Annotated in this window: 54 protein-coding genes (1 of these 54 only partly in view); 30 read left to right on the plus strand and 24 right to left on the minus strand. The window is 57.0% G+C overall.

Annotated elements, in window-relative coordinates; translation table 11 throughout:
• Positions 1-113: 113 nt before the first annotated feature.
• A complete protein-coding gene (locus M7R55_RS03050) occupies positions 114-239 on the minus strand; it encodes a helix-turn-helix domain-containing protein (RefSeq protein WP_298218503.1) in 126 nt (41 codons plus the stop codon).
• Here M7R55_RS03050 and M7R55_RS03055 point away from each other — a divergent pair.
• The gene (locus M7R55_RS03055; protein WP_298218505.1) at positions 180-308 is read left to right on the plus strand and encodes a hypothetical protein; all 129 of its coding nucleotides are present in this window, start codon (positions 180-182) and stop codon (positions 306-308) included. The two genes, M7R55_RS03050 and M7R55_RS03055, sit on opposite strands and share 60 nt — an antisense overlap.
• Before the next feature lie 383 nt (positions 309-691).
• Here M7R55_RS03055 and M7R55_RS03060 read toward each other — a convergent pair whose 3' ends face one another.
• A complete protein-coding gene (locus tag M7R55_RS03060) occupies positions 692-2,395 on the minus strand; it encodes a hypothetical protein (RefSeq protein WP_298218412.1) in 1,704 nt (567 codons plus the stop codon).
• Positions 2,396-2,413: 18 nt separating this feature from the next.
• Between M7R55_RS03060 and M7R55_RS03065 the strand changes: the two genes are divergently transcribed.
• A complete protein-coding gene (locus tag M7R55_RS03065) occupies positions 2,414-2,599 on the plus strand; it encodes a hypothetical protein (protein ID WP_298218414.1) in 186 nt (61 codons plus the stop codon).
• A 285-nt stretch (positions 2,600-2,884) separates the two neighbouring features.
• Here the strand turns inward: M7R55_RS03065 and bioB are convergent, their stop codons facing one another.
• Positions 2,885-3,916: a biotin synthase BioB gene (gene bioB, locus M7R55_RS03070; RefSeq protein ID WP_298218416.1), complete on the minus strand. Its 1,032-nt coding sequence runs from the start codon at positions 3,914-3,916 to the stop codon at positions 2,885-2,887.
• 55 nt (positions 3,917-3,971) lie between these two features.
• Positions 3,972-4,394: a hypothetical protein gene (locus M7R55_RS03075; RefSeq protein WP_298218418.1), complete on the minus strand. Its 423-nt coding sequence runs from the start codon at positions 4,392-4,394 to the stop codon at positions 3,972-3,974.
• Between the two features lie 46 nt (positions 4,395-4,440).
• Between M7R55_RS03075 and M7R55_RS03080 the strand changes: the two genes are divergently transcribed.
• From M7R55_RS03080 to M7R55_RS03090, 3 genes are all read left to right on the plus strand, one after another.
• Complete coding sequence (locus tag M7R55_RS03080; RefSeq protein WP_298218420.1) at positions 4,441-5,199, plus strand: ComF family protein; 759 nt, start codon at positions 4,441-4,443, stop codon at positions 5,197-5,199.
• Between the two features lie 193 nt (positions 5,200-5,392).
• Positions 5,393-5,638, plus strand: coding sequence for a type B 50S ribosomal protein L31 (locus M7R55_RS03085; protein WP_298218422.1), 246 nt, complete (start codon positions 5,393-5,395; stop codon positions 5,636-5,638).
• Positions 5,639-5,657: 19 nt separating this feature from the next.
• Positions 5,658-6,494, plus strand: a complete 837-nt coding sequence (locus M7R55_RS03090; RefSeq protein ID WP_298218424.1) for a thermonuclease family protein — start codon at positions 5,658-5,660, stop codon at positions 6,492-6,494.
• A gap of 23 nt (positions 6,495-6,517) precedes the next feature.
• Here the strand turns inward: M7R55_RS03090 and hemF are convergent, their stop codons facing one another.
• The 6 genes from hemF to M7R55_RS03120 all read right to left on the minus strand — a co-directional run bounded on the left by hemF (position 6,518) and on the right by M7R55_RS03120 (position 13,719).
• Positions 6,518-7,459: an oxygen-dependent coproporphyrinogen oxidase gene (gene hemF, locus M7R55_RS03095; protein WP_298218426.1), complete on the minus strand. Its 942-nt coding sequence runs from the start codon at positions 7,457-7,459 to the stop codon at positions 6,518-6,520.
• A gap of 184 nt (positions 7,460-7,643) precedes the next feature.
• Positions 7,644-8,201, minus strand: coding sequence for a Sua5/YciO/YrdC/YwlC family protein (locus M7R55_RS03100; protein ID WP_298218427.1), 558 nt, complete (start codon positions 8,199-8,201; stop codon positions 7,644-7,646).
• 64 nt (positions 8,202-8,265) lie between these two features.
• Positions 8,266-10,770, minus strand: coding sequence for a DNA topoisomerase I (locus tag M7R55_RS03105; protein WP_298218428.1), 2,505 nt, complete (start codon positions 10,768-10,770; stop codon positions 8,266-8,268).
• A 34-nt stretch (positions 10,771-10,804) separates the two neighbouring features.
• Complete coding sequence (locus M7R55_RS03110) at positions 10,805-11,305, minus strand: DUF494 domain-containing protein (protein WP_298218430.1); 501 nt, start codon at positions 11,303-11,305, stop codon at positions 10,805-10,807.
• Positions 11,306-11,352: 47 nt separating this feature from the next.
• The gene (dprA, locus tag M7R55_RS03115) at positions 11,353-12,507 is read right to left on the minus strand and encodes a DNA-processing protein DprA (RefSeq protein WP_298218432.1); all 1,155 of its coding nucleotides are present in this window, start codon (positions 12,505-12,507) and stop codon (positions 11,353-11,355) included.
• A gap of 30 nt (positions 12,508-12,537) precedes the next feature.
• The gene (locus M7R55_RS03120; RefSeq protein WP_298218434.1) at positions 12,538-13,719 is read right to left on the minus strand and encodes a LysM peptidoglycan-binding domain-containing protein; all 1,182 of its coding nucleotides are present in this window, start codon (positions 13,717-13,719) and stop codon (positions 12,538-12,540) included.
• 358 nt (positions 13,720-14,077) lie between these two features.
• On the opposite strand from M7R55_RS03120, the gene def reads away from it, so the two are divergent.
• The 9 genes from def to M7R55_RS03165 all read left to right on the plus strand — a co-directional run bounded on the left by def (position 14,078) and on the right by M7R55_RS03165 (position 25,334).
• A complete protein-coding gene (def, locus tag M7R55_RS03125; protein ID WP_298218435.1) occupies positions 14,078-14,593 on the plus strand; it encodes a peptide deformylase in 516 nt (171 codons plus the stop codon).
• On the plus strand, positions 14,590-15,525 hold the full coding sequence (fmt, locus tag M7R55_RS03130) for a methionyl-tRNA formyltransferase (protein WP_298218437.1): 936 nt from the start codon (positions 14,590-14,592) through the stop codon (positions 15,523-15,525). Before def ends, fmt begins: the two co-directional genes overlap by 4 nt.
• Before the next feature lie 175 nt (positions 15,526-15,700).
• Positions 15,701-17,014, plus strand: a complete 1,314-nt coding sequence (rsmB, locus tag M7R55_RS03135; protein WP_298218439.1) for a 16S rRNA (cytosine(967)-C(5))-methyltransferase RsmB — start codon at positions 15,701-15,703, stop codon at positions 17,012-17,014.
• Positions 16,980-17,612: a DUF4390 domain-containing protein gene (locus M7R55_RS03140; RefSeq protein ID WP_298218441.1), complete on the plus strand. Its 633-nt coding sequence runs from the start codon at positions 16,980-16,982 to the stop codon at positions 17,610-17,612. The genes rsmB and M7R55_RS03140 overlap by 35 nt, the downstream gene beginning before the upstream one ends.
• A complete protein-coding gene (locus M7R55_RS03145) occupies positions 17,612-20,062 on the plus strand; it encodes an ATP-binding protein (RefSeq protein ID WP_298218443.1) in 2,451 nt (816 codons plus the stop codon). Before M7R55_RS03140 ends, M7R55_RS03145 begins: the two co-directional genes overlap by 1 nt.
• A gap of 12 nt (positions 20,063-20,074) precedes the next feature.
• Positions 20,075-21,460: a sigma-54 dependent transcriptional regulator gene (locus tag M7R55_RS03150; RefSeq protein WP_298218445.1), complete on the plus strand. Its 1,386-nt coding sequence runs from the start codon at positions 20,075-20,077 to the stop codon at positions 21,458-21,460.
• Positions 21,461-21,485: 25 nt separating this feature from the next.
• The gene (gene trkA / locus M7R55_RS03155) at positions 21,486-22,862 is read left to right on the plus strand and encodes a Trk system potassium transporter TrkA (RefSeq protein WP_298218447.1); all 1,377 of its coding nucleotides are present in this window, start codon (positions 21,486-21,488) and stop codon (positions 22,860-22,862) included.
• A 28-nt stretch (positions 22,863-22,890) separates the two neighbouring features.
• On the plus strand, positions 22,891-24,342 hold the full coding sequence (locus M7R55_RS03160; RefSeq protein ID WP_298218449.1) for a potassium transporter TrkG: 1,452 nt from the start codon (positions 22,891-22,893) through the stop codon (positions 24,340-24,342).
• Complete coding sequence (locus M7R55_RS03165) at positions 24,339-25,334, plus strand: hypothetical protein (protein WP_298218450.1); 996 nt, start codon at positions 24,339-24,341, stop codon at positions 25,332-25,334. The genes M7R55_RS03160 and M7R55_RS03165 overlap by 4 nt, the downstream gene beginning before the upstream one ends.
• Here the strand turns inward: M7R55_RS03165 and M7R55_RS03170 are convergent.
• Positions 25,331-26,272, minus strand: a complete 942-nt coding sequence (locus M7R55_RS03170; RefSeq protein ID WP_298218452.1) for a lysophospholipid acyltransferase family protein — start codon at positions 26,270-26,272, stop codon at positions 25,331-25,333. The genes M7R55_RS03165 and M7R55_RS03170 overlap by 4 nt on opposite strands.
• Positions 26,269-27,078, minus strand: a complete 810-nt coding sequence (locus M7R55_RS03175; protein WP_298218454.1) for an ATP-binding protein — start codon at positions 27,076-27,078, stop codon at positions 26,269-26,271. Before M7R55_RS03175 ends, M7R55_RS03170 begins: the two co-directional genes overlap by 4 nt.
• A 115-nt stretch (positions 27,079-27,193) precedes the next feature.
• Between M7R55_RS03175 and pip the strand changes: the two genes are divergently transcribed.
• Positions 27,194-28,165, plus strand: a complete 972-nt coding sequence (gene pip / locus M7R55_RS03180; protein WP_298218456.1) for a prolyl aminopeptidase — start codon at positions 27,194-27,196, stop codon at positions 28,163-28,165.
• Between the two features lie 118 nt (positions 28,166-28,283).
• On the opposite strand, the gene soxZ is transcribed toward pip, so the two are convergent.
• A complete protein-coding gene (soxZ, locus tag M7R55_RS03185; RefSeq protein WP_298218457.1) occupies positions 28,284-28,589 on the minus strand; it encodes a thiosulfate oxidation carrier complex protein SoxZ in 306 nt (101 codons plus the stop codon).
• Between the two features lie 57 nt (positions 28,590-28,646).
• Positions 28,647-29,120, minus strand: a complete 474-nt coding sequence (soxY, locus tag M7R55_RS03190) for a thiosulfate oxidation carrier protein SoxY (RefSeq protein ID WP_298218459.1) — start codon at positions 29,118-29,120, stop codon at positions 28,647-28,649.
• Positions 29,121-29,414: 294 nt separating this feature from the next.
• On the opposite strand from soxY, the gene M7R55_RS03195 reads away from it, so the two are divergent.
• A complete protein-coding gene (locus M7R55_RS03195; RefSeq protein ID WP_298218461.1) occupies positions 29,415-30,473 on the plus strand; it encodes a putative zinc-binding metallopeptidase in 1,059 nt (352 codons plus the stop codon).
• Between the two features lie 36 nt (positions 30,474-30,509).
• Here the strand turns inward: M7R55_RS03195 and M7R55_RS03200 are convergent, their stop codons facing one another.
• A complete protein-coding gene (locus M7R55_RS03200; protein WP_298218462.1) occupies positions 30,510-31,976 on the minus strand; it encodes a sigma-54 dependent transcriptional regulator in 1,467 nt (488 codons plus the stop codon).
• Positions 31,945-33,894 (minus strand): ATP-binding protein, encoded by a 1,950-nt coding sequence (locus tag M7R55_RS03205; RefSeq protein WP_298218463.1) that lies wholly within the window; start codon positions 33,892-33,894, stop codon positions 31,945-31,947. The genes M7R55_RS03200 and M7R55_RS03205 overlap by 32 nt, the downstream gene beginning before the upstream one ends.
• Positions 33,895-33,920: 26 nt before the next feature.
• Here M7R55_RS03205 and bioF point away from each other — a divergent pair, with 26 nt between their 5' ends.
• The 8 genes from bioF (at position 33,921) to M7R55_RS03245 (ending at position 45,157) form a co-directional block, all read left to right on the plus strand.
• Complete coding sequence (gene bioF / locus M7R55_RS03210; protein ID WP_298218465.1) at positions 33,921-35,138, plus strand: 8-amino-7-oxononanoate synthase; 1,218 nt, start codon at positions 33,921-33,923, stop codon at positions 35,136-35,138.
• 269 nt (positions 35,139-35,407) lie between these two features.
• Positions 35,408-36,058, plus strand: a complete 651-nt coding sequence (locus M7R55_RS03215; RefSeq protein WP_298218466.1) for an OmpA family protein — start codon at positions 35,408-35,410, stop codon at positions 36,056-36,058.
• A 240-nt stretch (positions 36,059-36,298) separates the two neighbouring features.
• Complete coding sequence (locus tag M7R55_RS03220) at positions 36,299-39,769, plus strand: PAS domain S-box protein (protein ID WP_298218467.1); 3,471 nt, start codon at positions 36,299-36,301, stop codon at positions 39,767-39,769.
• A gap of 75 nt (positions 39,770-39,844) precedes the next feature.
• The gene (locus M7R55_RS03225) at positions 39,845-41,695 is read left to right on the plus strand and encodes an EAL domain-containing protein (RefSeq protein WP_298218469.1); all 1,851 of its coding nucleotides are present in this window, start codon (positions 39,845-39,847) and stop codon (positions 41,693-41,695) included.
• A gap of 57 nt (positions 41,696-41,752) precedes the next feature.
• Positions 41,753-43,015 carry a malic enzyme-like NAD(P)-binding protein gene (locus tag M7R55_RS03230; protein WP_298218471.1) on the plus strand — a complete coding sequence of 421 codons (1,263 nt, stop codon included), beginning with the start codon at positions 41,753-41,755 and terminating at the stop codon, positions 43,013-43,015.
• Positions 43,016-43,053: 38 nt separating this feature from the next.
• Complete coding sequence (locus tag M7R55_RS03235) at positions 43,054-44,034, plus strand: 5'-3' exonuclease H3TH domain-containing protein (protein WP_298218472.1); 981 nt, start codon at positions 43,054-43,056, stop codon at positions 44,032-44,034.
• Positions 44,035-44,038: 4 nt separating this feature from the next.
• Positions 44,039-44,581, plus strand: coding sequence for an rRNA large subunit pseudouridine synthase E (locus M7R55_RS03240; RefSeq protein WP_298218474.1), 543 nt, complete (start codon positions 44,039-44,041; stop codon positions 44,579-44,581).
• Between the two features lie 36 nt (positions 44,582-44,617).
• The gene (locus tag M7R55_RS03245) at positions 44,618-45,157 is read left to right on the plus strand and encodes a heme-binding protein (protein WP_298218476.1); all 540 of its coding nucleotides are present in this window, start codon (positions 44,618-44,620) and stop codon (positions 45,155-45,157) included.
• 13 nt (positions 45,158-45,170) lie between these two features.
• Here the strand turns inward: M7R55_RS03245 and M7R55_RS03250 are convergent, their stop codons facing one another.
• Complete coding sequence (locus tag M7R55_RS03250; RefSeq protein ID WP_298218478.1) at positions 45,171-45,893, minus strand: YbaY family lipoprotein; 723 nt, start codon at positions 45,891-45,893, stop codon at positions 45,171-45,173.
• 308 nt (positions 45,894-46,201) lie between these two features.
• On the opposite strand from M7R55_RS03250, the gene M7R55_RS03255 reads away from it, so the two are divergent.
• Positions 46,202-46,681 (plus strand): hypothetical protein, encoded by a 480-nt coding sequence (locus tag M7R55_RS03255; RefSeq protein ID WP_298218480.1) that lies wholly within the window; start codon positions 46,202-46,204, stop codon positions 46,679-46,681.
• Here the strand turns inward: M7R55_RS03255 and M7R55_RS03260 are convergent.
• From M7R55_RS03260 to glyQ, 3 genes are read right to left on the minus strand one after another with little or no spacing between them, the layout of a single operon-like run.
• Positions 46,666-47,433 carry a lysophospholipid acyltransferase family protein gene (locus M7R55_RS03260; protein ID WP_298218481.1) on the minus strand — a complete coding sequence of 256 codons (768 nt, stop codon included), beginning with the start codon at positions 47,431-47,433 and terminating at the stop codon, positions 46,666-46,668. The two genes, M7R55_RS03255 and M7R55_RS03260, sit on opposite strands and share 16 nt — an antisense overlap.
• A gap of 15 nt (positions 47,434-47,448) precedes the next feature.
• Positions 47,449-49,527 (minus strand): glycine--tRNA ligase subunit beta, encoded by a 2,079-nt coding sequence (gene glyS / locus M7R55_RS03265; protein ID WP_298218482.1) that lies wholly within the window; start codon positions 49,525-49,527, stop codon positions 47,449-47,451.
• 45 nt (positions 49,528-49,572) lie between these two features.
• Entirely contained in the window at positions 49,573-50,499 is a 927-nt protein-coding gene (gene glyQ, locus M7R55_RS03270; protein ID WP_298218483.1) for a glycine--tRNA ligase subunit alpha, read from the minus strand.
• A gap of 145 nt (positions 50,500-50,644) precedes the next feature.
• Here glyQ and trpD point away from each other — a divergent pair, with 145 nt between their 5' ends.
• Genes trpD through M7R55_RS03285 form a run of 3 tightly spaced genes read left to right on the plus strand, consistent with a single transcriptional unit; the run spans position 50,645 to position 52,921 of the window.
• Positions 50,645-51,703 carry an anthranilate phosphoribosyltransferase gene (gene trpD / locus M7R55_RS03275; protein ID WP_298218484.1) on the plus strand — a complete coding sequence of 353 codons (1,059 nt, stop codon included), beginning with the start codon at positions 50,645-50,647 and terminating at the stop codon, positions 51,701-51,703.
• Positions 51,696-52,505 carry an indole-3-glycerol phosphate synthase TrpC gene (trpC, locus tag M7R55_RS03280; protein ID WP_298218485.1) on the plus strand — a complete coding sequence of 270 codons (810 nt, stop codon included), beginning with the start codon at positions 51,696-51,698 and terminating at the stop codon, positions 52,503-52,505. The genes trpD and trpC overlap by 8 nt, the downstream gene beginning before the upstream one ends.
• A complete protein-coding gene (locus tag M7R55_RS03285; protein WP_298218486.1) occupies positions 52,502-52,921 on the plus strand; it encodes an OsmC family protein in 420 nt (139 codons plus the stop codon). Before trpC ends, M7R55_RS03285 begins: the two co-directional genes overlap by 4 nt.
• Positions 52,922-52,923: 2 nt before the next feature.
• Here the strand turns inward: M7R55_RS03285 and M7R55_RS03290 are convergent, their stop codons facing one another.
• Both M7R55_RS03290 and M7R55_RS03295 read right to left on the minus strand, forming a co-directional pair.
• Entirely contained in the window at positions 52,924-53,244 is a 321-nt protein-coding gene (locus M7R55_RS03290; RefSeq protein WP_298218487.1) for an EthD family reductase, read from the minus strand.
• Positions 53,245-53,256: 12 nt separating this feature from the next.
• Positions 53,257-54,507 (minus strand): (Fe-S)-binding protein, encoded by a 1,251-nt coding sequence (locus M7R55_RS03295; RefSeq protein WP_298218488.1) that lies wholly within the window; start codon positions 54,505-54,507, stop codon positions 53,257-53,259.
• A 327-nt stretch (positions 54,508-54,834) separates the two neighbouring features.
• Between M7R55_RS03295 and rplM the strand changes: the two genes are divergently transcribed.
• Complete coding sequence (gene rplM, locus M7R55_RS03300; protein ID WP_298218489.1) at positions 54,835-55,263, plus strand: 50S ribosomal protein L13; 429 nt, start codon at positions 54,835-54,837, stop codon at positions 55,261-55,263.
• Positions 55,264-55,280: 17 nt separating this feature from the next.
• Positions 55,281-55,673 (plus strand): 30S ribosomal protein S9, encoded by a 393-nt coding sequence (gene rpsI / locus M7R55_RS03305; RefSeq protein WP_012824896.1) that lies wholly within the window; start codon positions 55,281-55,283, stop codon positions 55,671-55,673.
• Between the two features lie 323 nt (positions 55,674-55,996).
• Here rpsI and M7R55_RS03310 read toward each other — a convergent pair whose 3' ends face one another.
• Positions 55,997-56,707, minus strand: a complete 711-nt coding sequence (locus tag M7R55_RS03310) for a cytochrome b/b6 domain-containing protein (protein WP_298218491.1) — start codon at positions 56,705-56,707, stop codon at positions 55,997-55,999.
• Positions 56,708-56,807: 100 nt separating this feature from the next.
• Positions 56,808-57,456 carry the final stretch of an acetate--CoA ligase gene (acs, locus tag M7R55_RS03315; protein ID WP_298218492.1) on the minus strand. Its footprint extends 1,304 nt past the window's final position, so 649 of the gene's 1,953 nt are visible here — the last part of the coding sequence; its start codon lies off the right edge, out of view — the gene reads right to left on this strand; it ends in the stop codon at positions 56,808-56,810.

Genomic DNA, 57,456 nt, shown 5'->3' on the forward strand with positions numbered 1-57,456 from the left:
GCTGAAAGCTGCGGCAACCGCGCACATGCAAGCACTGGAACAAGACCCGGAGCGCGTTAAAAAGTACTTCCAGGATCCACGCGTGAAATACGCCGCATGAAAATCATGAAACTTCAAACTTCACTTGGCCGGATCAATAGCTCACCGACTGACAGCGCAATCTCGCGCTGGCTGAGCCCATGAGCATGACCGATTTGAATGGTGGCCCGCTCTTCAACGCAGAGTTTGGAGAAAAGTATTGGCAACACCCACCGGAAAAATCAGGTGTTGCCCTCAGTTTTTGCCGCCGCCGGCTCAGAACAAAATGATCAATGCATTGAAAGGCAGTGGCCTCTGTGTGACCCAGTAGAACCAGATTTCGGCCATGATGCAGAGCCGACACATCTTTACGCCAACAAACTATGGGAGATAAAGGTAGCAGCTAGCGCTGATGCCCAGCCCGGTAACTTGGTGCCGAGCTAAGGCCGACAGGTTCCGAAAACGAATCTCGTCGGCATATTTCCTTGTAGCGTTTAGCTATGTGGATGAAAAAAGCCGGATCACCATGTGATCCGGCTTTATCAATAGCATGAATTGAGTTTTTGTTTCTGGTCAACGTATTGAGTCGAACACCAAGAAGCGGAGGATCGGGCAATTCATGGCCGGGGTTCGTTCCCTGTAAATGACATCAATCCGTAAACCCAATGGGACCTCATTTCGTCTCGCGACTTCTCAAATATTCCGTTATGGCCGCTCGATCCCCGGCATCCGTGATGTAGAACGGGTGTTGAGCGCCAGAGCCTCGGGTTGGATCGAGCAGCATATTTAGTGCATCTGTGGTAGTGGTCCCACTGATCGACAGGTCATGCAGGAACTTGGTCTGCCCGTCCAGTCCAGCCAGTAACGGGACCGCAAACCCGACAGTATCGGCACGCACGCTGGCATTGAATACCGTCAACTCATTGTAGTAGCTCGGATCCGGGCCGTTATCCGTGCTGATGATCACATCACTCAGGGGTGCTTGGCGTGGGGCCAGTACCGTCGGGCTAAAGCTGGGGTACAGCTGAGCGAATGGCACAATGTCCGATGAGACCGGAGCGGAAGCACTGGCAGCGTGGCAGGTGGTGCAGTTCTGGTCGAACACCTGCTGGCCGCGAGAGACCATGGCGGCATCCAGATCGGTGGGCGCGCGGGGTGATTGCAGCTGGTCGGTGTACGCCGTCAGTGCCTCAAGTTTAGATTGATCGACCTGGTAGCCCAAAAAGCCCTTACCTGTAGCCGCTGATTGTACGAAGGGGTATTTGCCTTGCAAGCCGCTGTCGTCTAGTACTGCTACATAGCGATTGTAGATCTCGTCGCCCACGCCACCGGCCAGGCCTTCGAGTATCTGCTTACCCGGTGCCGTGGCCAAGATGGTCGGGTCGAGGCCCAATACATAGACAATGTTGTTGAAATCGTTTAGATCCGTATCGAAACCCGAGTGACCCCAAGGCGCTGTGAGATCCGTGCGGTAAAAGGGCGGTATTTCAGCGACATTATTCACACCATCCGGGAAGGCATCAAAGCCATCGACGGGATAATAACGTTTGCCTTGTGCATTGCTGCCGGTCAGATAGGTGCGTACTTCGGCATTGGTGTCGTCCTTGATGCCTGCATAGCCCGCCTGATTGGCCGCAGAAGCGCCACCAAGTGCCGCGAAGGCCAGTTGATACATGGGCAAGTAAGCGCGTGGATTGCCCGAGGCGGCAACGATGTTGCCGAAATCAAGCCCATTGGCTGCAGGGCCATCCACTTCAAGGCCGACCGAGCCCGGCATTTTGGCAAATCCGGCAGGTACGACTGAGTTGTCCGTGCGTGCGTGGCATAGAGCGCATGAAACACCCACGGAATCGCCGCGCGACAAGTCAAGGGTGTCTTTGGGATTGTAGTCCGGGTCGCTGCCGAGTGGCTTGCGCGAACCGTCCGCCGCAAAAGGCACGACGCCAATGACCGCACCTTCGTTGATGAGCGCCAAGGTTACACCAGGATCATTGAGCACGGTGGTTTTCGGGTCTGCCCCCGCCTGGATTTTAGCTAGGGCATCGGTCAAGGCCTTGGCGGTATCCGAGCTTAACGCAGCCGCGTTGACATTCAGTCCCAGTGATAAGGCGGCCAGCGGAGTGACACCAGCCGCGGCAAGTCCTTGCGGAAGTTGCATCGCTTGGGTCCAAAACCCCTGGTTACCGAAGGTTTCGTAGCGAAAGGTTGTCTGACCGAGTGTCAACTGAGGATTAGTTTGCGGCGGTGGGTTTTGGGCGACCGGCGTTTGATCATTGCTGCTGTTGCAGCCTGAAAGAGTGACAAGACCGGACAGGATCAGGCCACTGAGAATGGCGGTTGCTAATCGGTGACGTTTCGGGGTAAGTGGGTTATTCATGATTGAAAAGCTCCTTGGGTGTACGCGGTTGAAGAAGCGTCTGGCTCCAAGGTGTTTACGCAGCCCTTGTTGATTCGGATGCGGGTGATCATGCGAATTTTTTATGACAAAGACGAGGCGTCTTCGCTGACCGTCGATCCACCGGGTGAAACGACAGAATACGAAACGATGAATACGCTGTTGAGGCACAGCCTGTCCGATTGATGAAACCCTCAGATGATCGTCGATGGATCGGGTTTAATCACTCGGGGTTGATGACACGAGTTGGAGGAAAGGGCAGATTCGGACCGAAAGGGTTCTCCCGCAACGCGTCGTGAAAAACCGCTAGATCATTAGGGAGGGTCAGCACAAATGCAGGCCTTCCCGTGCAGGGCATGGAGGCCCTGCCGCACAATGACGTAAGTCATTGAAATGCTGAGCACAAGACGGGGGTGAACGCGCAGCTGGCGCAAGCCCACGAAGCCATGGATGGATTCGTGCAGAGGCTCCTTAGGGATGTGCGTGGGTACAGGCGCCGCCACAATGACCCATCGGGCTGGTGTGGTCATCGTCGTCCCGTTCGGTAAATCCGGCAGGGATGAGAGGATGGATGCCAAGTTTGTCGAACAGGGCACGGTCGCGGTTCTGATCGGCGTTGTCGGTGGTGAGGAGCTTGTCGCCGTAAAAAATGCTGTTCGCACCGGCGAAGAAGCCCCAGGCTTGCGCTTCATCGCTCATGCCCTCGCGGCCAGCGGAGAGGCGGACGTGCGAGGTGGGCATGAGGATGCGGGCGACGGCGACGGTGCGGATGAACTCGATCGGATCAAGAGCGGGGATGTCCGCCATCGGCGTGCCGGGGATGCGTACCAGCATGTTGAGTGGCACGGATTCCGGCGCGCGTGGCAGGTTGGCCAGCGTGGCCAGAAACGAGGCGCGGTCCTCGCGTGATTCGCCCATGCCCAGAATGCCACCGGAGCAGACGTTGATGCCGCTGTTACGCACATGCGCCAGGGTGTCAAGACGATCCTGGAAATTGCGCGTGGTGATGACTTCGCCGTAAAACTCCGGCGAGGTATCGATATTATGGTTGTAGTAATCGAGCCCGGCTTCTTTCAAGCGGCCTGCCTGGGGCGCGGTGAGCATGCCGAGCGTGACGCAGGCTTCCATGCCGAGTTCTTTGACGACGCCAACCATGCTGATGACATTTTCCAGTTGCTTGTCGGTAGGGTTGCGCCAGGCCGCCCCCATGCAGAATCGGGTGGCTCCGGCTTCGCGGGCGCGTAGGGCGGATTCCCGCACTTCCGATAGGGGCAGCAGGCGCTCGCGTTCCAACCCGGTATCGTATTTCGAACTCTGTGCACAGTACGAACAATCCTCCGGGCAGGCGCCGGTTTTGATGGAAAGCAGGGTGCTGATCTGAACGGCATTGGCGTCGAAATGCGCGCGATGGGTTTCGTGCGCACGGAACAAAAGATCGTTGAACGGCAGGTCGAACAGGGCGAGAACCTGGGGCAGATCCCAGGGGTTGGACGGTTTAGACAAGGGCAGCCTCACATGCAGGGAAGGATTGGTTTGACAGGTGATCGGTGATTCGTCTTTATTGGTTGTCTTCAAAGGGACGATGGGGTTCAATCACGCAATCGACCCATGTGTCATGATTGATCTTGTAAAGATCGTAAATCGTCCAAGGAATCAGAATCGCGGCCGCAATGGCCCAGATCACTAGATAATAGGTAACGTTGACCGGGAAGAACACCGCCACTGCCACGGCGGTTCCGGCGACACCGTAGAAGCGGTAGGCTGCCCACTGGGTATAGTGGCCTACCTTGGGATTTGGGTGATGTTTGTTCAGCGCGTAAATCAGCATGGACATGCCCGTCCAGAAAATCGCGAGTGGCAGTGGGACGAGAACGGCAACCAGCGTTCCATAATTGAACCACTTGGCGGCTCTGCGCGAGGAAGCGCCGGAAACGATCTTGCCTTCTTCGCCGTCTTCGATGGCGTGGATAAATTCAGTCATGGGAATAGGCTCCCTTATATATTGGTACATGGAGTATGAATGTAGCATGAATCGACTGGCCGGACTAACACGGTTTCTGGTGCCTTCACCCTGCTACCTGTGCGGAACGCCTAGTGTGGAGGACAACGGGTTATGCGCTCGATGTGCCAGCGATTTATCGGCTGATAAGAGAACCGTGCCGCACCGTTGTCCGCGATGCGCGATTCGGGTGAGTGAAGCCGGGCAACGTTGCGCCGCGTGCCTGCAGCATCCACCGCATTTCGATTTTGCTGTTGCGGGGCAGGATTTTAACGCAGCAAGCCGATACCTGATTCATCAGTTCAAATATCGCAAGGACCCCGGTGTGCTTAATGCCTTGATGCAGCCGCTTTTCTTGTCTATCGAGCAGGCGTATGGCCGGCGTCAAGATGGTCTGACAAATAACCAATTAAAAGACTGGCCGGATGTATTGATCCCGATGCCCATTCATCCCGAGCGGCGGCAGGTTCGTGGATTCAATCAGGCACGCCTGATTGCCGACCGAATCGGGCGGCGTTTTGATTTGCCCGTTCACGGAAAGGCGGTAGTGCGTTCAGGGTCCAGCGAATCTCAAAGCGGTTTATCTGCCATTGATCGCCGCAAAAGCCTGAAGAACGCCTTCGAGGTCAGGCAGGCTTTGCCCCGGCATGTCGTGATTGTTGACGATGTGATGACGACCGGTAGTTCTGCCGATGCCCTGGCGCATGCCCTTAAACGGTCAGGGGTGCGGATGGTCTCCGTCTGGGTATTGGCGCGTACGCCCGCGCCGGGTGATATTCCTCATTGAACCCCAGCTGTTCCAGTTGTTTTTCAGTGTGTTCGTGTGCTTGAGTGCCGCCTGTCTTTGAGGTATCATCGCCGCCCTTATTTACTATTGCTTTGAATGCTGCAAAGTCCATGATCATTGTGGGCCGTTGTGGCGAAAGCGATCGAATCGAACAACCCACGAATTTTATGGGTAAAAACTCAAGGTATCACTCATGAAACCAGACATTCATCCTAACTACCGTCCTGTCGTGTTTCAGGATCTGGCCTCCGATTTTGCCATGCTGACGCGCTCTACCATCCGCGCCAAAGAGACCATCAAGTGGACCGACGGCGAAGAATATCCGTTGGTGAAGGTTGAAGTCTCTTCTGCCAGCCACCCGTTCTACACCGGCAAGCGCATGGATTCCAGTACCGCCAAGCAAGTGGATAAATTCCGTAACCGCTACGGCAAGAAGTAATTCCGCGCGTTTCGACGCCATGCTCAAAGCGTATAAAAAGGCACCCCGCTCGATTTGGCTGGGTGCCTTTTTTCTTTTTCTTGCCAGCGTATTTTCGTCATTCGTATCGGCAGAGGAGCAATGCCCACCGCCAAGAAACGCGATTTCCGCCACGGTGGCTTACGTCGATGATGGCGACACCGTTCGGCTGACCAATGGCGATCGGGTGCGCCTGGCGGGTATCGATGCCCCCGAGGTGGCGCATCCTGCTTATGCTGATCGGGCCGCACGATCTTCAGAGCCATTCGGAGATGCCAGCCGTCAGGCATTGATGGCACTGTTGGCAACGTCGCACAACCGATTGCGCGTGCAATATGGCGCTGAGCCCGAAGATCGTTACGGCCGCAAGCTGGCCTATCTATATCGCCCCGATGGCAAATCCATTCAGGCCGATCTGGTCACGCGGGGGCTGGCGATGGCGGTGTACATGCCGCCGAACCTGGCACTCGCCGACTGCCTGACTTCAATTGAAAAAACGGCCCGTGATCACCACGCCGGTATCTGGTCGAACAGCGAATATGATCCGGGTATCTCGACGGCAGAAGGCATCCCGGATGACGTGCAGGGCGCGGCCATCGTTCGCGGCAAGGTGGTCTCGGTGCACCGCAGTCGCAAAAACATATGGATCAATCTGGAAGGCCGGGTGGCATTGCAGATTTCGGCTCGTGCCTGGGATCAGTTCCAAGGCATTGATTTTGATCGCTGGAAGGGGCGCGAATTGCGCGCGCGCGGCTGGCTGGTGCACACCAAAAGTCGCTATGAAGATTGGCGTATGCCGATCGAGTCACCCCGCTCCATCGAGCTCTTGGCGCGATAGGCCGACGCGCAATCTATTGGAGATCAGCTTTGGCCGTGTTCGGCCAGCCAGTCGCGCGGACGGAGGAATTCACGATAGAGTTCTGCCTCGGGGCTGTCTGGGGCGGGCGTCCAATCATAACGCCAGCGTACTTCCGGCGGCATGGACATCAGGATCGATTCGGCGCGGCCGCCCGATTGCAAGCCAAACAGCGTACCCCGATCATAGACGAGGTTGAACTCCACATACCGACCGCGTCGATAGAGCTGGAAGTCGCGTTCGCGTTCGCCGTAGGGCGTGTCTTTGCGCTTCGCCACAATCGGCGTGTAGGCGGGCAGGTAATGGTCGCCAACAGAACGCATCAGGCCGAAGGCCTGCTCGAAATCAATCTGGCCATCGGCGCCGTAATCATCGAAGAATAACCCGCCGACGCCGCGGGGCTCACTGCGGTGCTTGAGCCAGAAATATTCATCGCACCATTGCTTGAAGCGCGGGTATAACTCATCACCGAATGGCGTGCACGCTGCGCGGGACTGCTCATGCCAATGCACGGCATCTTCGGCAAAACCATAATACGGCGTGAGATCAAAACCGCCGCCGAACCACCATACCGGCTTTACGCCAGGCTTCTGCGCCTGGAAAAAGCGCACATTGGCGTGTGAGGTCGGTGCGTACGGGTTGCGCGGGTGAATGACCAAAGAAACGCCCAAGGCTTCGAAGCTGCCACCGGCAAGGTCTGGGCGGTGCGCCGTGGCCGAAGGCGGGAGCTTCTGGCCGGTGACATGCGAAAAATTGATGCCCGCACGCTCGAATACCTCACCGCCCTCCAACACGCGGCCACGCCCCATGCCATTGAGCGCCTCTGTGCTTGGGCGCTGCCAGTCGTCGTTCAGAAAGCGGGTGGTGGATTCGAAGGCTTCAAGCCCGGATACGATCCGGTCCTGCAGGTCGATGAGATAGTCGCGAACGCGTTGAATGTCGGGCATGGTTGGTTGGTCTCGTGATGTGTCCGCGCGCTGCGCGTGACAAGGGCCAATATCATCATGGGTCGATATCATGGCCTAACATTATGGGTCGAGGAAGGCGTGTGATTATAACAGGTCGGGCAGACGCATTGGCGCGGCTGCAAGCTCTGGTTTGATCACTTGCGGCACGTTTCCGTGCCACCCGTTAACGTCGCAACCAGTCGCCGGTGCGCCAGTGTCGGATGGGGGTGGGTTGGGCTCGTGTATCGACCGGGCCGGTCAAAATCCCATCGAGTTGGTCATCGAAATATCGCCGAACGGCCAGAGCACTGCGCGCAGGTGGACACTGTGCGGGATTTGCACTGGTGGACACGATGGCGGTGTTGGCTGCTTGGGCGAGGGCTGCAGCGACGGGGTGCGCGGTGACGCGGACAGCCACTTCATCCCGCCCGCCGGTAATCCAGTCCGGGGTGTTCTGACTGGCCGGCACCACCCAGGTGGATGGCCCCGGCCAATGGGCACTGATCCTGGCCAGTTCTTCTGAGGATAACGATATCCACGGATGGATCTGCTCGAGGTTGGCGGCGAGTAGAATCAGGCCCTTGCGCCAGTCCCTCTGTTTGAGCGTCAGTATCCGCTCGACGGCGATCTCATCCAGCGGGTCGCAGCCCAGGCCGAATACCGCTTCGGTGGGATAGGCGATCACGCCGCCTTGAGAGACGATTTGGCCGGTAAGGCGAAGGCGAAAGGGGCTGTTGTGCATGATGAATTCGGTGATTGGGCTGGGTCAAATCATCTAATGCGCCAGGTTTTGGGCGCTTGCGCCCTTATTCCGACTCGGGTGCGGCAGGTTTTTTGCTGCGGGTAGTGGTCGCCTTTTTTGCCGGAGTTTTCTTTGCAGGCGCATCCATATCGGTCGCGCTGGCCTTTTTGACGCGCGTCGTTGTCGATTTCTTGGCTGGGGTTTTTGGGGCCGTCGCTTTTGGAGCGGCTGTTTTCTTGGTCGTCGTTTTCGCAGCGGTTTTGCCGCGCGCCGATTTCTTTTCGGGTGCGGCGGCAAGCAAGGCGACGCACTCGTCCAGTGTCAGAGATTTTGGATCCTTGTCCTTGGGGATTTTGGCGTTCTTTTTGCCGTCGGTGATGTAGGGGCCGTAGCGACCGTTTTGCACCGACACACCATTATCAAACTGGGTGATGTAGCGATTCTTCTCGGCGAGCTTTTTGATCTCGATGATTTCAAGCGCGCGGGGTAATTCGATGGTGTACGGATCATCATCCTTGCCCAGCGATGCGTACATCTTGCCGAATTTCACGAATGGGCCGAAGCGGCCGATGGCAACCTCGACCGGTTCGCCTTCCGGGGTTTCCCCCAGATGTCTTGGCAGCTGAAACAGATCCAGCGCTTCATCCAGCGTAATGGTGGCAATACTCTGGCTGCGCTTGAGCGAGGCGAACTTGGGTTTTTCCTCGTCGTCCTTGGTGCCGATCTGGACGAAGGGGCCGAACCGCCCGAGACGGACGGAGACGGGTTTGCCCGATTTGGGATCAATCCCCAGTTCACGCCCCTGGGCGGCCTCCTGCCGGGTGACATTCTCATTGGTGTGCTCGACGCGGTCATGGAAGGGCTTCCAGAACTCGCGCATCAATGGCACCCAATCGCGCTCGCCACGGGATACGGCATCCAGGTCGTCTTCCAGCTTGGCGGTGAATTCGTAATCGACGATGTCGCGGAAGTAGTCGGTCAGAAAGCCATTGACGACCCGGCCCATATCGGTGGGTTTGAAGCGTCGCTGGTCGAGCAGCACGTATTCGCGCGCCTGAAGTGTGGAGATGATGCTGGCATAGGTCGAAGGGCGACCGATACCGTATTCTTCCAGCGTCTTGACCAGACTCGCCTCGGTAAAGCGCGGTGGTGGCTCGGTGAAGTGCTGGTCGGCGGCGATGTCGTTCAGGGTGATCTTGTCGCCTACGGCCAATGGCGGCAGACGGCGATCCTCGTCATTGTCGCCGGACGCATCGTCTTCATCCTCGCGATAAAGCGCGATGAAGCCAGGGAATTTGAGGGTGGAGCCATTGGCGCGGAAGCTGTATTGATCATTGACCGCGAGATCGACAGAAACCTGATCGTAGACAGCCGGCGTCATTTGCGAAGCGACCGCGCGCTTGAAAATCATTTCATACAGGCGGAACTGATCCTTGTTCAGGAACGCGCGCACCGATTCGGGGGTATTCGCCGCTGAAGTCGGACGGATGGCCTCATGCGCTTCTTGCGCGTTTTTGGATTTGGTCTTGTAACGGTTCGCGCTGGCGGGAAGGTAGGCTGCGCCATACTTCTCACCGATATGTGCCCGAATCTCGGTGAGCGCGTCCTCGGAGAGCGTCACGGCATCGGTTCGCATGTAGGTAATCAAACCCACGGTGCCCGCACCGATGTCGACACCTTCGTACAACTCCTGCGCCAGGCGCATGACGCGCGATGCGGAGAGCCCGAGTTTGCGAACCCCTTCCTGCTGTAGCGTCGAGGTGGTAAACGGCGGTGCCGGGTTGCGTTTGCGTTCGCGTTTTTCCACCGAGCGGACGGTGAGCGTGCCGGCGGCGGCTTCGAGGATCCGGTTGCGTGCGGATTGCGCGTCCGTTTCGTTGGTCAGGGTGAATTGTTCGACCTTTTGCCCGTCCAGTGTCAGCAGGCGCGCATTGAATCGGCTCTTTTCGGCAGCCCGATCGGCCTGGCAGTCGGCGAGAATGGTCCAGTATTCCTGCGGGTTGAACGCCTCGATCTCGGCCTCGCGTTCGACGATCAGGCGCAGGGCGGGGCTTTGCACACGTCCGGCGGATAGCCCCGGATTGATCTTTTTCCACAAGAGCGGCGACAGGTTGAAGCCCACGAGATAATCGAGCGCGCGGCGTGCCTGCTGGGCATTGATCAGATCGATGGAAAGATCACGTGGATGCGCGACCGCTTCCTGCACCGCTTTTTTGGTGATTTCGTAGAACACCACCCGTTGCGCCGTCTTGTTCTTCAGCAAGCCTGCTTCCGCCAAGAGTTCGCGCAAGTGCCAGGAAATGGCCTCGCCTTCGCGATCAGGGTCGGTGGCGAGCAGGAGGGTGTCGGCTGATTTCAGTGCCTTTTTAATGGCATCGACGTGGCGAATGTTCTTGTCGATCAGGGTGTAGTTCATCGCAAAGTCGTGGGCTGTATCCACAGCGCCGTCTTTGGGGATCAGGTCGCGCACATGACCATAGGACGCGAGTACCTCGTAGCCGGGCCCGAGGTATTTCTTAATGGTTTTCGCCTTGGCGGGCGACTCAACGATAACAAGCGTTTGGCTCATAGGAGTTCGGCGATCTCAGGAAGGGGGCTAAAAATCAGTGCAACAATTCGGCTGTTTCGGCGAACACGAGGTCCTCCATCCAGGCAAATGCGGCTTCCTCGCCGGGTCGGGCGAACAGCACGAGCATGACGACCCATTTGATGTCTTCGATATCCAGTTCTTCGTTATCCAATGCCAGTGCGCGCTCGATGACGGTTTCTCGTGTCTGAGCGCTCAGGATGCCAATAGCCTCGAGTTGGACCAGCAGGCCACGCGACTCGACATCCAAGGCCATCTGTTCCTCGGCCGTAAATACGCGGAACGAGGTTGGCTTAGGCGCGCTGACTTCTGCCAGAGGCAGGTTGGATAGCTCTGCCGGTTCGCTGGCTGCCGCATCCAGCCAGGAAAACGCACGTCCGATCTCATCAGCGTCAAAACCGGCATGGAGCAGTTTTTTCTGGAGATCCGTGCGCAGTGGCGCTGGAGGCAAGTGGGGTTCTTCTTCCATATGGTTTTCAAACAGATACATCAACAAATCAAGCACGGTTTCTTTCATGGAATCTCTCAGGGGACGAAGTTGAACGACGCTCGGTTGCCCGTACGTCAGGCCGTTCTCACATACAACCCTCCGGGTAAGGTGGTGACGTGTCCAGCAAGTTCAAGCATGAGGAGGATGGAGGAAACTTCGGCAGGGGTCAATCCGCTGGACGCAATAAGCGTGTCTGCAGATTGAGGATCGAAGCCAAGACAGTCCAGAATTTTCTGTTCTTCCGGGTCGAGGTGGGCGGCGGGAACGGTGGTTGGCTCTGGTTCGAACGAGGCGGTGTCGACCGTTTGACGCAGGCGTGCGCCGAGGGTGTCGATGAGTTCCTCGAAAATGTCCTGGGCGGTTTCGACCAGCTTGGCGCCTTCCCGGATGAGTCGGTGCGGGCCGCGACTCAAGGGGTTGTGAATCGATCCGGGAATGGCAAAGACTTCGCGCCCCTGCTCGGCGGCAAGGCGCGCGGTAATGAGTGAACCGCTCTGCAGGCTGGCTTCCACAATCAGTACGCCTTCCGACAGACCGCTGATCAACCGATTGCGCCGAGGGAAATGCTCCTTTCTGGCTAGGGTGCCGGGGGGCCATTCGCTGATGAGCAAGCCACCTTGTGCCACGATTTGCTCGGCGAGTTCACGGTGTTCGCGCGGGTAGATGATATCCGGTCCGGTTCCCATGACGGCAATGGTGGCGCCGTGAGCGGCCAGAGCCCCGCGATGGGCAGCGGCGTCAATTCCCAGCGCCAGCCCGCTGGTGATGACGAGGCCCTGCGCCGACAAATAGCGGGCGAAGGCGCGCGCATTGTTAATCCCGCCGCTCGTCGGTGTACGGGCGCCGACGATGGCAAGTTGTGGCTCACCCAGTAGCCGGATGTCGCCTTTGCCAAAGAGTGCCGCAGGCGCGTCGGGAAGGTCGGCAAGTTGTGGTGGATATGATGCGTCTGCGGCGAGTACCAGATGGTGCTGTTCGGATTCATTGAGCCAGGACAGCATGGTTTCGACACGATCAGCCATGCCGCGAGGTTGTTGATGGGCCAGAGAGGCGGGTATGCCCAGGCGAATCCATTCCGATGCGGGTGCCTGTAGGGCTGCCTGCGGTGTGTCGAATGCTTCCAGAAGGCGGCGCAGACGTTTCGGGCCCATGCCATTGATGGTGATCAGAAATAGTAACGCCCGGCGCGCATCGGCGTCGGGCGTTGTTTGGTGCTCAAAGTTCAACAATGAAAAGACGCGCCATGAGGGCGATGCGCTTCAATTAGCGGTTGGTGTTTGCAGCAAATCGCCAATGCGAATCGGCCGCTTGGTTTGTACCACAAGTGCCAAGCTGGCACGGTCGTACACACGAAACACCATGGCGGTGCCAATAGGGAAGTCGGGAAGCTTGACCATGGGCGGCGAGGGCATCTGGAAACCGTCCGGTTTGGCGTTCTTCTCGACTTCTTCAGGGTTGACCGAGTATTTATCGCTGACGATCCGGCCGGGCTTGCTGATGCGCAACATATCGCCAGGCACCAGGCCGTTGCGGCTACCGGCATTGATGATCACAACCTGATAGGTGCCGACTTGGGTGATGGCGTCGGGGATGTCGATGACCACGGCGTCGATTGGCACGGCCGGAATGCTGGGGCTGACATCGTGGTCGAACGGTTCGTTGATCACGGGTAGTACACGGTCGCCATCCATGATTTCGCGCTCGCTTTTGGTGATGCGCAAGGTGGTCGGATCACCGCGGTGCATGACCTCGGCTTGGCCTTTGTAAATGGCGCGATAGCCGAGGAAGTCTCCTGTGACCGGATCAACCAGCGGTTTGCCCTTGCCGAGAATTGAGAACGTATTCGAGTTTTCCGTCAGGGCAGGGCGGGCGTACACGACATCGCCGAAGCTGGTGGTCGAGGTTTGATTGCGGTTGGCTAGCACATAGGGCGCCTCCGCCAATTGCTTCTCGGTCATGATCTGGTCATAGGACAAAAACGGCTTGAGATCTTCCAGCGGGATGGCCGATATTGCGGGCGGTAGGGTCTCGTAGCGAATATGGGGACGCAAGGTAATGCCCAGGCGCGGTTTGCCGCCGATGTACATGATACCGATCTTGTCACCAGGATAGATTTTGTGCGGGTTCTTGATGTCGGGATTGTCGTACCAGATTTCAGGCCAGTAGTACGGATCTTTCAAGAAGTGGTTGGCGATCGACCAGAGCGTGTCACCCTTCTTGACCGTGTATTCATTGGCCTTGAGGGAAATGAACTGTGCCTTGGTTTCTTCTGGTGTCAGCGTGCCTTTGACCGGGCCGCGAGTGGCACCGAGCGGTAATCCATAAGGCGTGGGCTGGTTCACGATGTTAACAGGTGGGCGCTCCGATGCACAGCCGGACAGCAACGCGGTGGTAATGAGGGATAACGAGAGTAGAACCGGTAATCCTTTTGACGATCTCATGGGCAACATCCTTGGGTTTTCAGCCGAAAACGGGACAACATCAGGGCGGTGGTCGAACCCTTGATGTTTATGGGTTCGCGGCGCACCGCCCGAGTACATGATCTAGGTACGTGGCCTAGGTACAAAGCTTGGGCTCGCGTACAATGTTGCGGTAAATATCCTTATTTGTAAAAGAATTTGAGCGCCGCGTCCACAGGATTGTGAGTCGATTGATCCGCAAAATCGGCGGACGGTGATGTTTTTCTGCGATGATGGACAGATGTCTGGTGTTGTTTTTCGGAGCCGTCGCCATATTTTGCTAAGGTTCTCGATGCCTCCGGGATGTATTCCAAGTATTTATTAGTGAGTTTTGGTTGATATGTCGTTACTTGAAGTGTTGCTTTTCCCAGATGAACGGCTGCGCCGGGTGGCTGCCGAAGTCAAGCAGTTTGACGCGCGCGTGCAGCGTCTGAGCGAGCAGATGCTGGAAACCATGTATGACTCTCGAGGTGTTGGGCTGGCCGCCACCCAGGTCGATGTGCATGAACGTATTTTCGTGGCAGACTGCGCCGGGGACAATTGCCCGGCGGAACCACTGGTTTTCATCAATCCGGTGATTCTGGAACGTAGTGGCTTGGTCGAATCGGAAGAGGGTTGCCTTTCGATCCCCGGTGTTACCGATAAAGTGATGCGTGCCGAAGCCGTTCGCGTACGTGCACAGGATATCTCGGGGAAAAGTTTTGAACGTGAGGCGGGTGGCTTGCTGGCCATCTGCATTCAGCATGAAATCGACCATCTTGATGGGCGGCTCTTTATTGATTACCTCTCGCCGCTCAAGCGTCAGCGTATTCGTAAAAAACTTGAAAAAGCCCAGCGCCAAAAGGAATCAGCATGACAGTGCGCATCCTGTACGCAGGTACGCCTTTGTTTGCTGTGCCCGCCCTCCAGGCTTTGGCTGGAGATGATTCCGTGGAAGTGCTGGCGGTGTACACCCAGCCCGACCGTCCATCTGGCCGTGGGCAGAAGTTAACACAGTCACCGGTGAAGGAAGCCGCGCTGGCGCTCGGAATCCCCGTGGAACAGCCGCCGAGCTTGCGTGATGAATCGGCGCAGGCTGTGCTGGCCGGTTACCGACCCGACCTCATGGTTGTTGCCGCCTATGGCCTTATTCTTCCGGTTCCGGTTCTCGAGACACCCCGATTGGGTGCGATCAATATTCACGCCTCACTTTTACCGCGCTGGCGTGGGGCGGCCCCCATTGCCCGAGCCATCGAGGCGGGCGACCGGCAAACGGGCATCACGATCATGCAGATGGCCCAGGGCCTGGATACCGGCGATATGCTGTACAAGGTTGCGTTGGCGATCGAGCCGACAGATACCGCGGCCACGCTGCATGATCGGCTGGCCGAACTGGGGGCGCAGGCTTTGATGACCGCGCTGCCCGGCATTGTCGTGGGCGCGATGACGCCCGAGCCGCAGGATGATACCCAGGCCTGCTATGCGGCGAAGTTGAGCAAGCTCGAGGGGCGGCTTGACTGGCGCGAACCGGCCGACCTGCTGGCACGCCGCGTGCGAGCCTTCGATCCGTGGCCAGTCGCGTATACTGAGTTCAAGTCTGCTTCATTGCGAATATGGTCGGCCGAGGTCGAACCGGACTGCCCTCAAGCCCGCCCCGGCTCTGTGGTGGGGGTTGATGCATCGGGGTTTGTTATCGCCACCGCCGAAGGGGGTTTGCGGGTACTGACCTGTCAGCAGGCGGGTGGTAAGCGGATCTGTGCGGCCGATTTCGCGCGCAATCATCAATTGCTGGGTACCTGTTTTGACTGATCCTTATAAAAATCCCCAAACAAAGCCATGGGGCCGCCGTTCGGATCGATCTTCCCCATCTACCCCGAAAGGCCAGACACAGAAGGGCTCTTCGGCGAAATCGTCGCACAGGCCGCATCAGCACTCGGTAGCGACGTTTGATCCGGATCGTCCTGTCCGAGTCGATCCACACACCTTGCCTCGATTGTCTCCCGAAGCCTTGACGGCGCAGCTCCTGTTGTCGGTTGTCGTGCAGGGGGTGTCGCTCGATGCCGCCTTGGGGCGGGTACTGTCCCAGGCACAGCCGGTTCATCGCGGTCTGGTTCAGGCAATGGGTTATGAGGTGCTTCGGCATTATGAAGCGCTGGTATTCTGGCGAGACAGTCTGCTGGAGCGCTCCATCCCGGCCAAATCGGCCATTATCGCGTTGTTGCTTCTGGTCGGGCTGGAGCGCATTCGCGGTGCACGTCGAGAGGCCTCGCGCTCTGTCAATTCCGCTGTGCAAGCCGCAAGGGAGCTCGGGCATCCGTGGGCGACCGGTTTGCTCAATGCAGTGTTGAGACGAGCGGCGCGTCAAATCGAAGAAGGTGTTGATCCCTTTGCCGGAGCCACGCCTGCTGCTGCCGCGCGCTTGCCGGCGTGGTTGTTCGACGCGCTGGTCGCCGATTGGGGGGAGGAGCGCGCGTCCCGCCTGGGGTTCGCGCTGGCGACGCATCCGCCCATGACCTTGCGTGTGGTGGGTGATCGGGCGGTTTATGGCGAGCAACTGACTTCGATGGAGATCGAGGCAAACCCCACGGCCTTTTCGACGCGCGGGCTCAATCTGGTTCATCCCATGGATGTCGACCGCCTGCCCGGTTTCGGTGAGGGGCAGGTGTCGGTTCAGGATGAAGCCGCCCAGTGGGTTGTCGACCTGCTCGATCTGGCTCCGAGGCTGCACGTGCTCGATGCCTGTAGCTCGCCCGGCGGCAAGACGCTGGCTATGTTGCAGCACCAGCCAGAGGCAAGTGTGACGGCAGTGGATATCGATACCACGCGTATGGCGCGGGTACAGGAAAACCTGGAACGCGGCCGGGTGTTCGCCCGCTTGATTGTCGGTGATGCGGGCGCACCTCAAGACTGGTGGGATGGTCAGCACTTCGATCGCATCCTTGCCGATGTCCCCTGCTCGGCAACGGGGGTGATCCGGCGTCACCCCGACATCAAACGTTTACGCCGACCGGAAGACCTGCCCGTTCTGGTCGAGCGGCAGGCGGCGATTCTCGATGCGCTCTGGTCACTGCTCAAGTCGGGCGGGCGTATGGTCTATGCCACCTGTTCCATCCTGGATCGGGAAAATTCTGCGCAGATAGCCTCGTTCTTGCGGCGTCATGGTGATGCGCGTGCGCTGCCCATGGCTGTGGATTGGGGTGAGCCGCGACAAATCGATGGGCAGTTTCTGGGGCGACAGGTTTTTCCTGTTTCAGAAGGGCACGATGGGTTCTTTTATGCTGTGCTGGAAAAAAACTGATCAGGCGGTCGATCGCTGCCGCGCTGCAGTGTCGGCGCTGTCGTTTTTTCTGCTCCTTCTGTGCGTGCTGCCCGGGGCCCAGGCCAGTGCATCCAGCGCCACTATTCAGCGGGCTCACGCAGAGATTCGTGAGGGCGTCGTCTATCTCGATATCGACCTCAAACTCTTGCTCGACAAGGAGATGATCGATGCCATGCGCAATGCCATCCCGATCAACCTGTCGATGATCTCCGTCATCGAGTCGCCGCGCGACTGGTGGTTTCCAAATGAGGTCGCCTCGGATCAACGGCGCTATCGTCTTGAATTCCACGCACTGTCGAAAACCTGGCTTGTGACCGATACCCTAGAACACGAGGCACGCAGTTTCAGCACCTTGGATGGAGCGTTGCACTCTCTTGAACGGATTCGGGCGTGGCCGGTGACGACTGCTCGCCATCTTGAAGGACATGGTGCTCTGGTCGGGCGGGTGCGCATGGTGCTAGATGTCAACAAACTGCCATTACCACTGAGGTTTCCTGCCCTGTTTGATCCCCGTTGGTCGCTCAATAGTGACTGGTTTGCCTGGGCAGTACCGACAGCCAGTGAAGGGGGCGATTGATGAAGTTCATCGGCCACTGGGGACAGTTCTACTACCGCTGGATTCGTCGACTGGTACCACCGATCAGCATGATGGTCGTCGTGCTGCTGTTGATTCTGATGTATCTGATTTCAGAATCGCTTCAGCGGGCCAACCAGCCGGAGCATCTCTATCTTTCCCTGTTGGGGCTGTCTGCACTGGGGATTCTGTTTCTGGCTGCGGTCGTACTCGGGCATATCATCCGGCTGGTCACCCATTATCGGCGCGGGGCGCCCGGCGCCCGCCTGACCGCGCGGCTGGTGCTCACGTTTGTCGGCCTGACTTCGATCCCTGTGCTCATCGTGTTTTATTTCTCCGTATCGTTCATTCAACGCGGTATCGATTCCTGGTTCGATGTGCAGGTCGAACAGGCGATGTCGGATGCGCTCTCGTTGTCGCAATTGGCATTTGACGGGCAGATGCGTACCGCCATGAATGAAACCCTGCGGGCGGCCAAACAGCTACAGGGCGTATCGGGTGACCTTGTTGCCCTGGATTTGAATGCGGTGCGCCGCAATACCGGCGCCCATGAGATGACGATTTTCGGTTCGCGGAATCTCATCGTGGCTTCCGCTTCGGATGATTTGCAGGCCATCGTGCCTTCCCGCCCGGACGAAACGGCACTGAGCCATGCCCGCGCAGGTAAGGACTTTATCGGACTTGATCCCGGTGGTGGAGATTCCATGCGCATCCGGGTCGTCGTCCCGCTCACGGCGGGCCTGACCGGTGATGGCAGTAGTGAAGTCCTGCAGGCGCTGTATTCCATTTCGCCGCGTGCGAACCAGCTGTCCAGTAGCGTGCAGGCTGCTTTTAACGAATACCGTTCCTTGATTTTTCTACACAAATCGCTGAAAAGAACCTTTACCTTTGCGCTTACCCTGGCATTGCTGTTGTCCTTGCTGACGGCGGTATGGCTGGCCTTTATCGCGGCGCGTAAGCTGTTGGCGCCGATTCGCGAACTGGCTGCCGGGACACGAGCGGTCGCCGAGGGCGATTACAGTCTGCGTTTGCCTGTGGATCGTCGGGACGACCTAGGGCAGCTTGTGCAGTCGTTCAACACGATGACGGCTCGGGTGCGCCGGGCACATCAGGTCATGCAGCAGCTGCAGGAAGTGGCGGATCAGGAACGCGATTATCTGGAGACAGTGATTCAACATCTTTCATCGGGTGTGCTGACTTTGTCGCCCGATGGCCACATCACACGAAGCAATTCTGTCGTCACGCAATTGTTGAGTATCGCCAGCCAGCGCATCGATGGCTGCACTCTGACCGAGATTTGTCAGACATACCCCCATCTGGAGCCGATCTGTGCCGCTTTCAGTCATCTGCTTGAGCCTGGGCAATTGCCGGCCGGCGCCACCGTTGAAGCCCAGGTTCGGATCATGGGCGATGCCGGGCGACGCATTTTGTTGAGTCGGGTTGCTGCACTGCCTGCCGATGATGTGACCGGTGGTTTCGTTCTGGTTTTCGAGGATGTCACCACCCTGATTCAGGCCCAGCGCGACGCGGCTTGGTCCGAAGTGGCGCGTCGGTTGGCGCATGAAATCAAGAACCCGCTTACGCCCATTCAGTTATCGGCGGAGCGCTTGCGTCGTCGGTTGCTGGGCAACCTCAGCGATGAGCCCGCGCAGATTCTGGATCGCTCGACCCAAACCATCATCAGTCAGGTCGAGGCAATGAAATTCATGGTAAATGAATTTGCCGAGTACGCCCGCTCGCCGCAAGTCGCCTTGAAAATTCTGGATTTGGATGAGTTGGTCTCGGAAGTCATTGATTTGTACAAAGGCGGCGACATCCCCGTGCTGCATCGATCCACCGGGCATGCTCTGCCGGTGCGAGCCGATGCGGGGCGGATTCGGCAGGTGCTGCACAACCTGATTCGCAATGCGCAGCAGGCAATGAGCGAGCAGGGCTGCCCCGGAGGCGAACAGCCCGAGGTGACGCTGTCGACCGGGTTGCATCAGGAAGGCGGCTTGGTTTTGGTTGAGTTGACTGTGACCGATAATGGCCCGGGATTCCCGGAAGATATGATTGATCGCCTGTTTGAGCCTTATGCCACGACCCGTCCCAAGGGGTCAGGGTTGGGGTTGGCAATCGTGAAGAAAATCGTGGAAGAGCATAGCGGTGTGGTGCTGGCCTCCAATGTGCAGGATGGGGCAGTCGAACTGCACAGTGATAACCCGGCGTGGGGTGCGGCAAGCACGAAAACAGGCGCGCGCATTGTTATTCGGTTACCCTTTGCCTCTTCAGATAGGCCGGAAGAAGAGCAGGCTGAGTCGGCGGTATCTGTGTTTTCTGGTTTGTCGGCCCTGCGGGGAGATCGTCCAGAAACGTCTCCCTTCGATACGGCAAGCAGGCATAATGCCCCTGGGGACTTGTTTCGCCGGGTACACGATACCCGTGCGGATTCCGATTTAGATAATTCAGGATAACGATGGCACACCATGAGTATTGGACACATTCTGGTCGTTGACGATGAAGTGGAAATCCGCAATTTGCTGGCGGAGTTGTTGGCGGATGAAGGGTATACGGTATCCAGTGCTGCCGATGCGAACGAAGCACGCACTTTGATTGCTGCGCGTCGTCCGGATTTGATTCTTCTGGATATCTGGATGCCGGGGCAGGACGGTATTTCCCTGCTGCGTGAATGGGCCGAGCTGGATCAACTGGTGTGGCCGGTGGTCATGATGTCCGGTCATGGTACGGTGGAAACCGCCGTTGAGGCTACGCGCCTGGGTGCCTTCGATTTCATCGAAAAACCGATCTCGCTCGATAAACTTCTGTTGATCATTGAGCACGGTCTTGAAAACAATCGCCTGATCCGCGAAAACGAGCAACTCAAGCGCAGTGTTCCCGATCCGTTCGAGTTGATCGGGGACAGCGAGTACATGTCCACCCTGCGCTCACAAGCGAAAAAGGTCGCAGGGCACGATGCCTGGGTGCTCATTTCAGGCGAGCCGGGCACCGGCAAGCAGGCGCTGGCGCGCTTTATCCATCAGCACTCCCCACGTCGGCATTTTCCATTCATCGATACCGGTGGCGTCGCGATGGGGGGGCGTCAGAATGCGGCCATCGAGCTTTTCGGTGCGGAAAGCGACGGCAAGATCCGGTACGGTCTGCTTGAGCAGGCCAATGGCGGCACGTTGTTCATCGCCGAAGCCGCGGATATGGATGAGCAGACTCAGATGCAATTGATTTCCGCCCTGGAGAATCAAACGTTCTTCCGGGTGGGTGGCGCAGAACCGGTGCGGGTGGATGTGCGCGTGATTGCCGCCACCCGAAAGGATCTGGAAACGGAAGTGCGGCAAGGGCGGTTCCGTGAGGATCTGTTCTATCACCTTTCCGTGGTTCCCCTGCCCATCGAACCCTTGCGTCACCACCCACAGGACGTTCCCGTGCTGCTCACCCACTATCTTGAAGCGGCGCATCGCATCGAAGGTTTACCCCGGCGCGAGTTGACCATCGGGGCCCGCAACCTGCTCAAAGCCCATGCCTGGCCTGGCAATGTGCGCGAGTTGAAGAATCTGGTGCAACGCATGCTGATCCTTGGTACGGGCGATGCCATCGATGAACAGGAAGTGCAGCGGGCATTGGGCGTTCTGCCATCGATCGACGCATCAGACGATGCGGCCAACTCGACCTTGATCTCCCTGAATCTCGATTTACCCCTGCGTGATGCGCGGGATGAGTTCGAGCGACGTTATCTGCTGGCGCAGCTCAAGAGTTGCGACGGATCAATGACCGAACTTGCCCGGCTGACCGGCATGGAACGGACCAATTTGTATCGCAAGCTGAAATCCTTGGGTATCAGCGCGAATGAACGCAGTTGAACACATTAAATAATCAAGGTTTTTTATGAAAATCATCATCCTGGGCGCAGGGCAGGTCGGATCCTCCCTGGCGACGGTGTTGTCTCATGAAACACGGAACTCGGTCACCGTCGTCGACACGGATGCCTCCGCGCTTTCGCGGCTGCAGGAGCGGCTCGATATTCGCACCGTCCAGGGGTACGGCGCCCAGCCGAGCGTGTTGGGAGAGGCGGGCGCGGCGGATGCTGACGTGCTCATTGCCGTGACCAGTGCGGACGATACCAATATGCTGGCTTGCGAAGTCGCCTGGGTGTTGTACCGCACGCCAACCAAAATCGCCCGAATTCGTGTGTCCGACTTCCTTGATCACCCCGCCTTGTTCGACAACAACGCGATTCCGGTGGATTACATGATCAGCCCGGAACGCTTGATCAAGGATTACATCGTCCGGCTCATCGAGTACCCAGATGCGTTGCAGGTGCGTGATTTCGCCGATGGCAAGCTTCGGCTGATCGGTATGCGCGCGGATGCCGACGGCCCGTTGGTCGGGCAGCCGATCCACTATCTTGCGGCATTGTTACCGGATGTCGAGGCTCGGGTCGCGGCGATTTTCCGCCGCGATACGCCACTGCACCCGGATGGCGCGACGGTGATCGAAGCAGACGATGAAGTGTTCTTTCTTGCTCGAACCGAGGACATCCGTAAGGTCATGAGCGTGATGCGTCGACTCGATCGACCCTATCGCCGCATCATGATCGCCGGTGGCGGCAATATCGGCGGTGGGCTGGCGGCCGCGCTGGAATCACGTTTTCAGGTCAAGCTCATCAGCAATAATCCGGAAAAGGCGCGCAAGCTGAGTGCCGATCTCGATCACACCATCGTACTGACCGGATCGGCGACCGACAGTGAGTTACTGATTGAAGAAAACATCGAGGATATGGATGTCTTTCTCGCGCTGACCAACGATGACGAGGACAACATTCTGGCCGCGATGCTGGCCAAGCGGCTCGGCGCACGCAAGGTCATGTGTATCGTCAATCGCAGCGAGTATGTCGATCTGATCCACATGGGGACCATTGATATTGCGCTCTCGCCGCACAACATCACCATCGGTAGCCTGATCACGCGTCTGCGGCGAGGAGATGTCGTCAGCGTGCATTCCCTGCGTCGTGGCGCTGCCGAGGCCATGGAAATCATTGCTCGTGGCGATGCCAATACGTCCCAGGTGGTCGGGCGTCGTGTAGACGCACTGAAGTTGCCGCCGGGTACGACCATCGGTGCGTTGCTGCGTGAGGGCAGAGTGCTGATCGCACATAACAACACGGTGATCGAGGCGGACGACCACGTCATTCTTTTCCTGACAGACAAGCGCCACGTACGGGATATTGAACAGTTGTTCACCGTACGCTTCGGCTTCTTCTGATTCGAGAACAGGGTAAAGGACTCAGGTCATGCAGTTTATTGTCGTGTTCCGTGTGCTCGGATTGTTGCTGATGGTTTTCGGTCTGACGTTCATTCCTCCTTGGTTGGTGGGTTTGATGATGGGCGATGCCGATCTGCGCCCCTTCGAGTACAGTTTTCTCATCACGTTTGTGCTCGGGTTATTGATCTGGTTGCCGTTACGGAAATATCGACGCGAGCTTAAATTGCGGGATGGCCTGCTGATCGTCGTGCTGTTCTGGGTCGTGCTCGGCCTAATGGGCGCAGTGCCGATCTATTTGCAAACGGAGCTTCATGTCAGCTTCAGCCAGGCGGTGTTTGAATCGGTTTCGGGGATTACTACCACCGGATCGACCGTGTTGGTGGGTCTGGATACGCTACCCAAATCCTTGTTGTTCTATCGCCAGCAACTTCAATGGTTGGGTGGTCTGGGCATCATTGTGTTGGTCGTTGCATTCATGCCGCTGCTTGGTGTGGGCGGCATGCAGCTTTATAAAAGCGAGATTTCCGGTCCTATGAAGGATGAACGCCTGTCAGGGCGTATTTCCGAAACAGCGAAAGCTCTCTGGCTGGTATATGTTGGTCTGACGATTGTCTGTACCCTGGCATTCAAGCTCGAAGGCATGAGCTGGTTCGATGCGGTGGGACATGCATTTGCCACGATTTCAACCGGTGGTTTTTCGACTCATGACGACAGTCTTGGGTATTTTCATAGCTTCCCGATTGAACTGACAACTGTCGTGTTCATGATTCTTGGCGCCACGCCGATGGCTTTGCATTATCTGGTTTTGCGTCATGCATCTTTCCGTGCTTACGGCAAAAGCTCGGAATTCAAGTTTTTTCTTTTGATTCTGGCGTTGTTTTTCGGCCTGATCGTGTTGACAGTCATTCTATCCCGCCCTGCTACGGAATGGCTGTGGGGGGTGCGCTGGGGTTTATTCACCCTGGTTTCCATGATAACGACAACCGGTTTCACGCTAACGGGTAGCACGCCTTGGCCTGTGTTCCTGCCAGTTTTTATTTTGGCTACTGCCTTGATTGGCGGTTGTGCCGGTTCTACTGCTGGTGGGTTGAAAAATGTCCGGTTGCTTTTGCTGACACGCCAAGGATTGAATGAGTTGAGGAAACTCGTTCACCCTCATGCCGAGTTCGTGGTCAAGCTCAGCGGTCGAGGTATTAGCCCGACTGTAATCAGTGCAGTTTGGGCATTCTTTGCCGCCTATGTATTTGTTTTCGTAGTTATCTTCTTTTTGATGATGGCAACAGGGTTGGATGTGGTTTCGGCCTTTGGCGGTGCTATTGGCACGCTCACGAGTGCCGGACCGGGTTTGGGCTCTGTGGCAACTACTTTTTCACAAGCATCGACTGGAACATTATGGGTTGGAACGATCTCCATGCTGCTTGGACGTCTTGAAATCTTTACCGTATTTGTGCTGTTCCTGCCCATGTTCTGGCGGCGATGACCAAAAGAAATTCGTCGGCCGGGTCGCCTGATTCATCCGCGTCTTCACGCCACAGTGCGCATGAAGGGTCACTTGTCTGGGCGCAACCGTTCCGCTGGTCGTTTTTGTGCCCGCGTTATTGGCCTGTCTGGTTCTTCGTCGGGTTGCTGTGGTTGCTGGCCTATCTGCCGCATGCTGTTCGGCGGGCAACTGCGTTCGCGCTCGCCAGGCTATATCAACGGATCTATCCCAAGCGCCGCCGCATTGTTGAGCGCAATCTGGAGGTCTGTTTCCCCGATCAATCCGCAACACAGCGGCGCGCTTGGCGGGATGCGAATTTTCAGTTGCAGGCCTATGCCATGCTTGATTTGGGCAGGCTCTGGTTTCGCTCGGTGGATTACCTCAAAAGCCAGACGGAGGTAAGTGATCCCGAATTGTTCGCCCGCCTGATTCGCTCCGGTGGGGTGGTGCTGACGGGGCATGGCGCCGGTTTGGAATGGATCGGACATTTTTTTACCATGAATATGACCGGTTCGGCCATGTTCAAACCCTTCGGTAAAAATCGACTGTTGAATTGGTTGTTCGAGCGCGGACGGGTGCGTCACGATGCGCGCGTTTACCCCCGTGAACAAGGCTTGAAGCCACATTTACGTCATCTGCGGGCAGGGCAGGGGTTTTTTTACATTGCCGATGAAGATCTTGGCCTGGGGGATTCGGTATTCGCTCCGTTGTTCGGTGTCGAAAAGGCCACCATCCCACTGGCAGGCAAGATCGCCGCGTTGGGCAAGGTAGACATTTATCCCGCACTAGGGCAACTGGATATGGCCAGAGGTCGGTATCGGTTGCTGCTATTGCCGCCGGTTAAAGTGCCTGCGCAAGCCAGCACGGATGCGGCGCTGGCGATCAATCAGACATTGGAACGGTTGATCAGCGATGATCCGCCGCAATACATGTGGTCACTGAAACTCTTCAAGACGGCGACGAGTGATCGAGCCGACCTGTACGCGTCTTAATCGACTGTTTCCGAGGTGGCTTTCCCTGATATGGTGGGTTGGCGCCGGAACCGGCGGTAAACCCATTGATACTGGGCCGGGTTTTCTCTGACCATCTGTTCGATACCCTGATTCAGCGCGGCCAGCGCGATTGCAGGATCGGGGTCGTACATGCCGATCGGCGCTTCAAAATAACCCAGACGATAACCCTGCCCGTGAGGCAGGCGTTCGGTGCGTCCCAGAATGGCAATCGCGCCGGTTTTTTGCATCAGGTTATGCACGAGCGTCAGGGTGTAGGCGGGATGGCCGAAAAACGGTGCAAACGCACCTTCGCCGACATTCGGCTCCTGATCGGGCAAAATCGCCACCAGTTCGCCTCGCCGCAAAGCCATCAGCAATGCTTTCACCCCGTGGCGATTGGCGGGAACGAGTCTGCCACCGAACCGTTCGCGCGAGCGGTTCATTAAGGCTTCGAAGGCAGGTTCCCTCGGCGGGCGATAAAGCGTGGTCATGGGCGTGCGTGTGGCGGTAAACAGGCCGCCCAGTTCCCAGGCCCCGCTGTGCGGCGCGAGCAGAATGACGCCCCTGCCCACAGCCATCGCTTGAGTCAGAATCTCTTCGTTCCGCACTTCGCGGGCCAGCGTTTCGATTTGTTCCCTAGAACCTTGCCAGATGACGCCCAGCTCGGTCAGCGTCTTGCCCGTTTCGAGCAAGGTTTCCCGAATCAGTTGCGCTTGTTGTGGGTGTGATAACTCCGGCAGGCAGCGGCGAATGTTTTCTGCCGCGGTTTTGCGCGTTGAACTGTGGGTTATCCAGGCTATCCAGCCCATGCCTGCACCGATGGCATGGCTCAAGCGCAGCGGCAACCGGGCGAACAGTCGCAAGAGACTTCTGAGTAGAAGTAATCTTAGCGCGCTTCGTCTGGGGCGCCCGTGGCTTTGTGCGGTGCGCTTGTTCATCGTGCTTGCGCTGGTAGCGCCTTCTCCAAACCATCGCGCATCAATGGGGTGAGCGTGACGGCCAGTGAGCGGAATAGTTGCGGATTAAGACGCTCCTCGGCGGCCAGCAATTGCTTGAAATGCTCGCGCTGCGTGGGTTTGGCAAAACAGGCAGGGCAGTTGTCCCGGATCACCGGCAGCAGGTTTTGGGTGGCGAAATCCGCCAGCATGCGTTCCCGCACACGAACAAATGGCCGGATGATACGAACATCACCCGCGTCGTTGAGATAATGCGCTTTCATCGTGTTGAGTTTGCCGCCATGAAATGCGCTCATCAGGAAGCTTTCGGCCAGATCATCGAGGTGCTGGCCGAGTGCAAGTACGTTATAGCCCTCGCGCCTGGCCGCTTTGTACAGCAGGCCGCGTTTCATACGGGCGCAAAAGGCGCAATAGGAATCGCCGCGCATGTGCTCATTGGCCAGACCGACAATATCTTCCCGTTCCACGAAATAGGGGATGCCGAGTTTTTCGAGATAAGGCACCAGCGGTGCAGGATCGAATCCGCCAACCTGCGGGTCGACCGTGATGGCGGCCAGATCGAAGGAGATCGGTGCCCGGCGCTGAACATGCCGCAGGCAATGGAGCAGGGAAAGCGAATCCTTGCCGCCCGAGAGGCCGATTAGAATCCGGTCGCCCGGTTGGATCATCGAGAACTCGATCAGGGTCCGTGCAACGATACGCTGAAGTTTCTTGCCGGGGCTAATCCAGGACCAGATGGGTTCCGATGGCGTTGTCTGATCGGATTCGCGAAGGGAGGATGTGTTCATGAGTAACCGTGACGTGAAAACTTCTGCATTGTACGACAGCCGGGGATCGGGGCTAAGATGGTCGGCGTCTTGGCCCGAAAATTGGGCCGTTTCTTGAAAAGTTAGGAGTGAACCGATGCGTGAACTGTATCCCGCGATTGAACCCTTGGTAACGCACAGTATTCCCGTGGATGCACCCCATGTGCTGCATGTCGAGGAGTGTGGGCGGCTCAAGGGTATTCCCGTGGTGTTCCTGCATGGCGGGCCCGGTGCCGGATGCACACCCGCCCATCGCCGTTTTTTCGATCCTGACCGGTATCGGATTATCCTGATTGACCAGCGCGGTGCCGGTCGTTCGACGCCGCACGCGCACCTGGAGGGTAATACCACTCAAGCGCTGATCGCCGATCTTGAGCTGGTGCGCCAGCATCTGAATATCGAGCGGTGGCTTGTGTTTGGTGGCTCCTGGGGATCGACACTGGCACTGGCCTACGCTGCGGCCCACCCGGAACGCGTATTGGGATTGATCTTGCGCGGGATTTTTCTTTGCCGCGATGAGGATATTTCCTGGTTCTATCAGCGCGGTGCCGATCGTCTGTTTCCCGATTATTGGGCCGATTTCGTGGCACTGATTCCCGAAGAGGAGCGTGGCGATCTGGTGGTGGCCTACCACCGTCGCCTGACGGGCAGTGACGATTTGGCCCGAATGCAGGCGGCAAAGGCCTGGTCAACCTGGGAAGGGCGAACGGCGACGCTCTTGAGCGATCCGGCTACGGTCGATTTCTTTGCCGACCCGCGCCATGCTTTGGCAATTGCCCGGATCGAAAACCATTACTTTGTGCACGGCGCGTTCTTACGCGGGAAGCCTTTGCTGGCGCAAGCCGCGCGCTTGGCCGGCATCGAAGGGGAAATCATCCACGGGCGTTACGATGTGGTCTGTCCTGTGGATCAGGCGTTTGCGCTGGCGGCGGCTTGGCCGAATGCCAAGTTGACGGTCGTGGAAGATGCGGGGCATGCCGCCAGTGAACCGGGCATCACCGATGCACTGATTCGCGCGACGGACCGGTTTGTGGAGCGTTTGGCGGGGCACCAGAATGGTCGGGGATAAACGACGGACTTGCTGACCGCTGCCGTTTGATTTTTCGACATTAAAAAACCCGCCATTCGGCGGGTTTGCACGCTTGCGGAGACGGTACGTGAACGTCAACCGCCACAAGAGCTACTAATTAAGCAGTTTCGGTTGCTGTGTCGCTTTTGCCCAGGTTGGTAGTGTATGCGATCGTTACTTTGTCGCCTTTTTTGCCTGGAACTTTGAAGTTGATGTAGGGGTTCTTGGAAACCGCTACGGACAAGTTCGCTTCTACGGCTGTTTTGTCATTGACAGAAACGGTCATAGTCTGGATGAAGTCGGCCGGAATCAGTTTGCCGGTGGCCTTGTCTTTCACACGGCCGGATTCCATCGCCTGCTGGATCAGGCTTTTAACGTCAAGAACGTCGCCGGCGGTACTAATACGCATTTTGATAGTTGACATGGTTTGTAACCTCGTTAATTCGTCATTTAGGTAAAGTCAATCAGAGAGCAGAGCGAATTAACCGCCGCAACCACCGATGGTAACCTTAACTTGCTTCTCAGCCATGTACAGCTTGCCGCCAGCGTGAGCTACACCGATCACGTTGTCGGTTTTGCCCATACGGATACGGGTTGACGCGAAAGGTTGAGCACCAACGAACTTGAAGTTGGCGACCAGCGGAGTCGGGTTGCCTTTAACCAGGATCGCGATGTTGTCGGTACCAGCAACAGCAGATTCGATGGTGACAGGAACAACAGCGCCGTTTTCAGCGATGTCTGGAGCCTTAACGGTAACGTCTTTAGACTCTGTTGGAGCGCCAGCGCTGCCGAACAGGTCGCTCAGAGACTCGTCAAAGCCTTTAGTGTTGTACGCTTTCTCTGGCCAAGTAGCGGCCAAAACAGCGCGCGGGGTCAACAGGCCGGCGCCAACAGCCAGGCCAACTGCACTGGCAGCCATGCTGCCTTTCAAAAATACACGACGATTAGATTTCATGGATCTGAGCTCCTCATTGTTGTGTGGAATACCACGCTAATAGTTAAAGCATGTGACGTGCCAATTATTAAATTATTGATATTTAATGTATTTGCTTGGTGTTTTTCTGGATTGCAAATTGCAAAGTGCAATTTGTTGTTTTCATTTTGCGTTGAGAGGTGGTCGATGCGGCTGAGTGAATTCCCAATCCGGTGAGGGCTTTGACCGACTGGTCATGCAGCGATAGATGCGTCATGATGTCCAAACACGAAGACGGCAGCAGGCACCAAAGGGCGTAAATCAAGGAGTCGGGACATGAAGACGTTTGAATGTGGCAACTGCGGTCAGATCACTTTTTTTGAAAATGTGGTGTGTGAACACTGTGGCATGCCGCTCGGTTATGTCACCGAGATACGCGCCATGGTTGCATTCCAGCCCGGTTCCGATCTGTTCTGGTCACCGGTCAACAGCGCTCTGGTCGAACGTTATCGCCCCTGCAACAACTATGTATCCCAGCACATCTGCAACTGGATGGTGGCCGAATCGGATCAAAATGCCTGGTGCCGTAGTTGTCGTTTCACCGAGATGATTCCCGCGCTGTCCATACCTGAACATCTGCATCTCTGGTTCTTGCTGGAAGCGGCCAAGCGGCGATTGATTTATTCATTGATGCAGATCGGATTACCGATACCTGATCGAGATAGGGATCCCGCGCGCGGGCTGAGTTTCAACTTTCTGGCGGATTACCCTCAGGAGCGGGTGCTGACCGGGCATCAGGATGGGGTGATCACATTGAATATCGATGAGGCGGATGACGTGGTACGAGAGCGCAAACGCAAACGCTTGGATGAGCCGTACCGAACCCTATTAGGTCACTTGCGGCACGAAATCGGTCATTATTATTGGATGCTTTTGGTGGAAAACAGCCGTTGGATTAGTGGTTATCGCCAATGGTTTGGTGATGAGTGCGCAGATTATTCCGAAGCGATGGATGCCTACTATAAAAACGGTGCACGTTCGGGCTGGCAAAACAACTATATCAGTGAGTACGCCACCATGCATCCCTGGGAGGATTGGGCCGAAACCTGGGCGCATTATCTGCATATCGTCGATGCGCTTGATACCGCGGCCAACTGGCGAGCCCGGATTGGCAGTGCTCAGCCGAGTTCACCGTTTCCAGAGGCATCAGCGCCGATGACCATCGAGGCGTTCGAGGCTGCTCTGATGCGCGATTGGATGCCGTTTACCCTGTTTCTCAACAGCATGAATCGCAGCCTCGGCCAGAAGGACAGCTATCCCTTCGTGAATCCTGAAGCGGTAATTCGCAAGCTCTGTTTTATCCACGAAGTCGTGCTGGCTGCCCGTTTAGAGTAGACAGACCCCCGCGTGCATTGAGGATCCTGTTCCGTATCACACAGGAAAATCGTCTGGGGCCGATTGCTCGTAACTCTGCAGTTTCCGCCAGAGGGTGGACTTGTTGATGCCCAGCGTCTGTGCGGTTTTTTCACGATTGCCGTCGTATTCCTTGAGCAGTTTTTCGATATAACGCCGCTCAAGTACATCCAGTGTCGGATGATCGGTATCGATGGCCTCCGCACCGCCGGATGATTGGGGGCGAATCAGGGCCGATGCCCAAGGTGGCGTTGCCTCAGCTTCCTGATCCAACCGGATTTCGGCCTCGCTCGATAGCGCGACGGCGCGCTCGATCATATTTTTCAGCTCGCGGATGTTGCCCGGCCATGTGTACTCGAGAATGCGCGCCATGCATCTGGCATTGAAGCGTTCGGCAGGACGGTTATAGCGGGCCGCGAAGTGGCGGATAAAGTGATTGACGAGGATCGGGATGTCTTCCTTGCGTTCGCGCAGTGGCGGGATGCGCAGGCGGACGACGTGCAGGCGGTGATACAAATCGTGGCGGAAACTGCCTTGGGCAACCATCTGTGCGAGGTCGCGGTTGCTGGCGACAATGAAACGGACGTCGATCTTGATGGGTGTGACTCCACCGACGCGCGTGATTTGCTGTTCCTGAATCACGCGCAGCAGTTTGACCTGCATGGCATCTGAGATATTGCCGATTTCATCCAGAAATACCGTCCCGCCGCTGGCAACTTCAAGCAGACCGGGTTTGGTGCTGGAAGCGCCGGTATAAGCGCCTTTTTCGTGACCGAACAGTTCGTTTTCGAGCAGGGTGTCGGTCAGTGCACCGCAATCGATGACGATATAGGGTTTGTCAGCAAAATCGGAGCGATCATGAATGGCACGCGCGGCGAGTTCCTTGCCACTGCCGGATTCCCCTTCGATCATCACATTGATGCGCACGTCGTGGATTTTGTCGATGACGCGATAGACACCGGCAATCGCGGGTGAGCTGCCCAACATGGCGCGTTCTGCTTCGGAGAAGTCGTGCGTATCTGGGTCGGGGTCCCTTCTCAATAACCGGTGGGTGAGCTGCACCAGATCTTCGGGGTCGTAGGGCTTTTTGATGAAATCGTTGGCACCCAGTCGCAGCGCATCAATGGCATTGTCGAGCGTCGAGTAACCGGTGATCAGGACAAATGGTACTTCGGTATCACGCTGCCGCAGCCAGGAGAGGAACTCCAAGCCGCTCATGCCCGGCATCTTGAGATCCGAAATGATCAGATCGGCCGGGTTGTTTTCCAGCCAGGGCTGGGCTGCCTCAACCGACTGGAATCCTTGCACCTGCAGGCCTTCGGTCTGGGCATAGCGGCTGAACAGCTCGCTGGCGCGAGGGTCGTCATCAATAAAGGCAATCAGCGGTAATTTGGTCATGGTTTTGTCTGAAATGAATTGGGTATCTGTTCGCAGGTCTTCGATGGCCTGAACACTAGTGGCCAACACGTGGCCCGGATTTTTCACGTGGCAGGCACAAGAAGGCGCGCACGCCGCTGCGGTCTTGGCGGTTCTCGATCTTAAGTGTACCGCCATGATATTGCACGATGCCAAGACTAATGGATAATCCAAGACCCGTGCCCTTGTCCACGGATTTGGTGGTGAAGAAGGGGTCGAACACTTTATCCAGGGCTTCTGGTTCGATGCCTTTGCCATTGTCGAGTACTTCAATCTCTAAGGAATCGGGTTTGCAGTGGGCGGTGATGGTGATTTCACCCATCGGTGGCGAGGCATGTATGGCATTGCGCACCAGATTGAGCACGACCTGTCCGATCTGGTTCGGATCGAAGCTCGCCACACAATCCTGTTCATCCAGCGACAGGTTGAGGAAGACATCGGCTTCCATGGCTTCGGGTTGCAGTCGATCAATCAGATCGAGCAGCCACTGGGTGATCGGCGTGGGTTGATGATCGGGCGGAAGCTGGCGGGCGAAGTTCATCACGCCCCGCACGATATGACCCACCCGCAAGGCCTCGGCGCGCAGATCTTCAAGGTCGGCGTGTAATTCAGTTTTTTCGGACGGTAACTGGCGCTCCAGCAGGCGGGTCAGTGTGAGTATATTGTTGAGCGGATTGTTGATCTCATGCCCGATGCCAGCCGCCATTTCACCGATGGAGGCGAGTTTGGCCTGTTGCAGCATTTGCCGTTCAGCAGCTTGCCGTTTGTGGGCTTCTTCGGTGAGATGTTCGGTCAGGTAGCGGAATGACTGCTGGAGTTGGCGAACTTCCGTGGTGCGCGAATCAACCGGGATGATTTCGTGCGGGTTGCCATCGGCAAAATGCTTGAGACTGAGCCCGAGTCGAGCTATCGGGCGAGAGAAATAACGGGCGCCCAAACCAGCCAGCAACAGGCTGATGCCCAGTGCGAGCAGCGTGAAGCCCCAAAGGCTGTGATGGATATCCTGAAAGGGAGCGGATGTGACGTCCGCTGGCGTCTTCAGCATAATGAACCACGACACCAGGCTGTACGGATACGGGTGGTATTCCTGGAAGTAGGTGCGGGTTTTCCCGTCTTGCGCCAGATATACGCCATTAGAGAGCGCCACGGCCGTTTGCCAGAACAGACCGTGGTCGATCGTCTGCGCGTATTGAGGATTGGTGTTCGGATTTGATTCTTCCGGTGTCACGAACAACCGGCCGGTCTGGTCGTTGTACAGAACCAGGCCATCGCGTTGCGGATTGCCGGGGTCGTGTTCGATCACCATGACATGACTGTTGCGCGGCTTGGGGGAAAGCGACAATATCTGATCGAGATATTCACCATAGGTGTTTAACACCACATAACCTGCGTGATGATCACCGAAGTTCCTCAAGGGATAAACGCCGTACAACATGCTCGGAAATTGCCCGGGAGCAACATCCCAGAGCGAGGGCGGCAGCATGATGAAACTTACATCTTCCATGGGCAGTGATTGGAGCTGATTGAGGAACGCGGGGTTGTCGAGTTCCTCTTCGACGTAGTTGACCTGGCTCAGGCTCTGGAACATGGGCGGCGCGGCCCGACCCAGCGTGGTCTTGACGACGGTATTGCCCGCCGCATCGAGAATGCGGATGCTGCCGAGACCAGGTACGGTGCGTTGCAACCCGGCCAGAAACGAGTTGGCGCGAATCCGGTCTGAAGTCAGATCGGAGTGGCGTATGCCCTCGGCGGAGGCAACCAGGACATTGAGCATGGTTTGAATGGGTTGGGAGTGGGCAATACCGCGCAAAACCTCGCGCTCATAACGCAGCCGGTTGTTGATTTCCCCCGTGAGCGACTGGATATTGTCGCCGATCTCACGGTTGACTTCTGACTGGAACCGATGTTCGCTGAACGCGGTGACGCCCCAAACCAACGCCAGCACCGGCAGCAGCGTGGCGCCGAAGGTCCAGAGGAAAATGTTCACGGGAAGGCGCATGATGAACCGATGGGTTGCCATATTTAGTTTTGGGGATTGAAATTATCACAACACGCGATTGGACACATTGGCTTGATACGCGCCGCGCCGAAGGGCTGGAGCGGCGATTGCGGGTCGGGCAGTCGCCACAGGGCGTCAGGATGCGGGTGGACGGGCGCGAACTCCTGACTTTTTGCAGCAACGACTATCTTGGTCTGGCCAATCACCCCGACATCGTGGCCGCCTTGCAGATGGGGGCGGCACGTTGGGGTGTGGGCTCGGGGGCGGCGCATCTGGTCAACGGACATTTCGAGCCGCACGATGCACTGGAATCCGCGTTGGCCGAGTGGTTGCGCGTCGACCGTAGCTTGCTGTTTTCCACAGGTTATATGGCGAATCTGGCCGTGGTGGGCGGTCTGGTTGGGCGTGGCGACACCGTGGTCGCCGACAAATTAAATCACGCCTCGCTGGTCGACGCCGCCCAGCTTTCCGGCGCGACCTTGCGGCGCTACCGCCACGGCGACATGGCCGATGCCCGACGCCTTTTGATGCGGGCGACCGGTACGCGAATGCTTCTGACCGATGGCGTATTCAGCATGGATGGCGACGTGGCACCGTTGGCCGACTTGATGGCACTGGCGGAAGAATTTGATGCATGGCTCGTGGTTGATGATGCTCATGGCTTTGCCGTCTGGGGTGAGGCGGGGCGAGGTTCTTTGTCCGAGCTCGGGTTGATCGACGCGGGCGTGCCCGAATACCTCGTTCAGGTCGGTACGCTCGGCAAGGCGTTTGGCACGGCGGGGGCGTTTGTGGCCGGTGCGTCGCAGCCTGTCGAAGTGCTGTTGCAACGCGCGCGCAGTTACCTGTTCACCACCGCGCAGCCGCCTGCCCTGGCCGTGGCGACACTGGCGAGCCTTGCCATCGTGCAATCTGCAACTGACTTGCGAGCGAATTGGCGCACGCGCGTGGCGGAGTTCAAGCGGGGGCTGCCACCGGGCATCGAGTTGATGCCATCGGAAACGCCCATCCAGCCGGTACTGGTCGGCGACAGCACTCAGGCCGTTGCCTGGTCGACCCAGTTGGCGGATGCCGGATTATGGGTGCCGGCGATTCGCCCACCGACCGTGCCCCAGGGCGCGTCCCGGCTACGTGTCACGATCAGTGCGGCGCATACCCAGACACATGTAGTGCGCCTGACCAACGCATTGGAGGATCTTCTGGCGGAGAAGCCAAGATCGAAGCCGACGATATAAAAAAATGCTATAAATAGAGCCGGGCCTTGGTGCGTGAACACAACACCTGCCTGTTGTCAGATGGCCGCTAATACGTCCTTGATCTGGCGGCGATTCGGTAGCCCACCTGTGGTGCATGTGGGGGCAGCTGAGGTTTTCGTCCCGGTCGATTGGAACGCTGTTATTCTGGCAGAGGCTCCTTAAGTGAAGGCTTGCTTTTGACAGTTGGGTGTTTGGCCAGATTCTGGTCGGTTTATTCCCGCATCAGCGGGGCAACAGGAGTTCTTGAGATGAAAAAAATCGTTGTATTCGGCGTGATGGCCGCCATGACTGTTCTGGCTGGCTGTGCACAAAATCCCTATCAGGGGCAATACGGCAAAACGGCAGGTGGCGCAACGATCGGTGCCGGTATCGGTGCGTTGGCCGGTAACCTCATCGCAGGTAGTGGTAACAAGACGGGCGGTACGCTGATCGGTGCTGCGGTAGGGGCAGGGGTCGGTGGTCTGATCGGCAACCAGATGGATAAACAGGCGGCACAGTTGCAGCAGCAAATGGCCAATACCGGTGTTGAGGTTCAGCGTCAGGGTGATGGCATCCATTTGCAGGCGCCCGAGGCAATCACCTTCAATACCAATAGCGCGACGCTGAAACCGCAGTTCATGCCCGTGTTGCAACAACTGGCGCAAAGCGTCAATCAGTATCCCGGCACGGTCGTGCGAGTAGAAGGCAATACCGACTCGACTGGCTCGGCGACATACAACCAGCAGCTTTCGCTCAATCGCGCGCAAAGTGTGGCCAGTGCGCTGTCACAGTATGGCGTGCCCTATAACCGCATTCAGGCGGTTGGTTACGGCATGACGCGCCCGATCGCCTCCAACGCGACAGCAGCAGGCCGGGCGCAAAATCGCCGGGTCGATATCCTGATCGTCCCTGCACAGTAAAATTTTTGCTTAGTGGCGAGCAAAGGGGGACTTGTTCGCTGCCGAGTTGATTCTGTTTTCTGGTGGGAACCTTGAATAACCCCATTTTTGGGGTGCATGGGCATCTCGAAAGGTTTTTTCGAGGTGCCCTATGATTTTCGGTCAAGTTATATTCGGCTTGTCTTGCATGGATTCTGATTTCTCCGACACTAATCGGTGTCTGAGTTGATTGGTTCCAACCCTGATTTAAAGGTCTTTTTTTTGAATCACACTCCCCCCAAGCCACCATTACCTAGCAATGAAAGCGAGCGTTTGCGCGTCATGCGTGAGCTTGATTTTCTCAATGACGAACTCAATGATTTTTTTCTGCGTAAAGTAAAAATACTCTGTCGTGTGTTCGATGTGCCGATCGCGTTAATGGCATTAACCTATGAGCACCATCAACACTTCAAGGTGGTATTTGGGCTTGATCTTGATGGCATTGAGCGCGAAAAGGCGCTGTGCTCATTCACACAACTTCCTCCTTATGATCCTTTGGTGATACCCGATACCCGGCTAGATCCACGTTCCCAAGACTCCGAGCTGGTAACGGGGGCTTATGGTGTGCGGTTCTATGCCGGGGTAGCGCTTGTGCTCGACGAGCAGTTTGCTGTGGGTACGCTGTGCATTATGGATACCGAGCCCCGCTCGTTTTCTGCTGATGAGCAAATCCTGCTCCAGGATTTTGCGCTCAATCTGTCTGAGGTGCTGCAAGCCAGGCTCGATGCCGAGCGCAGTGCCGAACTGCAACGCCAGAACGTGCGGGTCGGGCTAGAGCTCAATACCATTTTGCAGACGGCTGCCATCGGGATCATTCGTATTGATAAGCATGGGCGAATCGAGGCAGTCAATCCCAAAGCTCGAGCGTTGTTTGGCTATTCCGAACAGGAAATGCTCGGGCACAATGTGTCCATGCTAATGCCAGAACCCTGGCGCAGCGCCCATGATGGCTATTTGATGCGGTTTTTGGCGACGCGTGATCCCAAGGTCATCGGGATTGGTCGACGGGTCGACGGTGAGCGCAAGGATGGATCGCGCTTTCCGTTTAATTTGGCAGTCAGTGAGTTGCGCGTCGATGGCGTAAGCCAGTTTGTGGGCTTTGTATCGGATATCAGCGACCAGTTTGAGGTCGAACAAGCCCTGGAGCGAGAACGGGCGCTGCTGCGCTCGGTTATCGATAGCTCGACCAACCCCATTGCGGCCGTCAATGCCGCGAACGAGTTCATTCTACTCAACACATCGTTTGCTCGTCTGCTTGGCAAGCCAGTTGAAGCTGTGCTGGGGCTTAAGTCCGAACTTTTTTTGCCGCCCCAAGCCATGAAGGTTAACCGTGAGACTAATGCGCGTGTCTGGGCTTGCGGCTCATCGATTTCCACTCGAACGCCGATCGAGATTGCAGGCCAAAAGCGTGTCTTTGAAACCAATAAATCCCCTTTGCGCGATGAACAGGGCAGGCAAATCGGCGTTGTGACGGTTGCTCAGGATGTCAGCGAGCTCGATCGTATCACCTCCGATTTACTGGCGATGCAGCAGCTGCGCGATATGAGCGAGCGCTATGGTCAAAGTGGATCATGGGCATTGGATCCGCTCACCGATCGCGTCAAAATCAGTGCCGGTTTGGCCCGCTTATTGGGGCTTGAGCCAGAAACGACAGAAGCAGAGCGTCGGGTCATCTTTGAACGCGTTCATCCCGAAGACCGAGCTGCCATTGAAGCGGCGTTCACGCAGGAGTTATTCGAGGGGCAATCAATTCGGTTCGCGTATCGTGTACGCGATGCCAATGGCGATTGGCGCCACCTTCGTGCTCGAGGCAATGCCATTTTTGATGATGGCGGGCAGGTGACTCAGTTTGTCGGTATCACGCAGGATGTGACCGAAGAGGTTCGTGCGCAGGAAAAAATGGATGCGCAGCAACAACTGCTTGGTGGGCTGAACAAGGCCGTACAGTCCTTTTTAACCGCTGTGGCTGGCGATAAAAGTGTCTGGTCGCAATTGCTCGGAGAATTGCTTGCCGTTACCGATGCCGAATTCGGCTTTATTGGCGAAGTACTCTATGGCATCAAGTCCACACCGTGCCTGAAAATTCACGCCATCACCAATCTGTCCTGGAGTGCCGAATCCGATGCGCTCTTCGAGCGCGTGATGGCCGGTGACATGATGTTTTGCAATCCAGACAACCTCATCGGCGAAGTTATGAAAAGCCGCGCGCCGGTGATCGTGCCTGAACTGGCAACCGATTCGAGGCGCGGCGGGTTCCCTCCGGGGCATCCGCAATTGAGCAATTATCTGGGCATACCCTTATTCCGTGGCGAGGAGCTGGTTGGTGTTCTGGCGATTGCCAATCGCCAGAAGGGTGTTGGCAGTGAACTTGTTGATTTTTTAACCCCCTTCGCCAGCTCCTGCGCGATTTTGATCGTCAGCCTGCGCCAGCAATTGGAGCGCATGAAATTCGAGCAGGATTTGATTGAGAGCAGAAAGGCAGCCGATCGTGCGAACAAGGCCAAGTCCATGTTCCTCTCCAGCATGTCGCATGAGTTACGCACGCCGCTGAACGCAATTCTCGGGTTTACCCAACTGATGGCGGCCAGTCGTCGGGAGCCATTAACCGAAAAACAAAGCGGATTTGTCTACCACATCCTCAAAGCGGGGCAACATTTGTTGACGTTGATCAACGATGTACTGAATCTGGCGAAAATCGAAGCCGGTGAGATGACGCTCTCGCTGGAAACGCTGGATTTGGGCGCTATTTTGGTCGATGCATTGAATATGGTGGCGGATAATGCCGTCTCGACCAGCATTGCGCTGATCAATGAACTCGACTCTGCGCCATACGCAACCAAGCCGCTGTTGATTTGCGCGGACTTAACGCGATCCCGCCAAGTGCTGATCAACGTGTTGACGAACGCGATCAAATATAACCGTGTGGGTGGTTCGGTTCGGGTGCGGTATTTGCCCGGTCGCCAGAACGATGCCGGCGCATGGCTGCATGGATTGGCGATTGAAGATACGGGCATGGGTATTCCCGCTGCGCAACAACATCGCCTGTTTCGTCCCTTCGAACGATTGGGTCAGGAAGCGGGCACCATTGAGGGGACAGGGATCGGCTTACTGATCACCCGCCAGCTCATCGAGTTGATGAATGGCGAAATCCGCTTTGAAAGTGAAGAAGGTAAAGGCACCACGTTTTTTATCTGGTGGCCGGCGGCTAAAGAAGGCAATGCCTGCGGCGAGCAGCCCGCTTCGGAGCAATCCAATGAAACGTTTGCGCCAAACAACGCGGTTTCGGTTGAGTCGGTAAAAATCACTGTGCTTTATGTTGAAGATAACCCCTCCAACAGCGCGCTGATGCAAAGTATCGTGGACGACCGCGAAGACATAAGGCTTATTCTGGCACCCGATGGCGAGCAGGGCCTGGAGCTGGCGCTGACCGAACAGCCCGATCTGATTTTGATGGACATCAATCTGCCGGGTATGTCGGGCCAGCAGGTGGCCGCGAAGCTCAAGCAATGGGTGGATACCGCGTCTATTCTCATTGTGGCGCTATCGGCAGATGCCACCGCGCCGATGCAGCAGTCGGTGAAGCAATCGGGTTTATTTGATCGCTACTTAAGTAAGCCGATTGATGTGATGCAATTAACGCGGCTATTTGATGAATTGATTGCCGGTCGCTCTGCCGATGACCACGGTTTTTGAAGGCTCCTCTGGTTAAAACAGAGCTTCCTCAAAATCGGCCAAGGTTAGCGATTATCAACGACAAGGAAATTGAGCATGGCGCCCGAAAATAATGCACTCGATCCCCAAGGGGAGGCGCCACAAGTGCTCGACGCGCGAATTTTGATTGTGGACGACAATCACGCCAACCTTGCGGTGTTGGCCGAGTTTTTAGACATGGAAGGCTTCACCCAGGTAACGACCGAGAGTGACCCGCGCCATGCGGTAGCGCTATGGCAAGAACAGCCTTTTGATTTGTTGTTGCTCGATATTCGTATGCCGCACATGAATGGGCATGAGGTCATGGCGGCGCTTAAAGCCACGCTCAAACCCGATGATTATCTGCCCTGCATTGTCCTGACCGCACAAATGGATCGGGAAACGCGCCAAGCGGCTTTGGCTGCGGGTGCGATCGATTTCATTTCCAAGCCATTTGATTTTGAAGAAACGCTCAAGCGTATTAACACAGCCTTAAACACACGTTTACTGCACCAGCAAAAACGCAATCAACTCTCCGATTTTCGTCGACGTCTCGAAGAGCAAGCCTTCGAGCTGCAAGAAAAAGAACACAACCTTGACTATTTGGCCACTCACGATTCGGTGACGGGCTTGCTCAATCGCCGTGCACTCACCGAACGGCTGCGCTCACAGATGATCATGGCGCAATCCGACGCGTTCAGTTGTGCCCTGGTTGAGGTGACCGATTCGGATCAATTTCTGCTAATTGAAGGCGTTGAATCTGTTGATTTTTTCTTGAGAACCGTGTCGACTCGTCTCAAAATGATCATGGACGATCACTTTGGCATTTGTGGTGTTTGGGGTGGGCAAACCTTTCTTTGTGCCTTGCCGTTCGCCGGTGAGGCCGCAGGTAGCGTGTTTGATCGTCTGGCCAAGGCCGTATTTGCACCGGTAGACGATTTTGATGTTGTCGTCACGCTGCACGGACGAGGTGGTTATTCCAGTGTTCGGCCAAAAGAAGTGGAAACGCAGCAGGCTATTGACGCCACCGTGCGCCGGGCGGGATTCGCGCTTGCCAGCCAACACAAACGAAGCAATCTGGTGGTGGAGTTCAACCAGATCATGGAGGACACCGCTCTGCGGCGTAATCTGTTGGAGCGTGAACTCGCCCTGGCGATGGCGCAGGAACCAACGCAGTTTTTTCTGCAATTTCAACCCAAAGTGGATTTAACCCACGAGACCATCGTGGGCGGTGAGGCGCTGCTTCGCTGGCAGCATCCGGAATTGGGTTTTATCTCGCCGGTTGATTTTATTCCCATTGCCGAAGAAAAAGGCCAAATAGAAGCACTTGGCCTGATTGTGATCGAGTACGCTTTGCAGTTTGTGCGCCAGATGCAAGCGGAACTGGGGCGTGCGGTGCCCATTGCGGTGAATGTATCGGGCGTGCAGCTTGAGTTGATGCAGGCCAAGGGGCAAAGTTTCGTCGCAGAAATCCAGCGCCTGTTGAGTCAATACGCCGTGGCACCATCGCTATTGGAGTTGGAAATTACCGAGTCGGCGTTGATGATCGGTTTCGATTGGGTCATCGATACGCTGCACCAGTTGCGCGCTATGGATATTTCGGTGGCCTTGGATGATTTTGGTACAGGCTATTCCTCGTTCGCCTATATACAGAATCTGCCGATTTCCACCCTGAAAATCGACCGTGCCTTTGTCGATAATGCTGCAAACAGTCCACGCCAAGCTGCGTTATTGGGCGCGATTGTACGCATGGCGCTGGATCTTGGCCTGACGACGGTAGCCGAGGGCGTGGAAACGCTGGAAGACATCATGCTTCTTCGGCAATTCAATTGCCCGATTGCTCAGGGCTACTATTACAGCCGCCCGCTCATGCCCGATGATTTCATCGCATTGCTTCGGCAACCGAGTTGTGCCCCTGCCGTGTCATAATGCACCCTTGCTTTCGTTCTCCACTTTTTTGCCCTCATCTTATTTAGAACTTACACCATGTCTGATTCCAAACTCGATCCCCGCCAAGCGGCTCTCGATTACCATGAGTTTCCCCTGCCGGGTAAAACCGCAACGGCCATCACCAAGCCGGCGCAATCCGCCCGTGATCTTGCGCTGGCTTATTCACCCGGCGTGGCTGAACCCGTTCGTGCCATTGCCGCGAACCCGGATGATGCCTATCGCTATACCAACAAGGGCAACCTTGTGGCTGTGATTTCCGATGGCTCGGCCATTCTGGGTCTCGGGAATCTCGGTGCGCTGGCGAGCAAGCCGGTAATGGAAGGCAAGGCGCTTCTGTTCAAGAAATTCGCGAACATCGACGCGATTGACCTTGAAGTGGAAACCCAGGAGCCGGGGGAATTCATTGATACCGTGCGTCGGTTGGGGACGAGTTTCGGCGGCATCAATCTGGAAGATATTTCCGCCCCGCGTTGTTTTGAAATCGAACGCGCGTTGATCGAGGCGATGGATATCCCCGTATTCCACGACGATCAGCATGGCACGGCCATCATTATCGCCGCCGGTTTGGTCAATGCATTGAAAATTCAGGGAAAAAAACTCGAAGATATTCGATTGGTATTGGTGGGCGCGGGTGCCGCCGGTACGGCGACCTTGCGATTGTTGCTGGATATGGGGCTAAATCGCGAGCAGCTGCGCGTGGTGGATAAAGTCGGCGTCCTGCACACCGGTTTGACCGATCTGCCGGCACACCATGCCGCCGTAGTGGCCGAAACCGATGACCGGACACTTGAAGATGCCCTGCGTGGTGCCGATGTGTTCCTCGGACTGTCCGCACCGAACCTGTTGAGTGCCGAGATGCTCAAAAGCATGGCCGCTCGCCCGGTGGTGTTCGCGCTGGCCAATCCGGATCCTGAAATCCGCCCGGAATTGGCGCACAGCGTGCGTGATGATCTGATCATGGCGACGGGACGCAGCGATTATCCCAATCAGGTGAACAATGTGCTGGCGTTCCCGTTCATTTTCCGTGGTACGCTCGATTGCCGCGCATCGCGCATCACGCCGAACATGAAAATCGCCTGCGTCGAGGCGCTGGCGGCGCTGGCGCGTGAACCCGTGCCCGAGAGCGTGCTGTCGGTCTACGGGGTCGATACATTGACCTTCGGCACCGAGTACATTCTGCCCAAGCCATTCGACCCGCGCCTCATTGAGCGGCTGCCCGCCGCAATCGCTGCCGCCGCCGAGAAAGACGGCGTGGCGCGAATGGCTTATCGGCCTTATCCGTCTTCATCGAACGCGTGAGCGAACATTCGTTGGCGCAGCAAGATATGTATCAGGTTATGTCTGAACCGACATCTTCGGGTTCGTCGCCTGCCGTGAGCCGTGCTTGGCTCATCGACTCCCACGCGCAGATCTGGCGAGCATGGCACGGGGCGGATAAAACCCGTGTTGATGCCGATGGCCAGCCTGTCGGCGCGCTTTTAGGGTTCGCCGATGCCTTGTTGACACTGCTCGAATCGGTGTTCGACCAAAACATCCAGCCACCTGTGGCGCCTCATGCCGAGCATGGGCCCGTGATTGTCTGTACCTTCGATGCACCGTGCAATCGCAGCTTCCGGCAAGCCATCTACCCCGCATACAAGGCCCACCGTCCGCCCGCACCCGCCGAGCTGACCGCACAACTCCCGCGCTGCCGCGCCCTGGCCGAGGCGGCTGGCCTCTGTGCCATCGATCATCCGGGCTATGAAGCCGACGATGTAATCGGCACCCTCGTGCAGCGTTTGCGCAAACGAAACCGTGCCGTCACCATCATTACCGGCGATAAGGATCTGGCCCAGTTGCTGGGGCCGGATGATCGCTGGTTCAACCCGATGCGGCAAAAAGTGCTGGCGTACGGCGACGTGGAACGGCACTTTGGCGTTAAACCGCAGCAAATCGCGGACTGGCTCGCACTGACCGGGGATACCGCCGACAATATCCCCGGCGTGCCTGGCATCGGCCCGCGAATTGCCGGTAATCTGCTCAAGAAACACGGCACGATCGATGGGATTTACGCCAATCTGGCTGCTGTATACGGCATGAAATTCCGCGGGGCGCCGCGCGTGCAGAAACTGCTGGCCGAAAATGAGCCCTTGGTGCGTTTGTCGCGCCAGCTCACCGGCATTGTGTGCGATCTGCCCTTGAACCTTACCCCTTCCCCCTGGTTGGGTATCGGCGAGAATCTGCCTCAACTTCTGCGTGCGGCGGGTGTTGATGAGTACCGGATCGCCCGCTGGGCGCGGCTGCCCCGGTTTGAGAAATCGCAATCGGTTGCCGCCTGATGACATGTTGATTGCGTTCAACAAACCATTCGATGTCCTCTCGCAGTTCACGCCGGAACCCGGTTCTTCCGCGGCCACACTGGCCGATTTCATCAATCAGCCGAATGTCTATGCGGCAGGTCGGCTGGATCGGGATAGCGAAGGATTGTTGCTCCTGACCGATGATGGTCGTTTGCAGGCGCGACTCACGCAACCCGATGCCAAGCAGCCCAAAACCTATCTGGCTCAAGTTGAGGGCGAAATCACGCCGGAGGCATTGAGTCAATTGCAGGCCGGTGTGGTGCTCAAAGACGGCAAAACTCGCCCTGCCGCGGCGCGTGCCGTGCCGGAACCCGACTGGCTTTGGCCGAGGACACCGCCGATTCGCCTTCGAAAGAATATCCCGACCACCTGGATTGAATTGACGATTACCGAAGGCAAAAACCGCCAGGTGCGCCGGATGACAGCAGCGGTTGGTTTCCCGACACTTCGCCTGATCCGTATTGCCGTGGGCGGCTATCGACTGGGCGAACTTCAGCCGGGTCAATGGATTCATATTGAGCCATAATCAACATTTGAGCGAATAAGTCGGAGGGTGTTGGTGATGTCTGTCTCTTTGAACAAGCAAGAAAAATGTCTGCGCCGTTTTCGCTGGCAGACCTCGATTGCATTGGTCGGTGTGGCTTCGGTGACGGGCGCCGCGTTCGCCGATCCGGGTGATGTCGTCACGGTCAAACGACTGGGTATGCCGCTGGCGGCCAAGATCGCGGAAAAGGCGGTCGAGGTCTGTCAGGGGCGTGGTTACAACGTCAGTGCCGTCGTGGTGGATCGTGCGGGTGATCCGCAAGTGGTGATGCGGGGTACGCAGGCGAATCGGTTTACGATTCAGATCGCCACCGACAAGGCGCGTGCGGTTATTCTCTCGGGTGTGGATTCCAGCGTGTTCCGGCGCAACCGTGAAGACATCCGTATGGAGATGGATCATGTGGATGGCCTTCTGGTGCTGGATGGCGGCGTGCGGATCGATTCGGCGGGCACCTTGATCGGCGCGCTGGGCGTCAGTGGCGCGCCCGGCGGCGACAAGGACGAAGCTTGTGCCCGCGCAGCGGTTGAAGCCTACGTCGGCCGATTGGATCTGCCCTGATCCACCACCGGCGCTACTGCTGGCTGAGCGCTGTGTCCGGGCGCGCCAGACAGGTTGGTAAAACGGTGCCTTTCAGCGTGATGGTGGCCGTATTGCCCTTCGACCAGAACACCGTGGCCGGGTCGTTTTCAGCAACGTAGCGCGCGCCATCGGCAGACACACTCCGATTTAGCCTGATCGTCTGCCCCTCTATCACCATCGTCACCGAATCTGTTTGGCCGGATACTGTGACCGGTATCGACCCGCACATCATCGCGGTTGTGAACCCTTCGGTTTCAAATGGTTTGAGCATCACGACGCCAAGCTGCGGCTTGTCCGTGCTGACCGTGATCGGCTCGGAAATCCAGATGATCCGATTGGCCGAAACAATGCTGGCGCGCAACAGGTAAGGGTGGTTGACCATTAACCGTCCCTTGGGAATCAGCAATTGGAAATCGATAGGCACTTGCTTGCCGTTCAGCGGGATATGCTCTTCGGTGATCAGTTGATCCGGCTGTGTGCCGTCATGCAGTTCGATGACAGCGGTGCTGTCGGTTGGCAAGGCGATTCGCGCCTTGTAACTGAGGCTGCCTGTGAACACGGTATCGGTTTGGGTTACCGCCGGAGTGGCGCCGAAAAAGGGGAATGAAGCGCATCCGCTGAGCCCCAACAGGGTGACACCCAGCAGAGACAGAACAGCGAAAAAGCGGGTTCGAACAGACCAAGTCAGGGGCGTGGACGACAATTTGTAATGCATGGTCAACTCCTGCTGAGAATGAATCGGCTGATTGTACTTCTGGGCACCTCGAAAAACCTACTGCGCGACCCGATTGCTGCGTTGGGCGGTGCTCGCTCCATCGCCTATCTATTTGATATGTCTCGGCGCTGCGCTCCGGCCGCCTTGCACTCGGACCGCTCGTGACGGTTTTTCGAGGTGCCCTTCTGTCCGGGATTCCCTGCCTGTTGGCGTTATTGATGATCCATTCCCTATGACCAATATGTTTTTATAGCTATTCTGGTTATGATGTCCAAATGTGGCAAATTGATGCAGGAAAGGGGTGGTTTATGAGCGAGTCTCAAGAAAGTACGCATGTTTATCGGCATGGTCGGGGAACGGATGAAAGTCACCGTCGCGATCAGGCCCTGTTCAAACAACTGCTGATCGACCATAAGCAGCTTCGGCGTGAAACCGAGGCGTTGCCGAACGGCATTCGTGTGCAGACGACGAGCGAGAACCCTGAGCTGGTTCGTATCATTCAGGAGCATGTCGAAGGGATGAAAGTTCGGTTTGGCAGTGGCCGCGCCATTCGGTCATGGGACCCGTTATTCAGCGCCCTGTTCGAATACCGCGAAGAGATTTCCATGGTCTACCGGAACATAGAAAATGGCGTAGAAGCGGAATTGACGGCGGATGATCCCAAATTGATCGAGCTGATCCATGCCCATGATCTGACATTGCATCAGTTCGTTGAACGGGGATTCGAGGCCTCCCGGCACGCGAGCCCCGTCCCTGAATGGGTGCAGGAGGCTTACCGGTCGGCTTGACGCTCGGGGGCTATGCCGGTGTTGGGACAGCCATACTGGTGATACAATCTTTGTTGCTGGCCTTCGATCCATTGCTTGATTTCTTCGGTCAGCGCGTCGGCTTTCTTCCCTGCAATGGGGATGGGCGGCCCGATCACAACATGAATGGTGCCGGGGTATTTCAGAAACTGTCCCTTTTTCCAGTGGCACCCGCTATTGAGCGCAATGGGGATCACATCTGCCTTGGCCTGGAGTGCGAGCATCGCCGCACCGATCTTGTAACTGGGTTCGGCGTCCGGGCTGTAACGGGTTCCTTCGGGGAAAATAATCACATCCCGCCCCTGGCCCATCGCCAGCTTCCCTTGCTTGATAATCTGCTTGAGTGCCTGGCTGCCTGCCTTCCGGTCAATGGCGATGGGGCCCATGCCCGCCAGGCCGGTGCCGAAAATCGGAATCCAGAGCAGTTCCTTTTTCAGAACAAAGGCGGGTTGATGCAATAGCTGGGGCAAAATCATCGAATCCCAGGTGGACTGATGCTTGGATGCGATCAACCGCCCAGGCGCTCCGGCAAGATGCTCGCGCCCCTCGATCTGCCAGCGCAACCCCACGATGATGCGTGCGAGCCAGAACACGACAAACCCGTAACTGAACATCACGTAATACCGCCGCCGCGCGGGCAGCAACCAGCCGATCAGCATGACCGGGATATACGGGATGAGCATCACATAACTGATCAGCAGAAATAAAAGGGAGCGAATAAACGCGAGCGGCATATTGATCGTGTCCGTTTAACCATTGAGTTGCGCCAGATCGGCAATGCTGAGGAACAACGCGCCGGTCTGTTGCAGCAGAGCCAGCCGGTTGCGTCGAATGGCCGGGTCGTCCGCCATGACCATCACTTCATCGAAGAAACGGTCAATCGGTGCCCGCAGCTGGGCCAGCTCCGTGAGCGCGTCGGTGTATGCGCGCTCAGCTGTGGCGGCACGAATGCGCGGTGTTATCTCAGTTACCGCGTCAAACAACGCTTTTTCGGCGGCTTCGTGTAGCAGATCGACTTGAATGTGACCGTCGACCGGCTGTTCCTGTTTCTTCAGAATATTCTGGATGCGCTTGTTTCCGGCGGTGAGCGGTTCGGCTTCCGGCAGATTCAGGAATTCGTTGACCGCCACCATGCGTTGTTCGAAGTCCAGCGGTCGGGTCGTGCCCACGGCGGCGACAGCGGCAAACACATCGGCGCGGATGGCGCGATCGAGGCTGAAGCGGTATTGCCGTTCGGTGATGAATTCAAAAACGGCCTGTACATGCTCGACGGCTTCCGGAATGATCGAATCAAGGCCTTTGGCCGCCTGTTCCAGCAAGGATTTGAGATCAAGATCCAGTTGTTGCTCGACGATGATGCGCAGCACGCCCAGCGCCGCACGACGCAGGGCGAACGGGTCCTTGGCACCGGTCGGCGCCTGGCCGATGGCGAAAATCCCCATCAGGGTGTCGAGCCGGTCGGCCAGTGCGACTGCCTGCGACACCGCATCGCCAGGCAACGCGTCTCCGGCTCGGCGTGGCAGGTAGTAATCGTCTTGCGCTTGCGCGACGGCCGCGGGCTCGCCGTCGTGGGTGGCCAGATAACGCCCCATGATGCCTTGCAGCTCGGGGAATTCACCCACCATGTGGCTTTGCAGGTCGCATTTGCACAGGCGCGCCGCACGCCGTGTCTGCGTAACGTCGCCGCCGATCAGCTCGGCAATGTACTCGGCAAGCCGTTCAACACGGATGGTCTTGTCGAACAAACTGCCCATACGCTGCTGGAAGATCACCGTTTTCAGCGAGTCCAGATGCGATTCCAGCGTGTGTTTACGGTCTTCATTCCAAAAGAACAGCGCATCGGCGAACCGCGGACGAATCACGCGCTCGTTGCCTTCGCGCACCGCAGCGGGGTTCTTGCTGTCGATGTTGGCGATGGTGATGAACCACGGCAGCAGGCGGTTTTGCGCATCGACCAGCGGGAAGTATTTCTGGTTGCCCTGCATGGTGGAAATCAGCGCCTCGTGCGGCACTTGCAGGAAAGATTCCTCGAATTTGCCTGCCACGGCCACGGGCCATTCGACCAGTGCGGTCACTTCATCCAGCAGATCTTCATCCACACGTGCCGTGCCGCCGAGTTCGCTCGCGATGGCTTCGATCTGCGCCTGAATTTTGTTGCGCCGTGCCGCGAAATCGGCAAGCACAAAGCCTTGCTTCTCCAGCACGTCGGCATAGCTTGCGGGGGATTCGATGGTAATGGCTGCCGGGTGATGGAAGCGGTGGCCGAAGGTTTCTCGACCGGCTTTCACGCCCAGAATCTCGGTGTCGATGACCGTGTTGCCGTGCAGGGCAACTGCCCAGTGAACCGGACGGATGAATTCCACCTCATGGCTGCCCCAGCGCATCCGCTTGGGCGTGGGGAGTTTGTCCAATGCGCGGGCAATGGCGGCTGGAATAATCTCGGCGGCGGTTTTGCCCGGTTGGGTGTGGCGATACACGAGCCAGGTGCCCTTGTCCGTTTCGATTTTTTCGAGTGCGTCCACCGTCACGCCGCAGGAGCGGGCGAAGCCTTCCAGTGCGCGACTGGGCTTACCTTCCGCGTCGAAGGCGCTTGCCAGTGCCGGGCCCTTGCGCTCAACGGCCTGTTCGGGCGTGCTGGCGGCCACGTCGCGAATCAGCACGGCCATGCGGCGGGGCGCGGCGTAGCTTTGATGCGTTCCAAAGGATAGCCCCGCTTCGCGAAGTCCAGTCAGAAGTTCTTCGGTCAGGGCATCGCTCAAACGCAGCAGCGCTTTGGGGGGCAGTTCTTCGGTGCCCAGTTCGAATAGAAAATCGGCGCGATCAGTCATGTGGATAGTCCAGAAAAGCGTAACTTTTTAGTAAGCCATTATTTATTAAGCTGTGGCGTTGCGTGCCAGCATCGGAAAGCCTAGGGCCTCACGACGGGCGTAATAGGCTTCGGCCACACCGCGAGCGAGGGTGCGCACACGCAGAATAAAGCGTTGGCGCTCGGTGACGGAAATGGCGCGGCGCGCGTCCAGCAGGTTGAAGGCATGCGAGGCCTTCAGTACTTGCTCGTAAGCGGGCAGCGGCAGGCCGAGTTCCACCAGACGCAGTGATTCGCGCTCGGCCTGATCGAACAGCCCGAACAGGAAGGCGGTGTCGGCCTGTTCGAAGTTGTAGGTGGATTGTTCCACTTCGTTTTGGTGATACACATCGCCATAGGTGATGATGCCCGCCTCACTCTTGCTCCAGACGAGATCGTAGACGCTCTGCACGCCCTGCATGTACATGGCCAAGCGTTCGAGACCGTAGGTGATTTCGCCGGAAACCGGGCGGCAATCGAGTCCGCCGATCTGCTGGAAGTAGGTGAATTGCGTGACTTCCATGCCGTTGAGCCACACTTCCCAACCCAGACCCCAGGCGCCGAGCGTGGGCGATTCCCAGTTGTCTTCCACGAAGCGGATGTCGTGGGTGAGCGGGTCGAAGCCCAGCAGGGCGAGCGAGTCGAGGTAGAGTTGCTGGATGTTGTCTGGTGAGGGTTTGAGCAGCACCTGAAATTGATAATAGTGCTGCAAACGGTTCGGATTCTCGCCATAGCGGCCATCGGTCGGGCGGCGGGAGGGCTGGACATAAGCGGCGCGCCACTGCTCCGGGCCAATCGCGCGCAGGAAGGTCGCCGGGTGGAAGGTGCCCGCGCCAACCTCGATATCCAAAGGTTGCAGCACGGCGCAACCCTGATTCGCCCAGAACTCGGACAGGGCGAGAATCAATCCCTGAAACGTGGATAAATCGTGATGGGTGTTCATTTCAATCGGCATAACAGGCTCATCGGCGGCGAATAAATGGCGCTTAGTATACTGAAGTTGAACGATCATCGGTGGCGCAAACGGGGCGTGGCGTGGTATTTTCGGCCTCTTTCAATTTTGAATTCATCCTTTGGACGCCACAGGCGCGGACCCGGTAATGGACCAACAACTCGACCAAGAACTCAATATCAGCCAAGCCATCGCGCTTGCCGTTGACCGGCGCGACCTTTCGCGTGAAGACATGCGCAGCGTGATGCGCCAGATCATGTCGGGTGGTGCAACGCCGGTGCAGGTAGCCGGCTTTATGGTCGCGCTGCGGATGAAAGGCGAAACCGTCGATGAAATCACCGCCGCCGCCGAGGTCATGCGCGAGCTGGCCGTTGGCGTGCGCGTCGATGTGCCGAACCTTGTGGATATTGTGGGCACGGGCGGAGACGGTTCGGCTTTATTTAATGTGTCCACCGCGTCGGGGTTTGTGGTGGCGGCGGCGGGGGGGCATGTCGCCAAGCACGGCAATCGATCCATTACGAGCAAATCCGGCAGTGCCGATATGTTGGAAGCGGCAGGCGTGGCGCTGGATGTGTCCGCTGATTGCGTGGCCGAATGTGTGCGTGAGTTGGGCGTGGGCTTCATGTTTGCGCCCAAGCATCACGGCTCGATGCGCCATGCCGCCGTGCCCCGCAAGGAGCTGGGCGTGCGTACGCTGTTCAATGTACTCGGGCCGCTCACCAATCCGGCGAATGCGCCCTCGATGGTGCTGGGCGTGTATGCCGAACAGTGGCTCGAACCACTGGCGGCCGTGATGCGCCTGTTGGGTGCCTGTCACGTTCTGGTCGTGCACAGCCACGATGGGCTGGATGAAATCAGCCTCGCCGAGGCGACCGAAGTGGCCGAGTTGCATCAAGGAAAAATCCACCGCTACCAGATTACGCCGGAGCAGTTCGGTATTAAGCGCCAGCCTTTGACTTCCATGATCGTGACAGGTCCGGAGCAAAGCGTGAGCTTGGTGCGTTCAGCCCTAGGCGGAACAGCAGGCCCTGTTGCCGATATGATTGCGCTCAATGCTGGTTCGGCGATTTACGCCGCCGACCTGACCGATACATTGGCAGAGGGCATTGCCCGTGCGCAGGCGATTCTGAAATCTGGTACCGCACTGGCTAAACTCGATGCCCTGATTGCCAAAACCCAGGCCTGCCGGAATTCCACACATGACTGATACACCCGACATTCTGAAAAAAATCATCGCTCGAAAATGGGCCGAAGTGGCCGAGCGCAGCGCGATTCTCCCGCTGACGGAGCTGGCGCTGTTGGCTCGTGAGGCGGATGCGCCGCGTGGTTTTGTCGCTGCATTGCGCCGAAAGATTGCTGCAGGTCAAGCCGCTGTCATAGCCGAGGTGAAGAAAGCCTCCCCCAGCCGGGGCGTGCTGCGTGACCCGTTCCACCCGGCCGAAATCGCCCGGCAATACGAAGCGGGTGGTGCCGCCTGTTTATCCGTGCTGACCGATCATGATTTTTTTCAAGGCAATGAAGACTATCTGCGTGAAGCGCGCGCGGCCTGCCGGTTGCCGGTGCTCCGCAAGGACTTCATGGTCGATGAATATCAGGTGGTCGAAGCGCGTGCGATGGGTGCCGACTGCATTTTGCTGATCGTTGCCGCATTAAGCGATAGCGAAATGGCAGCCCTGCATAAGCAAGCGACCGATCTGGGCATGGATGTGCTGGTCGAGGTGCATGATGCCAACGAACTGCAACGCGCCCTGGCTCTGGGCATCGACATGGTGGGCATCAACAACCGCGATCTGCGTACGTTCGACGTCACGCTCGACACCACGCTTGAACTATTGAGCCAGATTCCACCGGATATTCTGGTCGTTACCGAGAGCGGCATCCTATCGCCAACCGATGTCGAGCGGATGCGCAGTAATCATGTGCATGCCTTTTTGGTCGGTGAAGCATTCATGCGCGCCGACGATCCGGGCGTGGCGCTGCACCATCTTTTTGGAGGAACAAGCAAATGAAAGCACGGGTGAAATGGGTCGAAGGCATGGCCTTCATGGCCGAATCCGATAGCGGGCACGGCATCATGCTCGATGGTTCGCCGGATATCGGCGGGCGGAATCTGGGCGCGCGGCCCATGGAAATGGTGCTGATGGGGCTGGGCGGTTGTACCGCCATCGACGTGATGGTCATTCTTGGCAAACAACGCCAGCCGGTCGAAGACTGCTGGATCGAGCTCGATGCCGAACGCGCCGATGTGGCCGCGCCCAAGGTATTCACCAAGATTCATGTGCATTATGTCGTCAAAGGTTCGGGGCTTGATCCGAAACAGGTCGAACGCGCGGTCAAACTCTCGGCAGAGAAGTACTGCTCGGTTTCGGCGATGCTGAAAAACAGCGTGGATATTACCTACGACTTCGAGATTCGCGGATCGTAAGATCAGATCGATACCATCCGGTAAAACTCAAGGACCGGTTCGATATTGGTGTAGTTTGGTACATCTGCTTCGATTACCGGCCAGTGCGGTTCAAAAGCAGCAAGAAACGAGTCTTTTGAATCAAATTCAAAGTGACAGATCGCGGCATAGGTGGCCGGACTTCCCGGTTTTTCCCCACCCATGCCTTCGTCGATCGTCACGCGACGGTAGCCCGGGTGCTTGCCAACCAGTTCGAGCGTCATCGGGATATGGCGTTCCAGATAGTAGGCCATGTCAAATCGCCCATCGGGCCGATTCGGGTAAAAAATACTGATTTTGACCATGAGGTTTGATCCTTAGTGTGTCGGTATTGCCCGGGCGATTAATTCCACCGGATGCAAAACGGGTGAACCCAGCCCGACAGCGATATGCGTTGCACAGCCAATATTGGCCGAAACCAAAAAATCGGGATCCAGTTGTTCAATTTCATCGAGTTTCGGTGCGCGCAGTGCGTCGGCCTGATCGGGATACATTAATACATGCATTCCGGCCGCCCCACAGCAGCGGTCATTGTTGGCCAGTGGTACGAGATTCAACTCCGGGACTCTTTGCAACAGTCGCTCGGTGCTGCGAGGTTGTTTGAGCACGCGGGTCTGGCTGCAGGGTAAATGAATGGCCACGCGCGCCGGGATTGGTTGCAACTGGGGCCATTGGTCATCGGGAACTTGGGCGAGGAAATCGGTGATTTCCACAAAGGGCACATTATTTTGCTCTCGCTGAAGTTCGCTGGCGCAGGCAGTGCCGATGACGACGATGGCGCTTAAGTTCCTGTCAGCAAATGCCGTGCGGTTTGCCGCACGCAGACGGGTAGCCTCCGAGATATCGCCGCCGTGTTGGTGCATGGCGCCGCAGCAAACTTGATCGGTGGGTATCTCCACCGCATAACCCAGGGCATTGAGCACTTTGATGCTGGCACGCACGGCATCACTATTTAATGCCTCGCCGGTGCAGCCGATGAAAAGCCCGACGGTTTTGGTCGTGGCCTCTGGCGCGGGGGCGGTGCCTATCCTGCCATTCGGACGGAATCGCCTGGGAAGAACGGGCGGCAGGATTTGCCCCGTTCGTCCGCCAAAGCGACGAATCATGTCGGTTACCTTTAATCGGTCAAGCAGGGAGAGCGCAGTCCAAACTGCACCGAAGAACTGTCTCTGACTCAATACATGGTGACGCAACCAAATCCAGCGTTTGAAGGCGGCTCGCGGTCGTGTATTGGCTGTCGCTGATGCGAATTCATCGTGTGCCAGTGCGTCGCGAACTTCGTCGATCAGTTCGCCATAATTAACGAGCGAAGGGCAAACCGATTCACAGGCGTGGCAGGTAAGGCAACCATCAAGATGTGCCACCACGCCCGCATCGAGCGCGAGTGTGCCGCTCGCCAAACCGAGTGCGAGACTGATGCGCCCGCGCGGACCGTCCGCTTCATTGTGAGACAGGGCAAAGGTGGGGCAGTGGGGGACGCAGATGCCGCACATCACACAGTCGAGCGCATGGTGTTTGATGCGCATCTTTGCGTTTGAGCGGTCGGTGGAATCTGTCGGCGTGTTCATGCTCGCATCAAACCATGCGGCACTATTCGAGGCAAGTTGTGCAGCTGGCCGGAAGGAGCACAGTGAAATATACTTGCAATCCTTGAGTATTTTAGTTTATTCTAATACCGTTAATTGCTGATTTCCTTTGGTGGTTCTTGTTGCCGGCCCTTGCGTCGGCTCTTTTTTTGCCCACAAAACTTGTCGGAAGAAACCCGGTTCATCACCAAATGTCGAATTCGGCATCAGAATCACTTGTCAGTGGCGGCATGTTTCGCTAGAATCGCCGCCTCTTTGAATTAATGTCCGTTTTTCGGCACTCTTTTCGCTTCTTTGGGAGCTATATAAATGAAAACATTTTCCGCCAAGTCGGCAGAAGTCAAGCGCGACTGGTTTGTGATCGACGCATCAGGCAAAACCCTCGGCCGCTTGGCGACTGAAGTGGCGCGTCGCCTGCGTGGCAAGCATAAAGCTGAATTCACGCCGCATGTGGATACCGGCGATTACATCATCATCGTCAACGCGAAAGACGTCAAAGTCACCGGCAACAAAGCGCAAGACAAGATGTACCACTTCCATACGGGCTTCATCGGTAACATGAAGCACTTCACGTTCGAGAAAATGATCGAACGTGCGCCTGAGCGCGTCATCGAAATGGCGGTCAAAGGCATGTTGCCCAAGAACCCGCTGGGTCGCGACATGTTCCGCAAGCTCAAAGTATATGCCGGTGGTGAACACAATCACGCGGCGCAGCAACCCAAACCGCTTGATATCTGATCGGAGAATCATCAGTCATGGCAGTCACCCAAAATTACGGTACCGGTCGTCGCAAAACATCTGCGGCACGGGTTTTTCTTCGTCCTGGTAACGGCACGATCACCATCAACGGTAAAACCATCGAAGACTTCTTCGGTCGTGAAACGGCACGCATGGTCGTTCGTCAGCCTTTGGAACTGCTCGAAGTGGGTGACCGCTTCGATGTGTTCTGCACCGTGGCCGGTGGCGGCCCCAGCGGTCAATCAGGTGCGATTCGTCACGGCCTGACCCGTGCATTGATGGAGTACGATGAAAGCTTCCGTGGCAAGCTGCGTACCGCTGGATTTGTGACTCGTGATGCGCGTGAAGTGGAACGTAAGAAAGTCGGCCTGCGTAAAGCACGTCGCGCGGTTCAGTTCTCCAAGCGTTAATTATCCGCAGAGCCCGCTTGCCGGGCTCGCAAAAAAACCCGCCCAATGTGGCGGGTTTTTTTATGGTTACTACTATCGGGTTGTGTTTATTTCAGTCGAGGCATTTCTGCCCGATTCGAATAGCTGCGCCGCCAGTTGTGCTCGTTGGACGGTGATGCTTCGATTATGCCTAATTCGATTATCCGGATGATGAGCTGATGTTATCCCGCCACGGTTGATCGCAGCAACGTATCGCACGGCCGTTATCGACGGGGGCAATGAGGGGTGATGTGCTCGCAAGTCTTCGAGCAAGGTGTGCTCGATGGCAAACTATTGGCGCGGTTTCAATGCAGCCCCAACCAGCCCGCAACCATTGGTGCGCGGTAGCTCACCAGATACCACACGCCAACACCGATGATGGTGGCAATAACAAAGGCAAGCCAGCCGGCGAAGTGTAGATTGGGATTCTGCACCGTTTCATCGGGTTTGAGCGCGCGCTTGCCGGTAATCATGGCTTGAACCAAGGGTTCGTGTTTTTTGAATTGATAGAAGGCAATGGCCAAGAGGTGCAGGGCAATCAGACCCAGCAGGATGTTGAAATTGACGTCGTGGATGTACGTCAGAAAATCCTGCGTATTTTCAGAAACATATCCTGAAAAAGGGCCTTCATTGTAGATCTGGTCATTGGCGAACAGCCCGGTGCCCAGTTGAACCAGGATCGAGATGATCATCGCCAGAACGGACAGCGCACCGAGCGGGTTGTGACCCAGCCATATGCCTTTATGGGCGCCCTTGATGTACGCAATGATATGCCTGGGATGATGGACGAAATGGCTGAAGCGCGCCGTATCACTGCCGATGATGCCCCAAACGAGTCGAAACACGATCAAACCGATCAGCGCATAACCGATGGTCATGTGCAGGCCGAGCCGATCGAGGATATCGGCAGTAAACCACATCGCGAAAATACCGATCACGAGCAACCAGTGGAATAGGCGGGTGGGCAGATCCCAGACTTTGACAGTGCGGGGGGTGGATTTATCTGAAGTGGGCACGACTAAGGCTTCCTGTGCTGTGGTACGGGTTAGTGATTTTGCACTATGACAAATTTGCACTATGAAAAAAAGGGAGCCATTTGGCTCCCTTTGTTGTGAATTACTTACCGAGCAGTTGCTCCAGAATGGCGGGATTTTCCAGTGTGGAAACGTCGCCCTGCGGGAGTTCGCCGATGGCGATGCCGCGCAACAACCGGCGCATGATTTTCCCCGAGCGGGTTTTGGGTAGATTATCGCCAAAACGGATGTCATCAGGTTTCGCGATGGGGCCAATTTGCTCGGCGACCCAGTCGCGCAGGGTCTTGACCATGGCATCGGCTGCGTCGCCTTGTGGCCGATCGCCCTTGCAGACGACGAAGGCGACGATCGATTCGCCTTTGATGTCGTGCGGCTTGCCGACCACGGCTGCTTCGGCAACCAGCGGGTGAGCGACAAGCGCCGATTCGATTTCCATAGTACCGAGGCGATGGCCGGAAACGTTCAATACGTCATCGATACGACCCATGATCCAGAAATAGCCATCGTCATCACGGCGGGCGGAGTCACCGGCGAGGTAATATCCCTTGAGCTTCTCAGGGAAATAACCGCGTTTGAAGCGCGCGTCGTCACCCCAGATGGTGCGAATCATCGAAGGCCATGGCTTCTTGATGACCAGATTCCCGCCCTGATTGTGGCCCACGGGATTGCCCTCGTCATCGACGATGTCCGCGATGATGCCGGGCAGAGGACGTGTGCAGGAGCCGGGTTTG

This window comes from Halothiobacillus sp., from assembly GCF_027346185.1.
Lineage (GTDB): Bacteria > Pseudomonadota > Gammaproteobacteria > Halothiobacillales > Halothiobacillaceae > Halothiobacillus.

What these genes read in the sequence shown, in the direction of transcription:
- trpD (WP_298218484.1), top strand. Translation starts at nt 50,645, where the DNA reads ATGGACCAACAACTCGACCAAGAACTCAATATCAGCCAAGCCATCGCG.
- M7R55_RS03100 (WP_298218427.1), bottom strand. Translation starts at nt 8,201, where the DNA reads ATGCACAACAGCCCCTTTCGCCTTCGCCTTACCGGCCAAATCGTCTCT.
- M7R55_RS03250 (WP_298218478.1), bottom strand. Translation starts at nt 45,893, where the DNA reads ATGCATTACAAATTGTCGTCCACGCCCCTGACTTGGTCTGTTCGAACC.
- M7R55_RS03105 (WP_298218428.1), bottom strand. Translation starts at nt 10,770, where the DNA reads ATGAGCCAAACGCTTGTTATCGTTGAGTCGCCCGCCAAGGCGAAAACC.
- M7R55_RS03235 (WP_298218472.1), top strand. Translation starts at nt 43,054, where the DNA reads ATGTCTGAACCGACATCTTCGGGTTCGTCGCCTGCCGTGAGCCGTGCT.
- M7R55_RS03060 (WP_298218412.1), bottom strand. Translation starts at nt 2,395, where the DNA reads ATGAATAACCCACTTACCCCGAAACGTCACCGATTAGCAACCGCCATT.
- soxY (WP_298218459.1), bottom strand. Translation starts at nt 29,120, where the DNA reads ATGAAATCTAATCGTCGTGTATTTTTGAAAGGCAGCATGGCTGCCAGT.
- rpsI (WP_012824896.1), top strand. Translation starts at nt 55,281, where the DNA reads ATGGCAGTCACCCAAAATTACGGTACCGGTCGTCGCAAAACATCTGCG.
- trkA (WP_298218447.1), top strand. Translation starts at nt 21,486, where the DNA reads ATGAAAATCATCATCCTGGGCGCAGGGCAGGTCGGATCCTCCCTGGCG.
- M7R55_RS03240 (WP_298218474.1), top strand. Translation starts at nt 44,039, where the DNA reads ATGTTGATTGCGTTCAACAAACCATTCGATGTCCTCTCGCAGTTCACG.
- M7R55_RS03290 (WP_298218487.1), bottom strand. Translation starts at nt 53,244, where the DNA reads ATGGTCAAAATCAGTATTTTTTACCCGAATCGGCCCGATGGGCGATTT.
- def (WP_298218435.1), top strand. Translation starts at nt 14,078, where the DNA reads ATGTCGTTACTTGAAGTGTTGCTTTTCCCAGATGAACGGCTGCGCCGG.
- M7R55_RS03085 (WP_298218422.1), top strand. Translation starts at nt 5,393, where the DNA reads ATGAAACCAGACATTCATCCTAACTACCGTCCTGTCGTGTTTCAGGAT.
- pip (WP_298218456.1), top strand. Translation starts at nt 27,194, where the DNA reads ATGCGTGAACTGTATCCCGCGATTGAACCCTTGGTAACGCACAGTATT.
- M7R55_RS03140 (WP_298218441.1), top strand. Translation starts at nt 16,980, where the DNA reads ATGGGTTCTTTTATGCTGTGCTGGAAAAAAACTGATCAGGCGGTCGAT.
- M7R55_RS03055 (WP_298218505.1), top strand. Translation starts at nt 180, where the DNA reads ATGAGCATGACCGATTTGAATGGTGGCCCGCTCTTCAACGCAGAGTTT.
- M7R55_RS03120 (WP_298218434.1), bottom strand. Translation starts at nt 13,719, where the DNA reads ATGAGATCGTCAAAAGGATTACCGGTTCTACTCTCGTTATCCCTCATT.
- hemF (WP_298218426.1), bottom strand. Translation starts at nt 7,459, where the DNA reads ATGCCCGACATTCAACGCGTTCGCGACTATCTCATCGACCTGCAGGAC.
- M7R55_RS03195 (WP_298218461.1), top strand. Translation starts at nt 29,415, where the DNA reads ATGAAGACGTTTGAATGTGGCAACTGCGGTCAGATCACTTTTTTTGAA.
- M7R55_RS03230 (WP_298218471.1), top strand. Translation starts at nt 41,753, where the DNA reads ATGTCTGATTCCAAACTCGATCCCCGCCAAGCGGCTCTCGATTACCAT.
- soxZ (WP_298218457.1), bottom strand. Translation starts at nt 28,589, where the DNA reads ATGTCAACTATCAAAATGCGTATTAGTACCGCCGGCGACGTTCTTGAC.
- M7R55_RS03090 (WP_298218424.1), top strand. Translation starts at nt 5,658, where the DNA reads ATGCTCAAAGCGTATAAAAAGGCACCCCGCTCGATTTGGCTGGGTGCC.
- rplM (WP_298218489.1), top strand. Translation starts at nt 54,835, where the DNA reads ATGAAAACATTTTCCGCCAAGTCGGCAGAAGTCAAGCGCGACTGGTTT.
- M7R55_RS03170 (WP_298218452.1), bottom strand. Translation starts at nt 26,272, where the DNA reads ATGAACAAGCGCACCGCACAAAGCCACGGGCGCCCCAGACGAAGCGCG.
- fmt (WP_298218437.1), top strand. Translation starts at nt 14,590, where the DNA reads ATGACAGTGCGCATCCTGTACGCAGGTACGCCTTTGTTTGCTGTGCCC.
- M7R55_RS03225 (WP_298218469.1), top strand. Translation starts at nt 39,845, where the DNA reads ATGGCGCCCGAAAATAATGCACTCGATCCCCAAGGGGAGGCGCCACAA.
- M7R55_RS03160 (WP_298218449.1), top strand. Translation starts at nt 22,891, where the DNA reads ATGCAGTTTATTGTCGTGTTCCGTGTGCTCGGATTGTTGCTGATGGTT.
- glyS (WP_298218482.1), bottom strand. Translation starts at nt 49,527, where the DNA reads ATGACTGATCGCGCCGATTTTCTATTCGAACTGGGCACCGAAGAACTG.
- M7R55_RS03215 (WP_298218466.1), top strand. Translation starts at nt 35,408, where the DNA reads ATGAAAAAAATCGTTGTATTCGGCGTGATGGCCGCCATGACTGTTCTG.
- M7R55_RS03245 (WP_298218476.1), top strand. Translation starts at nt 44,618, where the DNA reads ATGTCTGTCTCTTTGAACAAGCAAGAAAAATGTCTGCGCCGTTTTCGC.
- M7R55_RS03150 (WP_298218445.1), top strand. Translation starts at nt 20,075, where the DNA reads ATGAGTATTGGACACATTCTGGTCGTTGACGATGAAGTGGAAATCCGC.
- M7R55_RS03285 (WP_298218486.1), top strand. Translation starts at nt 52,502, where the DNA reads ATGAAAGCACGGGTGAAATGGGTCGAAGGCATGGCCTTCATGGCCGAA.
- M7R55_RS03075 (WP_298218418.1), bottom strand. Translation starts at nt 4,394, where the DNA reads ATGACTGAATTTATCCACGCCATCGAAGACGGCGAAGAAGGCAAGATC.
- M7R55_RS03255 (WP_298218480.1), top strand. Translation starts at nt 46,202, where the DNA reads ATGAGCGAGTCTCAAGAAAGTACGCATGTTTATCGGCATGGTCGGGGA.
- M7R55_RS03145 (WP_298218443.1), top strand. Translation starts at nt 17,612, where the DNA reads ATGAAGTTCATCGGCCACTGGGGACAGTTCTACTACCGCTGGATTCGT.
- M7R55_RS03165 (WP_298218450.1), top strand. Translation starts at nt 24,339, where the DNA reads ATGACCAAAAGAAATTCGTCGGCCGGGTCGCCTGATTCATCCGCGTCT.
- M7R55_RS03080 (WP_298218420.1), top strand. Translation starts at nt 4,441, where the DNA reads ATGAATCGACTGGCCGGACTAACACGGTTTCTGGTGCCTTCACCCTGC.
- glyQ (WP_298218483.1), bottom strand. Translation starts at nt 50,499, where the DNA reads ATGCCGATTGAAATGAACACCCATCACGATTTATCCACGTTTCAGGGA.
- trpC (WP_298218485.1), top strand. Translation starts at nt 51,696, where the DNA reads ATGACTGATACACCCGACATTCTGAAAAAAATCATCGCTCGAAAATGG.
- M7R55_RS03110 (WP_298218430.1), bottom strand. Translation starts at nt 11,305, where the DNA reads ATGAAAGAAACCGTGCTTGATTTGTTGATGTATCTGTTTGAAAACCAT.
- M7R55_RS03295 (WP_298218488.1), bottom strand. Translation starts at nt 54,507, where the DNA reads ATGAACACGCCGACAGATTCCACCGACCGCTCAAACGCAAAGATGCGC.
- M7R55_RS03260 (WP_298218481.1), bottom strand. Translation starts at nt 47,433, where the DNA reads ATGCCGCTCGCGTTTATTCGCTCCCTTTTATTTCTGCTGATCAGTTAT.
- M7R55_RS03175 (WP_298218454.1), bottom strand. Translation starts at nt 27,078, where the DNA reads ATGAACACATCCTCCCTTCGCGAATCCGATCAGACAACGCCATCGGAA.